The organism is Nostoc sp. (assembly GCF_036917535.1).
GTDB lineage: Bacteria > Cyanobacteriota > Cyanobacteriia > Cyanobacteriales > Nostocaceae > Nostoc.
Genome location: NZ_JBALDA010000095.1, coordinates 1 through 57,671 on the forward strand (window position 1 = coordinate 1; position 57,671 = coordinate 57,671).

47 protein-coding genes and 2 pseudogenes (1 of these 49 running past the window's edge) are annotated in these 57,671 nt (G+C 42.2%); 31 read left to right on the forward strand and 18 right to left on the reverse strand.

Going from position 1 to position 57,671, the window contains the following annotated elements; genetic code table 11:
* Positions 1-1,928 (reverse strand): tetratricopeptide repeat protein (locus V7K56_RS31550; protein ID WP_334917180.1); only part of this gene is annotated, 1,928 nt, incomplete at its 3' end.
* A 108-nt stretch (positions 1,929-2,036) separates the two neighbouring features.
* Here V7K56_RS31550 and V7K56_RS31555 point away from each other — a divergent pair.
* Positions 2,037-2,276 (forward strand): hypothetical protein, encoded by a 240-nt coding sequence (locus V7K56_RS31555; protein ID WP_334917182.1) that lies wholly within the window; start codon positions 2,037-2,039, stop codon positions 2,274-2,276.
* 252 nt (positions 2,277-2,528) lie between these two features.
* Here V7K56_RS31555 and V7K56_RS31560 read toward each other — a convergent pair whose 3' ends face one another.
* The 4 genes from V7K56_RS31560 to V7K56_RS31575 form a co-directional block, all read right to left on the reverse strand.
* On the reverse strand, positions 2,529-3,002 hold the full coding sequence (locus V7K56_RS31560; RefSeq protein ID WP_334917184.1) for a hypothetical protein: 474 nt from the start codon (positions 3,000-3,002) through the stop codon (positions 2,529-2,531).
* Positions 3,003-3,148: 146 nt separating this feature from the next.
* Positions 3,149-3,274, reverse strand: coding sequence for a hypothetical protein (locus tag V7K56_RS31565; protein ID WP_334917186.1), 126 nt, complete (start codon positions 3,272-3,274; stop codon positions 3,149-3,151).
* Positions 3,275-3,417: 143 nt separating this feature from the next.
* On the reverse strand, positions 3,418-4,545 hold the full coding sequence (locus tag V7K56_RS31570) for a Rid family detoxifying hydrolase (RefSeq protein WP_334917188.1): 1,128 nt from the start codon (positions 4,543-4,545) through the stop codon (positions 3,418-3,420).
* A 130-nt stretch (positions 4,546-4,675) separates the two neighbouring features.
* Positions 4,676-5,107: an NUDIX hydrolase gene (locus tag V7K56_RS31575; RefSeq protein WP_334917190.1), complete on the reverse strand. Its 432-nt coding sequence runs from the start codon at positions 5,105-5,107 to the stop codon at positions 4,676-4,678.
* Between the two features lie 153 nt (positions 5,108-5,260).
* Here V7K56_RS31575 and malQ point away from each other — a divergent pair, with 153 nt between their 5' ends.
* The gene (malQ, locus tag V7K56_RS31580) at positions 5,261-6,778 is read left to right on the forward strand and encodes a 4-alpha-glucanotransferase (protein ID WP_334917192.1); all 1,518 of its coding nucleotides are present in this window, start codon (positions 5,261-5,263) and stop codon (positions 6,776-6,778) included.
* 134 nt (positions 6,779-6,912) lie between these two features.
* Here malQ and V7K56_RS31585 read toward each other — a convergent pair whose 3' ends face one another.
* Complete coding sequence (locus V7K56_RS31585; protein WP_334917194.1) at positions 6,913-7,725, reverse strand: helix-turn-helix domain-containing protein; 813 nt, start codon at positions 7,723-7,725, stop codon at positions 6,913-6,915.
* Positions 7,726-7,754: 29 nt separating this feature from the next.
* Positions 7,755-8,513: a pseudouridine synthase gene (locus V7K56_RS31590; protein ID WP_334917197.1), complete on the reverse strand. Its 759-nt coding sequence runs from the start codon at positions 8,511-8,513 to the stop codon at positions 7,755-7,757.
* A 135-nt stretch (positions 8,514-8,648) separates the two neighbouring features.
* Here V7K56_RS31590 and V7K56_RS31595 point away from each other — a divergent pair, with 135 nt between their 5' ends.
* Positions 8,649-9,362 carry an LmeA family phospholipid-binding protein gene (locus V7K56_RS31595; RefSeq protein WP_334917198.1) on the forward strand — a complete coding sequence of 238 codons (714 nt, stop codon included), beginning with the start codon at positions 8,649-8,651 and terminating at the stop codon, positions 9,360-9,362.
* A 191-nt stretch (positions 9,363-9,553) separates the two neighbouring features.
* On the opposite strand, the gene V7K56_RS31600 is transcribed toward V7K56_RS31595, so the two are convergent.
* The 3 genes from V7K56_RS31600 to cbiT are packed head-to-tail and all read right to left on the reverse strand — an operon-like array spanning position 9,554 to position 11,442.
* Positions 9,554-10,441 (reverse strand): phosphatidate cytidylyltransferase, encoded by an 888-nt coding sequence (locus tag V7K56_RS31600; RefSeq protein WP_334917200.1) that lies wholly within the window; start codon positions 10,439-10,441, stop codon positions 9,554-9,556.
* A 7-nt stretch (positions 10,442-10,448) separates the two neighbouring features.
* Entirely contained in the window at positions 10,449-10,829 is a 381-nt protein-coding gene (locus V7K56_RS31605; protein WP_334917202.1) for a hypothetical protein, read from the reverse strand.
* Positions 10,830-10,839: 10 nt separating this feature from the next.
* Positions 10,840-11,442 (reverse strand): precorrin-6Y C5,15-methyltransferase subunit CbiT, encoded by a 603-nt coding sequence (gene cbiT / locus V7K56_RS31610; protein ID WP_104905801.1) that lies wholly within the window; start codon positions 11,440-11,442, stop codon positions 10,840-10,842.
* Between the two features lie 93 nt (positions 11,443-11,535).
* Between cbiT and V7K56_RS31615 the strand changes: the two genes are divergently transcribed.
* Together V7K56_RS31615 and V7K56_RS31620 are read left to right on the forward strand one after the other, a co-directional pair.
* Entirely contained in the window at positions 11,536-12,939 is a 1,404-nt protein-coding gene (locus V7K56_RS31615; protein WP_334917204.1) for a serine/threonine protein kinase, read from the forward strand.
* A 208-nt stretch (positions 12,940-13,147) separates the two neighbouring features.
* A complete protein-coding gene (locus V7K56_RS31620; RefSeq protein WP_334917206.1) occupies positions 13,148-14,230 on the forward strand; it encodes a DNA-methyltransferase in 1,083 nt (360 codons plus the stop codon).
* A 57-nt stretch (positions 14,231-14,287) separates the two neighbouring features.
* On the opposite strand, the gene V7K56_RS31625 is transcribed toward V7K56_RS31620, so the two are convergent.
* Together V7K56_RS31625 and V7K56_RS31630 are read right to left on the reverse strand one after the other, a co-directional pair.
* Positions 14,288-14,686 carry a four helix bundle protein gene (locus V7K56_RS31625; protein WP_334917354.1) on the reverse strand — a complete coding sequence of 133 codons (399 nt, stop codon included), beginning with the start codon at positions 14,684-14,686 and terminating at the stop codon, positions 14,288-14,290.
* Positions 14,687-14,794: 108 nt separating this feature from the next.
* Positions 14,795-15,427, reverse strand: a pseudogene (locus tag V7K56_RS31630) (leucine-rich repeat domain-containing protein); the annotation flags it as partial.
* Positions 15,428-15,646: 219 nt separating this feature from the next.
* On the opposite strand from V7K56_RS31630, the gene V7K56_RS31635 reads away from it, so the two are divergent.
* Positions 15,647-15,820: a Sec-independent protein translocase subunit TatA/TatB gene (locus V7K56_RS31635; RefSeq protein ID WP_334917356.1), complete on the forward strand. Its 174-nt coding sequence runs from the start codon at positions 15,647-15,649 to the stop codon at positions 15,818-15,820.
* Between the two features lie 48 nt (positions 15,821-15,868).
* Here V7K56_RS31635 and cphA read toward each other — a convergent pair whose 3' ends face one another.
* Together cphA and V7K56_RS31645 are read right to left on the reverse strand one after the other, a co-directional pair.
* Positions 15,869-18,574 carry a cyanophycin synthetase gene (gene cphA / locus V7K56_RS31640; protein WP_334917358.1) on the reverse strand — a complete coding sequence of 902 codons (2,706 nt, stop codon included), beginning with the start codon at positions 18,572-18,574 and terminating at the stop codon, positions 15,869-15,871.
* Between the two features lie 174 nt (positions 18,575-18,748).
* Positions 18,749-19,612 carry a cyanophycinase gene (locus V7K56_RS31645; protein WP_334917208.1) on the reverse strand — a complete coding sequence of 288 codons (864 nt, stop codon included), beginning with the start codon at positions 19,610-19,612 and terminating at the stop codon, positions 18,749-18,751.
* A gap of 654 nt (positions 19,613-20,266) precedes the next feature.
* Between V7K56_RS31645 and trmD the strand changes: the two genes are divergently transcribed.
* The 10 genes and pseudogenes from trmD to V7K56_RS31695 all read left to right on the forward strand — a co-directional run.
* On the forward strand, positions 20,267-20,980 hold the full coding sequence (trmD, locus tag V7K56_RS31650; RefSeq protein ID WP_334917211.1) for a tRNA (guanosine(37)-N1)-methyltransferase TrmD: 714 nt from the start codon (positions 20,267-20,269) through the stop codon (positions 20,978-20,980).
* Between the two features lie 34 nt (positions 20,981-21,014).
* Entirely contained in the window at positions 21,015-21,500 is a 486-nt protein-coding gene (gene ispF / locus V7K56_RS31655; protein ID WP_334917213.1) for a 2-C-methyl-D-erythritol 2,4-cyclodiphosphate synthase, read from the forward strand.
* A gap of 62 nt (positions 21,501-21,562) precedes the next feature.
* Positions 21,563-23,347 (forward strand): ABC transporter substrate-binding protein, encoded by a 1,785-nt coding sequence (locus V7K56_RS31660; protein ID WP_334917215.1) that lies wholly within the window; start codon positions 21,563-21,565, stop codon positions 23,345-23,347.
* A 253-nt stretch (positions 23,348-23,600) separates the two neighbouring features.
* Complete coding sequence (locus V7K56_RS31665) at positions 23,601-25,391, forward strand: ABC transporter substrate-binding protein (protein ID WP_334917217.1); 1,791 nt, start codon at positions 23,601-23,603, stop codon at positions 25,389-25,391.
* 72 nt (positions 25,392-25,463) lie between these two features.
* The gene (gene larB, locus V7K56_RS31670; protein WP_334917220.1) at positions 25,464-26,252 is read left to right on the forward strand and encodes a nickel pincer cofactor biosynthesis protein LarB; all 789 of its coding nucleotides are present in this window, start codon (positions 25,464-25,466) and stop codon (positions 26,250-26,252) included.
* 107 nt (positions 26,253-26,359) lie between these two features.
* The gene (locus V7K56_RS31675; protein WP_334917222.1) at positions 26,360-26,566 is read left to right on the forward strand and encodes a hypothetical protein; all 207 of its coding nucleotides are present in this window, start codon (positions 26,360-26,362) and stop codon (positions 26,564-26,566) included.
* 104 nt (positions 26,567-26,670) lie between these two features.
* Positions 26,671-28,056, forward strand: a complete 1,386-nt coding sequence (argH, locus tag V7K56_RS31680) for an argininosuccinate lyase (RefSeq protein ID WP_334917225.1) — start codon at positions 26,671-26,673, stop codon at positions 28,054-28,056.
* A 1,113-nt stretch (positions 28,057-29,169) separates the two neighbouring features.
* Positions 29,170-29,664 carry an NUDIX hydrolase gene (locus tag V7K56_RS31685; RefSeq protein ID WP_334917227.1) on the forward strand — a complete coding sequence of 165 codons (495 nt, stop codon included), beginning with the start codon at positions 29,170-29,172 and terminating at the stop codon, positions 29,662-29,664.
* A 174-nt stretch (positions 29,665-29,838) separates the two neighbouring features.
* Positions 29,839-30,663, forward strand: a complete 825-nt coding sequence (locus V7K56_RS31690; RefSeq protein WP_334917229.1) for an alpha/beta fold hydrolase — start codon at positions 29,839-29,841, stop codon at positions 30,661-30,663.
* 43 nt (positions 30,664-30,706) lie between these two features.
* Positions 30,707-30,913: pseudogene (locus tag V7K56_RS31695) on the forward strand (ISAzo13 family transposase); the annotation flags it as partial.
* A gap of 47 nt (positions 30,914-30,960) precedes the next feature.
* Here the strand turns inward: V7K56_RS31695 and V7K56_RS31700 are convergent.
* Together V7K56_RS31700 and V7K56_RS31705 are read right to left on the reverse strand one after the other, a co-directional pair.
* Positions 30,961-32,175 (reverse strand): Caspase domain-containing protein, encoded by a 1,215-nt coding sequence (locus V7K56_RS31700; RefSeq protein WP_334917234.1) that lies wholly within the window; start codon positions 32,173-32,175, stop codon positions 30,961-30,963.
* 419 nt (positions 32,176-32,594) lie between these two features.
* Positions 32,595-33,440, reverse strand: coding sequence for a pantothenate kinase (locus tag V7K56_RS31705; RefSeq protein ID WP_334917235.1), 846 nt, complete (start codon positions 33,438-33,440; stop codon positions 32,595-32,597).
* Between the two features lie 110 nt (positions 33,441-33,550).
* Between V7K56_RS31705 and V7K56_RS31710 the strand changes: the two genes are divergently transcribed.
* From V7K56_RS31710 to V7K56_RS31725, 4 genes are all read left to right on the forward strand, one after another.
* Entirely contained in the window at positions 33,551-35,275 is a 1,725-nt protein-coding gene (locus V7K56_RS31710; protein ID WP_334917237.1) for a diflavin flavoprotein, read from the forward strand.
* Between the two features lie 172 nt (positions 35,276-35,447).
* On the forward strand, positions 35,448-37,160 hold the full coding sequence (locus V7K56_RS31715) for a diflavin flavoprotein (protein WP_334917239.1): 1,713 nt from the start codon (positions 35,448-35,450) through the stop codon (positions 37,158-37,160).
* 360 nt (positions 37,161-37,520) lie between these two features.
* Positions 37,521-37,748, forward strand: coding sequence for a hypothetical protein (locus tag V7K56_RS31720; protein ID WP_334917241.1), 228 nt, complete (start codon positions 37,521-37,523; stop codon positions 37,746-37,748).
* Positions 37,748-38,161, forward strand: coding sequence for a PIN domain-containing protein (locus tag V7K56_RS31725; protein ID WP_334917243.1), 414 nt, complete (start codon positions 37,748-37,750; stop codon positions 38,159-38,161). Before V7K56_RS31720 ends, V7K56_RS31725 begins: the two co-directional genes overlap by 1 nt.
* 86 nt (positions 38,162-38,247) lie before the next feature.
* Here V7K56_RS31725 and ribBA read toward each other — a convergent pair whose 3' ends face one another.
* Positions 38,248-39,921, reverse strand: coding sequence for a bifunctional 3,4-dihydroxy-2-butanone-4-phosphate synthase/GTP cyclohydrolase II (ribBA, locus tag V7K56_RS31730; RefSeq protein WP_334917245.1), 1,674 nt, complete (start codon positions 39,919-39,921; stop codon positions 38,248-38,250).
* Positions 39,922-40,239: 318 nt separating this feature from the next.
* Here ribBA and argC point away from each other — a divergent pair, with 318 nt between their 5' ends.
* The gene (gene argC / locus V7K56_RS31735) at positions 40,240-41,298 is read left to right on the forward strand and encodes an N-acetyl-gamma-glutamyl-phosphate reductase (protein WP_334917247.1); all 1,059 of its coding nucleotides are present in this window, start codon (positions 40,240-40,242) and stop codon (positions 41,296-41,298) included.
* Between the two features lie 6 nt (positions 41,299-41,304).
* Entirely contained in the window at positions 41,305-41,505 is a 201-nt protein-coding gene (locus V7K56_RS31740) for a hypothetical protein (protein WP_334917249.1), read from the forward strand.
* Here the strand turns inward: V7K56_RS31740 and eno are convergent.
* A complete protein-coding gene (gene eno / locus V7K56_RS31745; RefSeq protein ID WP_334917251.1) occupies positions 41,472-42,761 on the reverse strand; it encodes a phosphopyruvate hydratase in 1,290 nt (429 codons plus the stop codon). The genes V7K56_RS31740 and eno overlap by 34 nt on opposite strands.
* Positions 42,762-43,030: 269 nt before the next feature.
* On the opposite strand from eno, the gene gloA reads away from it, so the two are divergent.
* The 9 genes from gloA to V7K56_RS31790 all read left to right on the forward strand — a co-directional run.
* Positions 43,031-43,465, forward strand: a complete 435-nt coding sequence (gloA, locus tag V7K56_RS31750; protein ID WP_334917253.1) for a lactoylglutathione lyase — start codon at positions 43,031-43,033, stop codon at positions 43,463-43,465.
* Positions 43,466-44,068: 603 nt separating this feature from the next.
* Positions 44,069-46,711 carry an ATP-dependent chaperone ClpB gene (gene clpB, locus V7K56_RS31755; protein ID WP_334917255.1) on the forward strand — a complete coding sequence of 881 codons (2,643 nt, stop codon included), beginning with the start codon at positions 44,069-44,071 and terminating at the stop codon, positions 46,709-46,711.
* Between the two features lie 770 nt (positions 46,712-47,481).
* Positions 47,482-52,413, forward strand: coding sequence for a hormogonium polysaccharide biosynthesis protein HpsA (gene hpsA, locus V7K56_RS31760; protein ID WP_334917257.1), 4,932 nt, complete (start codon positions 47,482-47,484; stop codon positions 52,411-52,413).
* 197 nt (positions 52,414-52,610) lie between these two features.
* Entirely contained in the window at positions 52,611-53,264 is a 654-nt protein-coding gene (hpsB, locus tag V7K56_RS31765; protein ID WP_334917259.1) for a hormogonium polysaccharide secretion pseudopilin HpsB, read from the forward strand.
* A gap of 67 nt (positions 53,265-53,331) precedes the next feature.
* Entirely contained in the window at positions 53,332-54,336 is a 1,005-nt protein-coding gene (hpsC, locus tag V7K56_RS31770; protein ID WP_334917261.1) for a hormogonium polysaccharide secretion pseudopilin HpsC, read from the forward strand.
* A 38-nt stretch (positions 54,337-54,374) separates the two neighbouring features.
* On the forward strand, positions 54,375-55,094 hold the full coding sequence (locus V7K56_RS31775; RefSeq protein ID WP_334917263.1) for a prepilin-type N-terminal cleavage/methylation domain-containing protein: 720 nt from the start codon (positions 54,375-54,377) through the stop codon (positions 55,092-55,094).
* A 188-nt stretch (positions 55,095-55,282) separates the two neighbouring features.
* On the forward strand, positions 55,283-56,242 hold the full coding sequence (hpsE, locus tag V7K56_RS31780; RefSeq protein ID WP_334917265.1) for a hormogonium polysaccharide biosynthesis glycosyltransferase HpsE: 960 nt from the start codon (positions 55,283-55,285) through the stop codon (positions 56,240-56,242).
* A 21-nt stretch (positions 56,243-56,263) separates the two neighbouring features.
* Positions 56,264-57,256 carry a hormogonium polysaccharide biosynthesis glycosyltransferase HpsE gene (hpsE, locus tag V7K56_RS31785; protein ID WP_334917267.1) on the forward strand — a complete coding sequence of 331 codons (993 nt, stop codon included), beginning with the start codon at positions 56,264-56,266 and terminating at the stop codon, positions 57,254-57,256.
* 5 nt (positions 57,257-57,261) lie between these two features.
* Positions 57,262-57,671 carry the start of a glycosyltransferase gene (locus V7K56_RS31790; protein WP_334917269.1) on the forward strand. The gene runs 589 nt beyond the window's last position, so the window shows 410 of its 999 coding nt (coding positions 1-410); its start codon is at positions 57,262-57,264; its stop codon lies beyond the right edge, outside the window.

Genomic DNA, 57,671 nt, shown 5'->3' on the forward strand with positions numbered 1-57,671 from the left:
TTGGGGTCAAGTTCAATGGCGCGGTTAAAGTCTTGTAGAGCTTCTGTGTATTGCTTGATTGAGTGGTAAGTTTCACCGCGACTTGCGATCGCCCACTCAAGCTTGGGGTCAAGTTCAATGGCGCGGTTAAAGTCTTGTAGAGCTTCTGTGTATTGCTTGATTGAGTGGTAAGTTTCACCGCGACTTGCGATCGCCCAGGCATATTTGGGATCAAGTTCAATGGCGCGGTCAAAGTCTTGTAGAGCTTCCGTGTATTGCTTCATTAAGCGGTAAGTTTCACCGCGCCAACCTAGAGCAATAGGTTGCCATTGTATTTGAATGCTGAGATTCTGTAGGACTGCGGTAAACATTTCAACCGTGACTTGATAACGGTCTTCTTCATAAGCTTTTAACCCATTAGTTAGTTGTTCACCCCAACGCTTAATTTCAACAGAATCAGCATCTTTACCAGCCTGAAGCATTGTTTCTGTCCATTGTTGGGCAAATTTACGTTGATTTTTAAGTGCAACGAGAAATTCATTGAGAGCTAAAGATAAACTTTTTTGCGGTGACTGACATAAGCTGTGGTACAACACATTTAAAGTGTGACTTTGCCAGCTAGGATCGCGCTGTTTCTTCTCTTCTTCTAATTGCAACTCATTCCGCAGGGTGTCGTAGTAATTTGCCAGCTTGCCATGTATCTCAGCCCAACCCTGCGGTGATGATAGGCGCTTGTGGCGTAACATAAGCATTTTGACGACATCGTGATAAGCCCACCCGTCAGTACGTTCGTTGACAAAGGATATTTCTTTTAGCCAAGTAAATAGCTCATCGGCTTCTTGTTCTCCTCTCAACTGAGCTACAATATCCCGATTCAAGCACCGAGCAATGGCAGCATCAAGAGCTACTTGTCGTCGTTTGGGTTCATCAACCCATTTTAAAAAGCATTCTACAGCACTGCTGCTAGGCTCGATTATTTGGTTAGGGTTATTTTGATAAGCGTCTGTTAGCATTCCCACTAGCAAGGGCAAGTTTCCAGAAAGGCGTAAAATCTCTTCAATATGCTGACTGTTGGTGATGCCTTTGCGAGTTAGATATTTTTGGGCTTCTTCTTCGGTAAAAGATTCCAGAGGAAAACTAACTATCAACCCCTCGTTGCTTGTCCAAAGATTTTTATCTAATTCATGGCGACCAGCAATAGTTATCAATATATTGAAAGATACTTGACCGTAGCGACCCTCTAGAATTTCTCGTAACCAGTTATCTAAAAATTCCCCAGTGCGTTCATAAGTATCAAAAAACAAGGCAATAGCAGTTTTCTCACAAATTTTAAAAATATCTTGTAAAAATAGTGGGGTCAGGACTTCCACAGGTTCTTGAACTAAGCGTACCTCATCTTTATTTGTGATTTTCTTAGCAACATAAGATGCCCATTCTCCAGCTTGGGTAGCTAAAGCATCCTCATCTACATAGTCGAATACAGCACCGCCAACGGGAACTTGACGCGCCAGACGCACACCAGTTTTAACTACAGTTTTTCCCATAAAAGCCGAAAAACCTTGAGGAGCATCTGGATCGGTTTCTAATTCTTGGCGCTTCTGACGGTAGACTTTGTAGCGTTCGGTAAACTGCGGCAATTTGTGACCTTGCCGCTCCAAGTCTTCAGCTAGACGACCCATCACTTCTGGTACAGTTTTTTCAGCTTCATCTATATAAGCAGTAATATTTTTTGCTTCTTCAGCAATTTTGCGAAACTGTCGTACAAGTGTGCTTTTACCAACCCCGCCTTCACCCCAAATGTTATACAAAAAATGACGGTGATCGTCTTCTACATGCAATGCCAGATTTTGGCGAAATTGATTTACTTGGTCTTCACGACCCACAAAACCTAATTGCTGACGTTGTTTAATAATATCTTGTAGGTTCTTGGGCTTGTTTTGTGGGTTCATTACAAGATTTAATTTTGAGGTACTAATGCCTACAGAATAACTACTAAATATACAAAGTGTATTTCGGAATTTATAAAATTTTTTAGTTAATTTTTATGCATTGAGCTTTTGAAGCTCGACGTTGACCTTCTCAGGTTCAATGTTGACCTTTTGAGGCTCAATGTTGACCTTCTGAGGCTCAATGTTGACCTTCTGAGGCTCAATGTTGACCTTCTGAGGCTCAACTTTGACCTTCTTAGGTTCAATGTTGACCTTCTAAGGCTCGATGTTGACCTTCTGAAGCTCAATGTTGACCTTCTAAGGCTCGATGTTGACCTTCTGTGGCTCAAAAATGCCCTGGTGACTTAGCGCTTTTTGGTAGAGTCTAATATGGACCTAACCCCAGCTAATACTATTCGGTTAGTCCTAAAAAATAACTTCAATGTAGGTTGGGTTGAGGAACGAAACCCAACATTTTCGAGAGTTTGTTGGGTTTCACTCTGTTCAACCCAACCTACAAATTTTCTTACAAGACGCAAAAAGGGCATAACAATGTTATGCCCCTACAAATTAGGTGTATTTTACTAAGTTGGCAACTGGTATAATTGTCTATTTTAAGCTCTAGATAACTGAGACTTCGGGTTTCTTTTTCTTAGAACGGCGGTTAAACCTGCGTCCCATCTCATCAATTACTGCATCCAAACCTGCGACATCACCGCTAGCTTTGGCATAGCTATAAACTGCTAATGCTGCTGCGTAAGCTTCGCTAGCAGAGGCTATACAGGTATCATCCACCAATTCTTGCAGTTGAGTTAGAGACAACAGCACCGGATACAAGTCCTCATATATTTCCAAATCTCGGCGCATCTCTTCTAAATCAAAAGAACGGGGCAAAAAGTTAGGGTTCTGTGTCGCCACTTCTAAAGCTTTGCTGACAAAAGCCCGACTTTTATCTCCCATCTTCAGCATCGTTCGCCGTTCTTCAGGGGTCAAATCTACCAAAAACGGTAACTTTTCTCTAATTGTAGCGATCGCTTGCATCACCACTTCCTTATCTGCTGGGGCTAGGCTGGCACTGATGCGATTCTCTGCCATTTTTAATACTCCTTTAGGGTACTTAATTTCAGTATTCCCAAAGTGATGGAGGTGATAGCATTCATTAGAGGGGAACACTCAAAAATACTTGCAATTGTCAATTCCCAACTCTGCTGTTAAAGTGTCTAAAAATATTCGCTCACCTGTCATGTGTTAATTTCCGGCTGACGTTTTGGTGTGCCATACAGGTAATGGTCATGTTGACTTGCCCAATCTTTGGGTGCATCAACTGTTCCAGTTAAACCTTCTAATATATCCCACGCATCAGCCACTTTAATTTGAGAATGAGTTAATTTCCTCAGAAACAATGGTAATCACATAGCGTTTGTTTGGTTCTAAATCAGGTAGAATATCTGGTCGCAAAACAGAACCATCAAATGTAACCGTTAAAATTTTGCTGATTGTTCTATTTCTCCTAACCGCTAATTACCGCGATCGCATCAATTTCTACCAACACATCTTTAGGTAAGCGCGATACTTGCACACAAGCCCGTGCTGGGGCTGTATCTTCCAGGAAATATTTCGCATAAACGGCATTCACCGCCGCAAAATCATTCATATCAGCTAAAAATACAGTGGTCTTCACCACATCTTGAAAAGTCGCTCCGGCTGCTGTCAGGATAGCTTCAAGATTAGCTAATACCTGCTCAGTTTGCTTTTTGACATCATCAGTGTAAACGACATCACCAAGGCGGGGATCGATGGCAATTTGTCCAGCTATGAATATAAATTGACCAGAAGCGGCGATCGCTTGATTATAAGGGCCGACTGGAGCGGGTGCGTTATCAGTATTAATTACTTTACGAGTCATAGATATTACTTTCTCTAACGATGTTTCCTGTTTATCGATTTCTGCTTCAGGTGCGATCGGCTTGTAGACTTCTCCATCAGGCATTATCGCACCACTCAAGTCAGCATCTTTAAAAGTTGCTCCATAGATATTTGCGCCAGTTAAATTTGCCTTCTTCAGATTTGCACCATTAAGATTTGCCATTATCAAATTTGCATCTGAAAGACAGGCTCTTTCTAGATTTGCTTCTTTTAGACAGGTGTTTGTGAGATTTGCTTGTCCCAGGTATACCCCAACTAAATCAGCCTCAGCTAGATTCATTCCTGACAAATTACATTTCTCCAAACTAACTCCCCGGAGTATAGCTTTATAGAGATTTGCACCTTGAAAATTTACTCCAGTTAGCTCTACCTGAGTAAAGTTTGCTCTAGTCAAGTCTGCTTTAGTCAGATTTGCAGCTTTCAAGTTTGCATAACTTAAGTCCGAACCGCTAAGGTCTGCCCAACTTAAATTAATTGATCCACCTTGCACCCACATCAAATTTGTACATCTTAGGGATGCTCTAGAGAAACTTGCTTCCCAAAGATTAGCTTTGGTCAGAGTTACTTCACTCAAGTCTGCTCCATTTAAATTTCCTTTGTATAAATCTATCTCACTCAAATCTTTGCTTTTGAGATCTACTCCTTGAAGATTTGCTGAATGAAATTTCCGTTGTCCTGCTGCGTATTTCTCTAAAAGTTCCTCAACGTTCATGATGCACCTTTAAATACCACTGACACAGTATAATTACAAAAACTTTGTGTCGCAGGTATTTCTCTCTTTTCTTGCTTCTCTTCGAGACGCTGCGCGAACGCGTCCTTTGTGCCTTTGCGGTTCGTCCCTCCTACCCCAACCTCGGACGTATCCCATAATGCCGATATCGCCAATAATCCCGCAAAATGCGATCGTGGTCAAAACATAAATTACCAGGCACACACCAATACTCAAAAATGCCTACACCCTTAGCATCATCTCCAGCCAGAGGTTCCCCTGTAGCTGTCGCCAAAAACACAATGCTAATCGTATGCTGACGCGGATCGCGATCGGGGTCAGAATACACTAGTAATTGTTCAACTAACTCTACTTGCAAACCCGTTTCTTCCTGAGCTTCTCGCCGCGCCGCCACTTCCACCGCTTCCCCATAATCTACAAAACCACCAGGAATAGCCCAACCTAAAGGTAGATTATGTCTTTCAATTAACACTATTGGCCGATGAGGTCGATCTACTAGTTCAATGATGATATCAACTGTCGGTGTAGGATTTCGGTAAGTCATAATATGTTAACAGTGAACAGTTAATAGTTAACTGTATTTGTTAGCTCTGTGACAACTGATAATTGATAACCGAATACTGTTCTGTGATAGATTCGATGCGATCGCCTAGCGTATCGTTCAGACAATAGCTTCCTCCCATAATTCAGATTACTTATGCCTTTTCCTAGATCAAGTGGTATTTTGCTGCATCCTACCTCCTTTCCCAGTCGATTTGGCATTGGAGATTTAGGCTTAGAAGCTTATCGTTTCATCGATTTTCTTAAAGAAAGCCATCAACAATATTGGCAAGTTTTACCTTTGGGCCCCACTGCATACGGCAATTCTCCGTATATGTGTTACTCGGCAATGGCGGGAAATCCCCTATTGGTTAGCCTAGAAAAACTGCGAGATGAGGGTTTGCTCACAGAAGAAGACTTTGCTAATTTACCAGGATTTCCAGAAGAAAAGGTAGATTACGAGAAGGTTGTGCCGATTAAGATTGGGCTACTCAAAAAAGCCTATGAACATTTTAGAGTGAATGCCACACCCATTCAACAAAAAGAGTTTGAAGGTTTTTGCGACAGCAAAGCCTATTGGCTAGATAATTATGCTTTATTTATGGCGTTGAAAGATGCCAACGAGAATGCAAACTGGCACACATGGCAGTCAGAACTTGTCAAGCGCGATCCTCAAGCAATGGAGCAAGTACAAGAACGCCTCAATGGAGAGATTTTTTATTACAAGTTTGTCCAATTTGAGTTTTTCCGCCAGTGGTCAGAGCTTAAAAGCTACGCTAATATGCGCGGTATTAACATTATTGGCGATATCCCCATCTACGTAGCTCACGATAGCGCTGATGTGTGGGCGCATCCTGAAATATTTTGCTTAGATCAAGAGACAGGAGCTGCTGCTCAAATGGCAGGAGTTCCACCAGATTACTTTAGCGCCACCGGTCAATTGTGGGGCAACCCGGTTTACAACTGGGAGGAATTGCAAAAACAAGACTTTAAGTGGTGGGTACAGCGCTTTGAGGCAATGCTGGATTATGTAGACATAATTCGTATTGATCACTTCCGGGGCTTCGAGGCTTATTGGGCTGTGCCGCAAGGTGAACAAACTGCCATCAATGGTAAATGGGTGGAAGCGCCTGGAGATGCTTTTTTTGAAGTGATTAGGCAAAAGTTGGGCAAGCTACCCGTCTTAGCAGAAGATTTGGGAGTAATTACACCAGGGGTAGAAGCGCTGCGAGACAAGTATGAATTTCCGGGAATGAAAATTTTGCAATTTGCCTTTAGTGCTGATTCCACTAATCCATTTTTACCATTCAATTATTCGCACAATGCTGTAGTTTATACCGGGACTCACGATAATGATACAACTATAGGCTGGTTCAATAGTGCTGAGGAGGAGGAAAAGCAAAACTTGCTGCTTTATTTAGGTTCTATCAGCCCTGATGGCATTCACTGGGATTTGATTCGCCTAGCTTTGAATTCTATAGCCAATCAAGCGATTATTCCCTTGCAAGATATTTTGGGATTAGGAAACGAAGCGCGGATGAATTTTCCCAGTATTGCTGAGGGGAACTGGGAATGGCGCTATCGAGCAGGAGCGATAACAGACGAATTGCGCGATCGCTTGAAAGTTCTTACCAAACTCAATGGACGTGCCCCGGAAGCCCACCAAGTCCAGTGAGGAGTGGGGCTGAGTGAGCAGGGGAGAAATCAATTCAAAATTCAAAATGACGCTCGCGGACTCGCTAACGCTGCGCTAACAAAATTCAAAATTGAAGATTCAATCCCAATGCCCAATGCCCCATACCCCACATTTTAAAATTTAGGCTTGGCAGCAATCCTAACTTCTTCCTCTTTCCCTGGCTCTCCCATTTTCTTAGCTTTCTCTTGATTGACGCTCACCAACACACCGCCAGCATTATCAGTTTTCACTGTCAGTTGCTCTTGGGCTTTCCAAATTCGGTGAGTTCCCTCTGGCAGAATACCCTCAAACTCGGTTTTGCCATCGGCTACTACACGAATCCAAGATGAGGCTTTCAAAGTCACACCAACTTGGACAACCTGTCCCTTTTGGACACCGCTAAGGGTATCGCTGACAGATTGTACCTGCGTTGACTCTTTTAGTTGAGCTATTTCTGGTTTAACAACGGACTTTTGTTTTGGATATGGCTGGTTTGGGCTATTACTTGCTTGTAGTAACGCGTTATTTAATAACTGAGATAAGCCATTTACAGAGCATACTATTAGTAATATGTAAAGAAAGTAAAGATGAATCGGACGTAGTTGAGCCAGGGGTGAAGTATTCCCTCTACTTAGAGGGCTAACTTGTGCAGAGCTGATCGGAAAAGTGCCAGAAAATTCTACTCCATTCAAGCCTAGTGCATCGGCAAATTGCCTGATCAAACCCTGAATATAGACTGGTTCTGGCAGTTCGTTTAAATTACCTTCTTCGATCGCCTGCAATAATCGTCTGGGAATCCTGGTCAATGCAACCACTTGCTCTAGAGATAAACCCTGTTCTTGACGCAATGCCCAAAGTTGAGCGCCTAATTCTGCCAACTTTTCGGCTCGTTGTTCCTCTAATGAAAGTGATGGCTGGTGATTATTTTTCTTTCTTAGCCATTTCATGCCTACTGACACTCCTTAATTCCACTGAATCAATAATTAGGTTGCGTTATCTGATCTTGCAAAAAGCGAATCTCATAATCTTTAAGAGAACGATATTTACCCTCTGACAAAAAGGGTTCTTTTAGAGTTTGTAATTTAATTGGGCCGATCGCAGTCCGATGCAGCTTGATTACTGGGTATCCTAACTGTTGAGCTATCCGGCGAATTTGGCGATTTCTTCCCTCCTGCAAGACTATTTCTAAAACACTCTGCTCGGTACGACGTTCTATGAGGTGTACCTTAGCGGCCCTGGTTTTTCTACCCTCCAACATCACACCTTGACGCCACATTTGCAGTACTGTTTCAGAAGGATGTCCTTTGACCAAAACATGATATGTCTTGGAAATACTGTGACGTGGATGGGTTAATCCAAATGTCAGTTCTCCGTCATTAGTCAGGATTAATGCTCCTGTAGAGTCTGCATCTAAACGACCAACTGGGTGAATACCTGAACCTTCCCGTAATTCTTTCGGTAGTAAATCTAGGACTGTTGGTCTTCGATGAGGGTCGTAGCAAGTCGAAACCACTCCCGGTGGTTTATGCAGCAATAGATATATTAAAGCCGGACGCTGCTTTTCGGATACAGGCTTACCATCAATTGCGATCGCATCTTTTTGGGGATCGACTTTTTGACCTAAATGTGCCAATACCCCATTAATCCGCACCCGTGAGTGCCTAATCATTTCTTCGGCTTCACGACGTGAGGCGATACCCCATTGAGCAAGAATTTTTTGTAACCGTACCTCCATGTGGAAATTGCTTATTTATTGTTATCAATTAAATAATATTTGCATTATGTAGCGAGTAGGCATAAATGTTACATTTAAAGCCTATTTAATTTATGTTCGGTTGTTGAATAAATACTCATAAATAAATTAGTTTAGATGCCAAATCAAAATTCCCAAACAACAAGTACAAATAAAATCCGCATAATTACGCAGGTACTCACAACAGCAGTCAAGCTCTGGTTAAGAGCGCAGGTCAGCCAAATATCGGAATTAGAAGTGGAGATTAAAGCTAGCGATCGCCAACTTTTCTCTGGACGCATTCCTTCGGTATCTGTTTTTGCTACTCATGCAGTTTATCAAGGTCTCCTAATTACACAAATTCAATTAATAGCAGAAAATATTCGGGTAAATATCGGTTCCGTACTCAAGGGAAAACCTCTGCGACTGTTAGAAACAGTACCAGTGGTTGGCGATTTAATCGTAGACGAGAAGGATCTGAATGCTTCTCTCTCATCTGATTTATTATCGACTGCTTTGAGCGATCTATTGGTTAAGGTTTTACCAACAGATTACCCGCAGTCACAACCAATCAAGTGGCAAGAAATTCTCCTTGGAAACAACCAAATTATACTGCGAGGTTTGAAAGTAACCAATAGTGAAACAACACCTCTAGAGATTTGTCTGGGCTTACAATTACTTAGTGGGCATGAATTGCAACTGACATATATCCCAATCAAGCTTGACCAGAAAGATATATTAAAGGACAATCATGAGTACAACCTGGATCTTGGCTCAGATGTCGATATCCAAGAACTAACGCTGATCCCAGGTAAGCTGGTATGTCGTGGGCGGATTAACGTTAACCCTTGATGATCACAAATTAAAAAATATTAATACTCTATTTTAAATGATATGGCGTCTAGTCGGGACTGGGGAGCAGGGGAGAAATCAATTCAAAATTCAAAATGACGCTCGCGGACTCGCTAACGCTGCGCTAACAAAATTCAAAATTGAAGATTCAATCCCAATGCCCAATGCCCCATGCCCCATGCCCAATTCACCTATTTACTAAGTAATGGCAAAAGCAAGGTCACAAAATAGTAAACCAAAGGAGCTGTGAAAATATAACTATCGGTACGGTCTAAAATACCACCATGACCAGGGATTAATTGTCCAGAATCTTTGACTCCAGCATCCCGCTTGAGCATAGATTCTGTGAGATCCCCTAAAAGACTAGCAATGCCAATTAGCAAACCCAATGCTAAACCAGTGAAGAGGGATTTAGGCAAGTGAAGATAATAGGCTCCTGCTATGGCTACAGCAACACTTGAAGTAATGCCAAAGACAGCGCCTTCAACAGTTTTTTTCGGACTAATGTCAGATAGACGGGTTTTTCCAAAGAATTTGCCAATAGTGTAAGCACCGATATCAGCTGCCCAAATACACAAAAAAGTCAGTAGTGTGGCTGTAAAACCTTGTGCTAAAGAAGCAGAATTTGCCTTTTCCCAGAAATCTGTCCAGGTTGTGGGCCAGTAACCTCCAAAAGGGAGATTGCTAAAAGTAGCGCTATCAATTGCTCGTAACCGCACCCAGTAACTTGGTAAATAACCTACGTAAAATAGCCCCATTATAGAAGCGGAAACATCAGCGATCGTGGCAAATTTGGGTTGAAACAGCAGGTAAAAACAAATAAGTGTGCCAGCTATTGGCATCACAGCATCAGCTAAACTGCCATTAAGGGTACAAATAACCAGTAAGATTTGGCTGACAGCCATAGTGGTTTTAGCGGCAGGAGCGATGCCTCTGGCTCGCACCAAATTAAAATATTCCTGTTGACCCAAAAAGATAATAACCGCAAAGATGATGGTAAAGTACCAACCCCCCAAAAGGGTTGCACAAAGAGCAAGAGCGATCGCAACAATTCCACTAATGATCCGAGACCAAGGCATAGAAGTATTAAATATTGGGAATGGGGCATTGGGAATGGGGCATTGGGCATGGGGCATTGGGCATGGGGCATTGGGATTGAATCTTCAATTTTGAATTTTGAATTTTGAATTTTGAATTTTGAATTGATTTCTCCCCTGCTTCCTCTGCTCCCCCTACTTCCTCATCTCCGTTTTCCTCTGTTGCCTCTTCCAATGCCCTATGACGCCACTTGACGGCAGTTGCTCCACTTGGGGAGACCCCAAGACCGCACTGCCTCCTCCACTTGGGGAGCCACCCCCGTGGGCGGGTTTCCCGACTTGAGGAGCCACTGCGTTGCGGGGGTTCCCCCCGTTGTAGCAAGTGGCGTGGGAGTGGCGTGAGACTCCAAGACTGCAGTGGCTCCCCCATGCCCCATTCCCTAATCCAGTTTCTCACCACTGAGGATAAAAATGGGATCAACGGCGGTAAAAGTTTGAGAAAAGCCTCGTGTCTCTAGGCGGTTAACCGCAGATTGGACAACTTCGATATTTCTAGCTCTTAATAGGGAAAAGCTTTGAGAAATAGCATACAGACTTTCTAAATTAGCAGCTGTGGCTACAACCCGACCGGATGGGGGCAAATAATGCCAAGCTGCTTGTAGAATTTCCTGGATAGGGCGACCTCCCTCGATACAAACGCGGTGAGGGGTAATTTTGAGGTCATGCAAACACTCTGGGGCGCTGCCTTCAACAACTTCGACATTTTTCACATCAAAGCGATCGCAGTTACGCTTGATCAGATTAGCTACTTCTTCATCCCTTTCGATAGCGATAATCTGTCCATCTGGACACAATAGCCCTACCTCTACCGGAATTGTACCTGTTCCGGCGCCAATATCCCACAACACAGAATCTGATTTTAGCCGCAATTGAGCAATCAATAGTAGTCGGACTTCTCGCTGGCTCAGGGGAATTCCTGGCAAATGCTCGAATAATTCATCGGGAATACCAGGGGTAATATAAGGCCAAAGTTGGGAGGGCATAGAACTACGCAATTATACTAAAGATATCGATTTGCCAAATTGAAAAGCTATAAGCTATAAAACTTTTCAACCGTAGCATTACAAGAAACCATAATGATTGGCGAAATTTTAGGCGATCGCTACGAAGTTCAGCAGCTATTAGGAAAAAAAGCAGGGCGGCGGACACTATTAGCTCGTGATTTGCAAACTCAGGAATTAGTTGTTATCAAATTACTCTCTTTTAATAGTGATTTTGAGTGGGATTCACTCAAGTTGTTTGAGCGAGAAGCCGAAACTTTAAAAAACCTAGCACATCCCTCAATTCCTGGCTATTTAAACTATTTTGAGGTAAATTTACCAACCATCAAAGGATTTGCTCTAGTACAAACTTATATTCCGGCACAAACTTTAGAGCAATGTTTACAAATTGGACGAAGTTTTACGGAAGCTGAAGTCAAACAGATAGCCAAAGCACTTTTAGAGATTCTTGTTTATCTACATAGGCTGTATCCGCCTATAATTCACCGTGATATTAAGCCTAGCAATATTTTATTGGGAGAGCGTTCTGGCAATAGTGTCGGTCAAGTTTATTTGGTAGATTTTGGCTCAGTGCAGACTGTTCTGGCCACAGAAACCGGGACAAGGACTGTGGTAGGAACTTATGGCTATATGCCACCAGAGCAATTTGGGGGACGCACTGTTGCAGCATCCGACCTTTATAGTTTAGGCGCAACCTTAATTTATTTAGTAACGGGTACTCACCCAGCCGATTTACCTCAAAAGGATTTTCGCATTCAGTTTGAACAACTGGCTAATCTCAGTCCCAGCTTTAGCAATTGGTTAAAGTGGATGATTGAACCTAGTTTAGAACGGCGTTTGAGTTCTGCTGACCAAGCGATCGCAGCCTTGGAGAAACCACAACCGACAAACTTGCATACTTTAGTTGTTGGCAAACCAGATGGGAGTAAGATTCAACTAACCAAAAATTGGGATTCTTTAGAAATTATCGTTCCACCGACTGGTTTCCATCCATCAATAGTACTCACAGGTGTATTTGCGATCGCCTGGAATTCATTTATCCTAATTTGGACAATTGTCGCTCTTTCGGCTCCTTTTCCTGCCAATATCCCCTTTGCCTTGTTTTCACTTCCTTTTTGGAGTGCTGGCTTGCTGATGGTGTATAAATTTTTCTTTAACTTGTTTGGATGCATCTGCTTACGCCTGAATTCCAAAGAAATTGCCCTAACCTGGGAGTTGTTTGCTTGGAAATCTTATCGTACCCGTGCATCACCAAGGCAAAGTGTTACTAAGTTGGTTTACATTCCCAAACATTTTATTAAAGATTCTGAAGGCACTAGAATTGCCGTTCCCGCACAATTGGATATTTGGGTAGGAGTAAAAAAATATCAGCTTGGTGGTAGTGGTGGTGCAATTAAATCTGAAGCGGAACTGGAATGGCTAGCTCAGGAATTAAGCAATTGGTTAGGTTTACCAATTACCAATCCAATTAGAAGTTAATTGTGCTAATTATTACTTTGTTCAACGTGTCCAGTTCTGTCTCTACTATACTCAGTATAAAACACATATACTGCATGAGTGCAGATACTTGGCGCATTGCCCTATTCATTAAGCAAATTGATCAAAAAAATAGCTAATAGTTTGAAAACTTATGCTTTTATGGATGATACTGTCTTCATAGACGTACAACTGTACTAACAAAGTTTAGATGAGACTTAATTGTAACCCTTACTACGAAACAAAATTTGGTGCTGCTTTTTTAGGAAACAGCCTAGAATTAATGGCAGGTATTCCCGACGAAAGTATCGACCTAATTTGCACCTCTCCACCTTTTGCACTAGTTCGTAAAAAAGAATACGGAAACGTTGATGCTGAGGAATATATTGAATGGTTTAAAGATTATGCAGCACACTTTTACCGTATTCTTAAACCAACAGGCTCACTAGTTATTGATATAGGTGGCAGTTGGATTAAAGGAATGCCAGTTCGTTCTCTATATCATTTTGAACTGGTTGTTGCTTTGTGCAAAGCAAAAGAAAAAGGCGGACTTGGATTTTATCTGGCACAAGAATTGTATTGGTATAACCCAGCAAAACTACCCACCCCTGCCGAATGGGTAACAGTTCGCAGAGAAAGAGTTAAAGATTCGGTAAATACAATTTGGTGGCTGTCAAAAGAACCGCATCCTAAAGCTAATAATAGGAGAGTTTTAAAGCCTTATAGCGATGCGATGAAAAACCTTCTCAAAAATGGGTACAAACCCAAAATTAGACCATCAGGGCATGATATTTCCGATAAATTTGGGAAGGACAGGGGAGGAGCTATTCCCCCCAATATTATTGATGGACGTTGCAGTACAGACAAGGAAGAAATAGGGCAGCAGACTCTTATACAAGAAATTTTGTTTGAAGATTTAGTCCAGCCTGTAAATGTGATTTCCGCCTCAAATACTGCTTCCAACGATTATTATCAACGTCGTTGCAAAGAAGAAGGTTTTAAGCCACATCCAGCAAGATTCCCTCAAGCTTTACCAGAGTTTGTCATCAACCTTTGTACAGAACCAGGCGATATTGTTTTAGAACCTTTTGCAGGTTCTAATATGACAGGTCGAGTTGCAGAAACTTTACAAAGACGCTGGTTAGCTTTTGAGATCGATGAAGACTACATCAGAAGCTCAAAACTGAGATTTGAAGAAAATGTTCCTTTAGTTGTTGAACCTTTAGTAGATTTACCACCAATAGCAATAGAAAATACTGATAATAACCAGTCAGTACAGTTAGGACTGTTTTAAAATAATTCGTAATTCGTAATCATAAATAGATGGAATATCTGGGAATTAAAGTTAAAATTAATGTTTGATTAACCAACGTGATGGATGATTAATCATATTCAACAGACCAGATAAAATTTTATTATAACTTCCGTGAAGTTCTCGTCCTCTTTGCATATCCATATAGTTGCATTTTACCGCAAATTCAATCCAAGTCTGAGTTGCAGACACTTTAGCTTCACAATCGTTCAAATTAGCGACAAATTCTGCCTCATAACGACGTTTATACCAAGCTTCTGCTATGTTCGCACATACAGAACGTGAAGCACAACGAATTTGGTTAGTTAAAGAATATCGTTCCTCTACAGGAAACTTCTTTGATAGTTCAAAAATTTTCATTGCCGCTTCAAAGGCAATTTTATAAATTTCCAAGTCGCAGGATTTACTTTCTAAACTTTCTGGAGAATAGCCAAAAATCGCCTGATTTTCTGGCTCCTCTAACCTTTCTTGTAGATAGGTGAAAATGGCCTGAATTCCTTGCTCAATAATCTTAAGCGGCGGTGAGCCTAATTCTGGATTGTTGTCGAGGTCTACATATTTCAGGCTAGAGAGTTGGCAAATTCCTGGTGGTAGGCTGCTCAGTTGATTGTTATTGAGCTGTAGCGTTGTCAGATTGGAGAGTTGGCAAATTCCTGGTGGCAGGCTGCTTAGTTGATTGTTATTGAGCTGTAGCGTTGTCAGATTGGAGAGTTGGCCGATTTCTGGCGGCAGACTGCTCAGTTTATTGTTATAGAGGTATAAGTTTGTCAGATTGGAGAGTTGGCAAATTCCTGGTGGTAGGCTGCTCAGTTGATTATTATTGAGCTGTAGCGTTGTCAGATTGGAAAGTTGGCAAATTTCTGGTGGAAGACTGCTCAGTTGATTGTTATTGAGGTACAGCGTTGTCAGGTTGGAGAGTTGGCCGATTTCTGGCAGCAGACTGCTCAATTGATTGTTATGGAGGTATAAGCTTGTCAGATTGGAGAGCTGGCAAATTTCTAGCGGCAAGCTGCTCAGTTTATTCCCATCAAGGTGTAGCGTTGTCAAATTGGAGAGTTGGCAAATTTCTAGCGGCAGGCTGCTCAGTTGATTGTTATATAGGTATAGCACCGTTGCTTTTTCTTTAGCAGCTTCTTCAATAGTTTGCAACAGTTTTTGCAACAGTTTTTCTTTTTTCACCTGCAAACCTTACTAACTCTGTAGCGATATTTACCAGAATAGTGTATCGCAACTTCTGCGATCGCACTCCCGCATAACTAGTATGGCGAAGGTATTGTTTTATTGATTTTATTTATATCGTGTTTCTGCAAGAGGGTCGAGCACTTATCAGTGGCGAACTCATCGGATTTGAGCCATCAATGTCTATATTTAATTACAGATGCCTTAGAGGAAATTTATATGTTTGGACTGGGATGGCCAGAAATAGCTGTAATTACCATAGTCGCTATTCTAATTTTCGGCCCAAAAAAAATTCCTGAAATGGGGACTGCACTGGGCAAAACCCTACGAGGTTTTAAGGAGGAGATGAAAACTCCCAGTGAGGAAACCAATCAGGAAGAAGAAAAACAGTAATTAAAGGAGTTAGCAGGAGCCAGCGCACTGCTAACTCCTGATTCCTGACTAAAACAGGGTATTAACAACAGAAGAAGGTGTGCTCCCATTTTGGGAATCGATGATAGTTGTGCCGGGATTTTGTTGGTGTGTCTCTTCCTTGGCTAAACCACGCAGCTTAATTAACTTAATCGCGCGAGTAACACTTTCTGGTAAAATTACCACCAGACTGTTATCAGGAGCCATGTCTAAGCCTTTATTTATCGCTTGGGTTTCATCCAAAATCGATTCATAGCGGCTTTCAGGCTTAACTTCCGTGATACCTTGAATAATCAACTGGGCAGCTGAACCACGTAAGCGTCCCCGTGTATCATCGTCTTCTTTGATGATGATGTAATCAAAAATTTGTGCTGCTAATTTACCCAAAGTAACAAAGTCTTCGTCGCGGCGATCGCCTGGCCCGCCAATTACACCAATCCGTTGTCCCGTAGTCCAGTTCCGCACAAAGGAACCTACAGCTTCGTAACTAGCTGCGTTGTGGGCATAGTCCACCAAAGCGTGGTAGTTGCCTAAATTAAATAGATTCATTCGTCCCGGTGTTTGGCTAACTGAAGCCCGGAAGGTCTTCAAACCAGCACGAATCTGCTCAATTGTGACATTTTGCACAAACGCTGCCAAACTGGCTGCTAAAGCGTTGGCAATCATAAACGGCGCACGTCCGCCCATTGTTAAAGGTATATTTTCGGCTCTTTCTATGCGGTGTGTCCAATCACCTTTAACAATTGACAAATAGCCATTTTCATATACTGCCGCGACTCCACCCTTTAGGATGTGCTTCCGCACCAATTCCGAATTGGGGTTCATCGTGAAGTAAGCAATATTAGCCTTAGTTTTTTCTGACATGGCGGCGACGCGGCGATCGTCAGCGTTAAGTACCGCATAGCCATCAGGGAATACAGCTTCTGCTACTACACTTTTGAGGTTAGCTAACTGCTCAATGGTATCTATATCGCCTATTCCTAAGTGGTCGGCGGCCACATTCAATACTACCCCTACATTTGCGGCTTCAAAGCCCAATCCAGAGCGGAGAATACCACCGCGAGCCGTTTCCAGTACTGCTACTTCTACTGTGGGATCTTGGAGGATGAGGTGGGCACTTTGGGGACCTGTGTTATCGCCAGCTTCTACTAAGTAATCACCGATGTATGTTCCATCAGTAGTAGTATAACCTACTACTTTTCCAGTTTGTTTATAAATATGTGCTAGTAGTCGCGTCGTGGTGGTTTTGCCATTAGTACCCGTGACACTGAGGATGGGAATTTGGCTAGATTGCTCGTTAGTAAACAGCATATCCATCACTGCGCCAGCAACGTTGCGGGGAATACCTACGCTTGGGGCAACGTGCATCCGAAAACCGGGAGCGGCATTAACTTCGACAATCACGCCATCCACTTCCCGCAGAGGACGGCTAATATCCGAGGTGACGATATCGAGTCCGGCGATATCCAAACCGATAATCTTGACTACTCGTTGTGCCAACCAAAGATTTTCTGGGTGAATTTCATCGGTACGGTCTACGGCACTACCACCTGTACTCAAGTTGGCTGTTGCTCTGAGATAACAAATAGTGCCCTTGGATGGCACGCTATTTAGAGTATAACCTTGCCTTTCTAGGAGCTGGTAGCTAGTGCGGTCTAGTTCAATCTTGGTCAGGACGTTATCATGTCCTTCACCGCGATTTGGGTCAAGGTTGGTTTCTTCAATCAGTTCAGCAATGGTGGATCTGCCATTGCCAATGACATGAGCCGGGACGCGCTCGGCTACTGCTACTACTTTCCCATTTACCACCAGTACTCTGTGGTCGCGCCCAATGTAATATCTTTCGACAATAATTGACCGGGAAACTTGTCTGGCAGCTTCGTATCCGGCTTCAGCTTCTTCCCAAGTTCTAATATCAATGGTAATGCCACGTCCATGATTGCCATCCAGGGGTTTGATGACGATGGGATAGCCGCCAACAAATTCAATGGCTTGTTCCAAATCGTCTAAAAAGTTGATTACTGTACCTCTGGGTACTGGCGCACCAGCAGCAGCAAGGATACGTTTAGTGGCTTCTTTATCGCAAGCTAGTTCTACACCCAAAATGCTGGTGTTGTGCGTCATTGTCGCCTGCATTCGCTTCTGGTTGACGCCGTAGCCTAGCTGAATCAAAAAGCGGGCTTCCAGCGCCATCCAGGGAATACCTCTTTTTTCTGCTTCTTTAACGATCGCTTCCGTGGAAGGGCCTAAAGAAGCATCACGGGAATAGTCTTTCAGGTCTTGGATATCTTGCTCTAATTCTGCTTTGGGATAACGGCCTCGATCAACGATACTCTGGCACAGCCGTACTGCGGCTCGTCCAGCGTAGCGTCCCGCTTCCTCATTCAGGTATTCGATTACTACTTGGTAAATTCCGGGTGTGGCAGTTTCGCGGGTGCGACCAAAGCCGACATGCATCCCAGCTAATTCTTGGAGTTCTAAGGCTACGTGTTCCACTATGTGGCCGATCATAGTGCCTTCTTTAACTCGCATCAGAAAACCACCACGACAGCCAGGCGAACAATAGTGGCCCTCCAGACTTGGCAGCGCCTCAACTAATCCTTCATAAAAGCCAGGGATTTCATTCGAGGGCGTCTCGCCAAGGTTTTCTAAATCGAGGCGCATGACGATCAGTTTGTGGCGTCGAATGCTCCAATAGTTTGGGCCGCGTAATGTCTGGATCTTGAGAATTCTCATGGGAATAGGTAGATGGAGATTCGGAACCAAAATTCTAGTTTCTTACTGAAATTGACCGCTAAACTGTTCATTCAAAACAGTTTTTTCTTTTTACATGGTATTCTTATCATTTTTCTACGGTAAGAAATAATAAATGTGCGGTCAACTCAGTGTAACCTCAGATACTCTATCCCGTCAGCTGGAGATTCGGTGTACAGCAGGCAATACAGTCCGCTGGTACAAGTGGAAGCGATCGCCGTAGCTGAGGATATGAAGACGTAAATTATGCACGGTTAACGGTTCATTAGCACCGACATAGGGTTCGTTGGTATGGGTCAGCTCGGTGGGATCGACAATGGTGACACTACCTTTACCCATAACTTGTAGCCAACCATCACGTTCAAACACTGCACAAGTATCTTCGTCAATGCCAATACCTAAGCGATCGGGATGAGCTGCGATCGCACTAATCAGTCGCCCCATCCGATTACGGTTGTGAAAGTGTTGGTCAACGATTACTTCTGGAATAAATCCCAAACCCGTTGCCATATCCACTAGGGAACGATTGGGCGCCTCTCCACTACCACCGCCAGCAATCATGTGATGCCCCATCACCGCCGCTCCTGCACTGGTGCCTGCTAACGTAAGTTGCCCCGCCCTCACCCGTTGACGAATAATTTCCATTGCTGGCGTATCTGCCAATACGCCACAAAGACGCAGTTGATCTCCTCCTGTCAAAAATACCCCACTACAGGCTTCTAAGGATGCTTTGATCTGGGAGGCTTCACACTGTTCTCGTTCGCGGATGTCTAAAATCTCTACCTTCTGGGCACCCATTTCTTCAAAAATGCGAATATACCGACCACCGATAATGGCAGGTTCGCGAGAGGCAGATGGAATTATTGTAATATAAGCCTTACTAGCACCGGCGCGTCCAAAAAAAGTTCGTAGGATTTCGCGCCCATGAACTTTATCTTCTGCACCTCCGATAACCAGAACGGCGGTTTTAGTTGCTTGGGGTGTCCTCATTTCTAGCGATTCAGCTTGTAATTGCGGCATTTTGGTTCTCCTGTCAACAACTTCAGGAGCCATCGCCTTGGTGTTCGCATAGCGTCTCCGTCAGGAGAGGCAGTCGCTCAGAGGGGGTTTCCCCCATGAGGAAATGCCGTGCATGGTTCCCCGGCTTGTGGCGAATGGCGTGTGAATTTAACAAGGTTCAGTTGCCTGATAATTTTTGCACTTTGCTTCTTTGAGAGAACACTTTTTGGAAGTTTGGAACTAGGGAAAGCCACTCTCCAAATTCTCGCTTAACGCTCGCGTTGCCTCAGTCTAAACGTGTTTGTTCCCATTCCTCTCTCGCCAACGCCTTGTTTTTCACCTGTCCACTTGCGGCAGGGCAAAATAGTCTTTAAGTAGCTAGATTCTCCCTTTAAGATTGGGGACGAGCAATTAAGACTACGCTTTTTTCTGAGGCTGGCTCGATGCATCCTGGAAGTTGTTAACTTGATATGATTATTAATTTAAATGTAGTTGTGACAACATTTAAACATAAATTAAGTAATTAGAAAAACTTTTGCTCCCATCTAAAATCCAGGAGGTCTGGTAGTTTTAGATACTATTGATAAAGTTTAACTGGAGTTTAACCCGACCTTGGCTTGCTGGTGTTTGCTAGACATTCATTCTTTAGATTAGTATCCTCGAATACGAATAACTGTGCGCTTTGATATAGTTACGCTTTTTCCTGACTGTTTTAACTCTGTTCTCAATTCTGGGCTGCTAGGTAAAGCCTTAGCCAAACAGATTGCCGAAGTGCATCTGATTAATCCACGGGACTTTACTACTGACAAACACCGAAAAGTAGATGATGAACCCTACGGCGGCGGTGTTGGGATGCTAATGAAGCCAGAACCTATTTTTACCGCTGTAGAGTCGCTGCCGATTCTACCCCGAAGAGAAATAATTTTGATGAGTCCACAGGGTCAAGCAATTAATCAACCTCTTTTGAAAGAATTGGTGACAAATTATGACCAGTTAGTAGTTATTTGTGGGCATTACGAAGGAGTGGATGAGAGGGTGCTACATTTGGTAACTCGTGAGGTATCTTTGGGCGATTTTATTCTGACTGGTGGGGAAATTCCAGCAATGGCTTTGATTAATGGTGTAGTACGGCTAATACCAGGAACCGTCGCCAAAACTGAATCCCTGACAGCAGAAAGTTTTGAGGAAGGGTTATTGGACTATCCCCAATATACTCGTCCTGCGAATTTTCGCGGCTTGAAAGTGCCTGATGTCCTACTCAGTGGGAATCATGCAGCGATCGCCCGGTGGCGTTACGAACAACAAATTCAAAAAACTCGCGATCGCCGCCCTGATCTGTTGGAGAAATGGAAGCAGGGGAGGCAGGGGGAGCAGGGGGAGAAAAATTAATGACCAATGACCAATGATAAATGACAAATGACAAATGACAAAAATTCGTATTGGTAACGGCTACGATATTCACCAACTGGTGAGCGATCGCGCTTTGATTTTAGGTGGAATTCAAATTCCCCATGAACTGGGTTTATTGGGGCACAGTGATGCTGATGTTCTGACTCACGCGATTATGGATGCCATGCTTGGGGCATTATCTTTGGGCGATATTGGTTATTATTTTCCCCCTAGCGATCCTAAATGGGCAGGAGCAGATAGTTTAGTACTATTAACTCAAGTACATCAATTGATTCGGAATCAAGGCTGGCAGGTAGGAAATATTGACTCGGTGATAGTAGCAGAACGTCCAAAATTAAAACCGCATATTCACAACATGCGCGACAAACTAGCGGCAGTTTTAGAATTACAACCAAATCAAATTGGCATCAAAGCTACTACTAACGAAAAATTAGGTCCTGTTGGACGTGAAGAAGGTATATGTGCTTATGCTGTTGTCTTACTAGGTGCTTCAGAATAACTTTCTTTTAACTTCTAATAAAGATATTCAAGACTGATTAGGATGGAAATAGATTAGTAATTATGAACTTTTTTAGACAAATATTTTTGGCAATTAAACGTTTTTGGCTGCCAATAATTTTTACTTCAGCAATAGCACTTACAGTTACCGCCTGCAACCCAGCTAACTTTAAAAGTTCTGCTGCTCAAGTACCGCAATTAGTAAGTAGCATTCTCAGCGATCCCAAAACCTTTAACTACCCTCTGAGTCAAGAGTCTCCCAATGTTTTTCCTCTAATTTACGAGGGGTTAATCACCCAAAATCAAATCACTGCAAAAATCGAGCCAGCATTAGCGGAATCCTGGCAAATTTCTGATGATAAATTAAAAATTGTTTTTACTCTACGCGAAGGGTTGAAATGGTCTGATGGTCAGCCACTAACAGTAGATGATGTGGTGTTTACCTACAACGATATTTACCTTAACGAAGCAATTCCTACAGATGTGAGAGACGGTTTGAGAATTGGTGAGAGTCGGAAGCTACCCACTGTACAAAAAGTGGATGAGCGCCGGGTTGAGTTTAGTGTACCAGAACCCTTTAGACCTTTCCTACTAAATACAGGTTCGCCAATTTTGCCTGCCCACATATTGCAAAAATTGGTAAAAACGAAAGACCAAGATGGGAAGCCGATTTTTCTGACAAAATGGGGTGTTGATACTCCTCCCGACCAAATTATTGTCAACGGCCCTTACAAAATAGAGCGCTACGACACGAGTCAGCGTGTGGTCTTCCGGCGCAATCCCTACTACTGGCGTAAGGATGCTCAAGGCAATTCCCAGCCTTATATTGAACGGGTAATTTGGCAAATTGTGGAATCAACAGATACCTCCTTGCTGCAATTTCGTTCTAGTGGGTTAGATACTGTGGCAGTGACTCCAGATTACTTTTCTTTGCTAAAGGTACAAGAAAAGCAGGGTAATTTCACAATTTATAATGGTGGGCCAACATCCAGTACATCGTTTGTTTGGTTCAATCTCAACAAAGGTAAAAGAAACGGAAAACCACTGGTCGATCCAGTTAAGTCTCGGTGGTTCAATAATGTGCAATTTCGGCAAGCTATAGCTTATGCAATTGACCGCCAAACAATGATTAATAACACTTTTCGCGGCTTGGGCGTGCCACAAGATTCACCGATTTCTGTGCAAAGCCCCTATTATCTTTCCCCTAAAGAAGGGTTAAAAGTTTACGATTACAACCAGCAAAAAGCAAAAGAATTACTTCTAAAAGCAGGATTTAAGTACAACAACAATCGGTTAGTAGATTCTCAGGGAAATCGCGTCCGTTTCTCTTTGCTTACTAATGCTGGAAATAAAATCCGTGAGGCAATGGGATCGCAGATTAAACAAGACTTGAGCAAAATCGGCATTCAAGTTGATTTCACCCCGTTGGCATGGAATACTTTTACTGACAAAACTTCTAACTCCTTGGATTGGGAAGCTTCTTTGATGGGTTTGACCGGCGGATTAGAACCGAATGACGGTGCTAATGTCTGGGCACCGGAAGGTGGATTGCACATGTTTAATCAGAAACCCCAAGCAGGACAAAAGCCGATTCAGGGTTGGGAGGTTGCTCCTTGGGAAGCGGAAATAGGGAATCTTTACATTCAAGCGGCACGAGAATTAGACGAAGCTAAGGTTAAAGCGATTTATGCCGAAACACAGCGGATTACCCAGGAAAATTTACCTTTTATTTACTTGGTTAATCCTTATTCATTATCAGCGGTGCGTAATCGTTTTGAAGGCATTAAATTCTCTGCTCTTGGCGGCGCATTCTGGAATATTGAACAAATTAAAGTAACAGAAGATTAGAAATTGGGAATTGAGAATTGGGCATTGGGCACTTGTACTGAGCGACTTGTGCCGAGCAGAGCCGAAGTATTGGACAAATGACAAAGGACAAATGACCCATGACCAATGAAAAAACTTTGCGATCGCTTTTACAACAAACAGTGACCAATAGTAAAGTTACCCCAGATATAGAATTAGACGCACTTGAATTTTTGTCCTATAGCGGGTGAATTTATTGACCATAATTAGACAGAATTCCAGTAAATTTAATTCTATGAAATTACCATCAATCTTTTTTGCAATTAGGCGTTTTTGGCTAACATTAATTCTGACTTCAGCAATTGCACTTACCGTTACCGCCTGCAACCCAGCTAACTTCAAAAGCGCAGCTGCTCAAGTGCCGCAACTTGTCACGGCGGTTTTGAGTGAGCCTTCAACTTTTAACTATGCTCTGAATGAGTCGGCATATAGCGTTTTTGGCTTCATCTATGACTCATTGATTAATGAGAATCCCGTAACCACAAAACTAGAGCCTGCTTTAGCAGAAGCCTGGGAAGTTTCTGAAGATGGTCTGCGGATTGTAATCACCCTGCGAGAAGGAATTAAGTGGTCAGATGGTCAGCCAATGACTGCTGATGATGTTGTCTTTACTTATAACGAAATCTACCTCAATCCTAAAATTCCTACCTCTACCAAAGATGCCCTAAGAATTGGCGAGAAGGGCAGTTTGCCAAAGGTGAAAAAAATTGATGAGCGTCGGGTTGAATTTAGCATACTGGAACCTTTTGCTCCTTTTTTAAGATATGTAGGCGGCATCCCAATTATGCCTGCCCATGTTCTACAGGAAGCAGTTCGCACAACTGGATCTGATAAAAATTCTAAGTTTCTCTCAATATGGGGAACAGGCACAGATCCTAAACAAATTGTTGGCAACGGCCCATATATCATGGAAAGTTATGTTTCCAGTCAGCGAGTTATATTTCGGCGGAATCCATACTACTGGCGCAAAGATGCTCAGGGTAATCCTCAGCCTTACATTGAGCGAATTGTTTGGCAAATTATTGAATCTACTGAAAACCAGTTGATTAGTTTTCGCTCTGGGCAGTTGGATGATTTAGAAGTTCCTCCTGAAGGTTTTAGTCTGCTGAAGCGAGAAGAAAAACGGACGAAGTTTGAAATTTATAACGGCGGGCCAGATACAAGTACGACTTTTATTGCTTTTAATCTTAGTAAAGCTAAGAATTCTCAGGGTAAACCTTTTGTAGACCCAATTAAATCTAGCTGGTTTAATAAAAAGGAATTCAGGCAGGCTATCGCCTATGCACTCGACCGCGAAACCATGAAAACAAATGCTTTTCGGGGACTCGGTGAATTGCAAAATTCATTTGTTTATGTCAAAAGTCCCTACTTCCTTCCTCCAGAAAAAGGTTTAAAAGTCTATAATTACGAGCCAGATAAATCTAATAAATTACTGTTACAAGCTGGGTTCAAATATAATGCTCAAAATCAGCTTGTCGATGCTGATGGCAACCGAGTCAGATTTACACTCTTAACGAATTCGGAAAGAAAAGTTAGAGGAGATATGGCATCTCAAATCAGACGGGATCTCGGTAATATTGGGATTCAAGTAGATTTACAAATTCTCAGCTTCAATTCTTATCTAGAAAAACTCAAGGTTACGCAGAATTGGGATTGTTATCTGGGAGGATTTGCTGGAGGCGGTATTGAACCTCATAGCGCTAGCAATATCTGGAGAATTGCCGGTGCATCTCACGCATTTAATTTGGGGCCACAACCAGGAGATCCACCCATAACTGGCTGGGAAGTTTCCGATTGGGAAAAGGAAATTGATAGACTTTACATTAAAGGCGCACAGGTATTGGATGAAAACAAACGCAAGGAAATTTATTATGAATATCAGCGCATCGCCTCAGAACAGTTGCCGTTTATTCATTTAGTGGAGAGGTTGAATCTGCAAGCAGTGCGCGATCGCTTCCAAGGAATTCAATATACTGCTCTTGGTGGTCCATTTTGGAATCTTTACGAATTGAAAGTAATCGATTAGGCATGGGTATTGGGCATTGGGATTGGACGACTGATAAATAACAAAGAACATAAGACAAAGGGCTAATTACCAATGACCGATGAAAAAAGTTTGCGATCGCTCCTGGAAGCGGTTGCTAATGGTAAAGTTACCCCAGATACGGCATTAGACTCACTCAAAGATTTAGCTTATGAATCTGTAGGTGAATTTGCCAAAATTGACCATCATCGCCAACTCAGAACTGGTTTCCCAGAGGTGATTTGGGGTCCTGGTAAAACTCCTGAGCAAATTGCTCAAATTATGGAAGTAATGCGCCTCCGCAACCCGGTAGTGATGGCGACTCGCATTGAACCAGCAGTTTATGCCGTACTGCAATCAAAAATTAGCGGTTTGCGATATTACGAATCGGCGCGAATTTGTGCGATTGCCCCTCCTATCATCGAACCACAATTCTGGGGTGAGATCGGTATTATTTCTGCTGGTACCGCCGATTTACCGATTGCTGAAGAAGCGGCTGTCACTGCTGAACTTTCTGGTTTCCGGGTACAGCGCCTCTGGGATGTTGGCGTTGCTGGGATTCATCGTTTGCTGAGTAACCGCCACCTGATTGAATCAGCATCGGTGTTGATTGTGGTGGCGGGGATGGAAGGCGCTTTACCCAGCGTTGTTGCAGGTTTAGCGAGTTGTCCCGTGATTGCCGTACCTACCAGCATCGGTTATGGCGCAAGTTTTGGTGGTTTAGCACCGCTATTGACAATGCTTAACTCTTGTGCAGCAGGAGTAGGCGTAGTAAATATCGATAATGGTTTTGGTGCAGCAGTTTTGGCGGGGCAGATTTTGCGGACTGCCGAGAAATTGCGGTTGGCATCGACTGCATCTTGAGTTAAGACATTGAAGTTATATCCAAATATTTCAGTAAATATCAGTAATTAAGGTAAATAAGAAACTGATGCTGAAATTTGCCACCCCTAACTTCTTAATCACCAAATATGAGCCATTACAGCGATTTGATATCTCAGTTACTTTGGCATTTGCCTGTAAATTTGACAGCTCTAGCGCAAACAATCACCGATCCAAACGTTATGGGTCAGATGCAAAAAGCTTGGAGCCACTTTATACAAACAGGTCAAGCGTGGGCATTGTTGATTGGTTTAGTTATTGGCTATATGATTCGGAATCTCACTAGCTACGGTTAAATTGAAAAGTTAAGAGTTGAAAGTCAGGAGTGAGAAGTTAGGAGTCAGAAACTCATAATTCCTCACTCTTAACTTTTAACTCTCGCCCACTCTCTTCATAATTTATGACTGAAAAACAAACTTGGAGCCAGCGGTTTGAATCAGCGTTGCATCCAGCGATCGCTCGTTTTAATGCCAGTATAAGTTTTGATATTGAATTAATCGAATATGACCTGACTGGTTCTCAAGCTCATGCCAAAATGCTTGCTCACACGGGTATCATCTCCCCAGAAGAAGGAGAGCAACTTGTTGCGGGTTTAGAACAAATTCGCCAAGAGTACCACCAGGGGAAATTTCAGCCCGGTGTCGATGCTGAAGACGTACATTTTGCAGTTGAACGCCGACTGACAGAAATTGTCGGCGATGTGGGTAAAAAGTTGCATACGGCGCGATCGCGTAATGATCAAGTTGGCACTGATACCAGACTTTACCTGCGCGACCAAATCCAACAAATCAAAAGCAAATTGCGAGAATTTCAAAGTGTTTTACTGGATATAGCGGAAAAGCACGTTGAGACTCTGATTCCTGGTTATACTCACCTCCAACGCGCTCAACCTCTGAGTTTAGCTCATCACCTCTTGGCGTACTTTCAAATGGTGCAACGTGACTGGGAACGCTTAGGAGATGTTTCTCGCCGCGTGAATATCTCACCTTTGGGATGTGGTGCTTTAGCGGGAACTACTTTCCCTATTGATCGCCACTACACAGCTAAACTATTGAATTTTGACGATATTTATGCTAATAGCCTCGATGGAGTCAGCGATCGCGATTTTGCGATCGAATTCTTGTGTGCTGCTAGCTTGATTATGGTTCACCTCAGCCGCCTTGCAGAAGAAGTCATTCTTTGGTCATCTGAAGAATTTCGCTTCGTCACCCTCAAAGATAGCTGTGCTACGGGTTCCAGTATCATGCCCCAAAAGAAAAACCCCGATGTCCCAGAATTGGTGCGGGGGAAAACGGGACGTGTATTCGGTCATCTCCAGGCGATGTTAGTCATCATGAAAGGGCTACCCCTGGCATATAACAAAGACTTACAAGAAGATAAAGAAGGTCTATTTGATAGCGTTAACACAGTCAAAGCCTCACTAGAAGCGATGACAATTTTGCTCAGGGAAGGCTTAGAATTTCGTACCCAGCGGTTAGCATCAGCTGTAGCGGAGGATTTTTCTAATGCCACCGATGTAGCAGATTATCTGGCAGCACGGGGCGTTCCTTTTCGAGAAGCTTACAACCTTGTGGGTAAGGTGGTAAAAACTAGTATTGCCGCAGGTAAACTCCTAAAAGATTTAAAATTGGAAGAGTGGCAACAACTACATCCGGCATTTGCAGCAGATATTTATGAGGCAATATCACCCCATCAAGTTGTTGCTGCCCGCAATAGTTACGGAGGTACTGGCTTTGTACAGGTAAACAAAGCACTCGTAGCTGCCCGTGCTCAAATTGCTCAATAGAGGGATTGGCGAGTAGGGGGATAAGGGAGACAAGGGGACAAGGGGACAAGGGGGATTATTGAATAAGTCTCTCCCTTATCTTCTCCCTCTTCCTTGTCTCCCTTGTCTTTTCTCTATACCCAGTGCCCCATGCCCAAAAATAAATAAGGGCGTACAAATAAATGTGCGCCCTAAAAAGTAAATAACCCAAACAATAAGGATTTAGGCAGGCAGCTTATTCAGTTTCAGCTGCTGCTGCGCCTTCTTCTTCCTCACTCTTTGGTGGTCTTTGTTGGAACCTTCTCTGCATTCTTCCTGTCGTAGTCCGTTTACGAAACTTTCTGGCATACGCCTGGTTACGTAGCGCCTTTTCTTTTTTTGGGTTACGGCGCTTGGCCATGTTCACCTCTATTAATAAACAACAAAAAAGTAGCAACTAGGCATCACGCAGGCAATATTAGCTACCAATGTTATTGATATACTTTAGCCTAGTGCAGCAAGAAATACGCTTTAAACAATGTACTATTCTATCGTATTATACTTAACTTTGTCAATAAAAATTCTGAATTATCCCCGCCAGTAAGACGAAAAATACCTTTTCTGAGATTCCAATCTGTCAAATGATTGTAAATTAGCTCATTAGTTGTTGTTCTTGAAACAAACCAATATTATCAAGAAATAATTCAGGAGTCGGTCATCAAAACTCAAAAGGCATAAATAAGTTTAAGCATAGAGTCTAATTTTTGATTTAGTAGTCTTTAATTAATTGTAGGTTTTAAACTCTACTTAATTGCCTCTTAGAAAGTCAGAATTCAGAATTTCGGATTTTGACTTAATTATTCATATTATTTTTTTAATGTGTTCTAAAAATCTAATTAGTAACAGCTAGTTTCAGCAGCACTAATGCTACCTATAAACTGAAAATTTACTTTGTTAAAGAAATATCGTGTATATATAAATACAGTGCTTCGCATAAAACTTGATGTTAGAATTGATAATATTCTACGTAAATCGTGAGAATAAAATCTCAACCCACAAACATTTTTGTATAAAACAAAACTCAACAAGAATTTTATTAGTTGAGCCTATGTAAGTGGTAGGGAACTATAGAATACAACACATAAATTTTGAAGATTGAAAGTTATTGCTTTTTTTCCGGCAGCTGTAGAGTCCACACGTAGCTTATGGCGTATTGGACAAACAGTACTGGGTATAATATTTCGTCATCCCATTACTGGCACTAGTATTATCCCAATTTTACCCGATGGTCGGATTGTACTGATCCGGCGGCGCGACAATGGTCTTTGGTCATTGCCTGGAGGGATTGTAGATTGGGGAGAAGATATTCCCAATACAGTCCGCCGGGAATTGATAGAGGAAACCGGGCTAGAATTGGTGAAAATTAACCGTTTAGTAGGAGTTTACTCTGCACCAGACCGCGATCCCAGAATCCATTCAATTTGTATTGTGGTTGAAGCCGAGGTGCATGGGACAATGGAGATTCAAGACACTTTAGAAGTCATGGAAATCCAAGCTTTCTCTCCCAGTTTACTACCTTCAGGAAAGATGTCTCACGACCATACTCAGCAGTTGCAAGACTACTTGAATGGCTTGACAACATTGGCATAACAATATTTTTTAATTGGTCATTAGTCATTAGTCCTTTGTCATTTGCCGCCAAAGTTCTGATCTCAGGAAGCCTTGGCTCACACTTCTCTCTTTGTAATTTGTCCAAAACTAGTTAATAATGACCAATGACTAATAACTATTTATTATGGTGCTAAAAGTTAACTACTAAATAAAATGGATACACTATTCCGTAACTCCCGGAGAAAGCTCTCTCAAGGGCTATTATTCTGGCGTGAAGTCGGTGAAAAAACTCCTATAATTTTTTTACATGGTGCTTGGAATGAGAGCAGTCAATGGTTATCTGTGATGGAATCCCTTGCACAAGATTTTCATTGTTTTGCACCTGATTTATTAGGGTTTGGTGAATCAGAAAATCCTAATATCCACCATTCAATAGATTTACAAGTTGAGTGTCTAGCTGAATTTTTGCAAGCTGTGAAGCTAGAAAAAGCATATTTAGTGGGGCATTCTCTTGGGGGTTGGATTGCTGCTAGCTATGCTTTAAAGTATCCAGAGAAAGTTGATGGTGTGGTACTGCTAGCACCAGAGGGCGTAGAGATAGCAGGACAAGAAGAGTATTGCCAGAAGATGCGGCGATTATTGAATTATCCACCATTAATAGTTAAATTTTTGCGATCGCTAACTCCCTTGACTAAAATCGTGGGTTGGCATGAAAAAATTGCACAAGACTTGCAGTTACGTCAATCGCTATTGCCGTATCCCATAGGTTGCCAGTTACTTTTCAAACGGCGACAAGTAGAAATTGAGGCGGAATTGCTGCAAAAGCAGCTTTATATGATAGATGTCCCAGTTTTTATTTTACAAGGTGGGCAAGATACACCAGATGCTTTAGCTAAAAGTCGGGTTTATGCTCAACTGATGCCGAAAATCGAGTTGAAAATGATTGCCCATGCTGGAAATGATTTACCAGAATCTTGTGCTGAAGTTGTGGCAATCGAGATTCAAGAATTTATTAAGAGAACTCCACAGAATGATTGATCTTATGATCGCAGAAAGATAATTTCAGTATGCAGCTTACCTCATGTCTTTAAAATCTATCATTCAACTCACCAAGAACTTAAAATCTTTGTACATCAAAACAGCCAAAAAACTCAATAAAAGCAACCGACGACAATTCATAATAGAAGTGGTGAAAGGTTTGGGAATAGGTGGACAGGCTTTAGTAAAACGGGAGTTAGGATGGAATAGATGCACTATCCATAAAAGGATGCAGGAGTTGAAGAGTGGTCATATCTTGGCTCAATACTATATAAACTATCAGGTGTTTTAGTTGATTTATTTTTTCCAAGAACCACTTTCGCACTTCACTAACCGTTTGAGTATCGCAATATCTTTTTGATTACCAGAAGTACGGATTTGTTTTTCAACAGCAATGTTAATTAGTTCCATCTTCAAGCGTTTAAAATAAGCCTGCTGTTCGTCGATTTTAATTTCGTTACTATTTATATTTTGTAGAACCTCAAAAATAGGCTTTTGTTTGTCTAAATTAAACTTTTTCACTAAAGAATCGACTACATAGCGTTGTTCAGGGCGAGCTGTCTTTAAAATTTGACTAATTGGTTGAGTAAGAATTGTCTTTTCCTGTGTTGGAAAAACTTTGTTCTGCAACCAAGCCTCAGAAGTAGATATTGGTAAATCCATAGATTTCTCATCTACCTTGGCAAAAGCATGAGCTTCGGCATAAGTAATTCGTCCATCTTGATTGTAATCAGCAGAACTCACTGTTTTCCCTGTGCGATCGCGTCCACTCAAACCTGCAAAGAAGCTAGAACTATAATCTCGATAGTCAGCCTCATTTACCTCTGGCGTACAGCCGACTGAAGGTAGACTTTTAATCGTTGCAAAGAATCCACAACGTGTTTGAAGTGCTACAGGACGTTTGGGATTTCCCTCTTCATAGATAAAATTAGCAAAAGAGCCAGAAAAACACTGAGCCATCATTACTACAACAGGTTTCTCTGATGGCATTTTATCTAGCATTTGAGAAAAATGCCTGACACTCAACGGTTGTTCATTCCACAACATAAAATAATTGTTATCTAGGTCTTGTGTATTTTTGCCTCCATGTCCTGTGAAGTATAAAAACGAAATTTTAGAACTTTTATGTTGTCCTAACTGCTGGAAATAACGCTCTAAGTTATTTAAAGTAGTAGCACCTTGAAGGTAGGGAATATTTGGTCGTTTAAATTGCTGTTTTCTTTGCTGGTCAATATAGCGCACAGAGGCTTGACCATCGTTACCATTGGCAAAGAAAATGGATGCAACTTGCTTTGGATTGTACCCCATGAATTGCAGGGTACGCTGAAAGTAAAGTACATTTTTCTCTAAAGCAATTTCGTTGTAAGAAGGTGCACCACCACCACCCACAACTAAGAAATTTGATTCTGACTGCAAGCTTTGACAACTATGAGTTTGTTGTAGACTTACTCCACTAGAACCTGGAACTGCAACTAGCAAGCCACAGGTAAAATTGACTAATAAGCGGCGCATTTGGTAATTATCCTGTATTATTGAACTTTCGATTGTAAAGCAACAAATTGTTTAACCAAAACGATAGGTTTTTTATCAAAAATCCGACTGTCACCGAGAAGTGCTATTAAGGGACTTACAAAAAATAAATTATCTCAATTATTTGTAGATTTTTAGGGGCTTAAGCTCATGCGCCCCTATTATAGGATGTTTTTTTAACTGGAAGTACCTAATTTTATTCCATCCGTACCTTAGAGGTTGTTTGAAAAGGGTTGGCTTGAGCCTCAAGTATGACTCAGGGGTACACTCTCAAATCCCAAAACTCCGATTCTCTGGTAGCAGTTTCTTGGTAGCCAGGGTAGTGAAACATACGCTTGAGGACTTTTCAAACATCCTCTAAACCTGTCTGCTTATTTTGCGATCGCGCTAATATTTGCCATTTACTTATCACCCATTACTATTTCCCACATTCCCCAAAAAATTAAATTTGGTTCCACAATTAAAGGTGCTGCAACTTCAGGATATAAGGCTTGCAGATAATTTAGTAATAAAGTGCGATCGCCCCCTTTAATCGCAATCTTACCATTAGGAAATAACTGCCACCATGCTTCAATAAAATCTTTAATTCCAGCTATTAAAGTGTAAATTACCCCGCTTTGAATTGCTTCTGTAGTATTGAGAGCAAAACGTGGTGGTATAGACGTAACACTTTGCATTTCCACTAATGGTAATTGTCCTGTTTGTTGACCAAGAGTTGCAAATTGCAAGTTTAATCCCGGTAAAATTGCACCTCCAACTAGACACTTATTAGCATCCGCAGCTGTAAAAGTCACCGCTGTTCCAGTATCAATTACCAACATAGGAAAACCCCAAGTTTTCCCCGCACCCCACAAAGCTAAAGCGCGGTCAATTCCTAATGTGGGATACACACCTGTTAGTGGTATTTGATCTAAGCTAATAACGCGAATGTTGGGATAACTTTGCCAAATAGCAGTTTGGCTGGGAACTACGGAGGCAAGAAAAAGAGGGCAGGGGGGCAGAGGCGCAAAGGCGCAAAGGGGTAGAGTATTTGTGAGAAAATTACTTTGTTGATGGGGTAGAGAAATTGCTAGTAATAAATTATCTAGGGTTTGACATTCAGCTAGGTGTTGTATGACAGACTCACAAAGATAGTCGGTATCCCAAGCTGAGTAAAGTGTCTCGCCTACAAACAATGCCCAATGTAGCCGAGAATTACCAATTTCCAAGGCTAACCAAATTTCCTCTCTGTGCCTTTGTGATTTCACACTTTTTACTTCTTTAAGTCAGTCATAGGTTTTTTAATAAAAATTAACATTCAAGCCGTGTCACAATAAACCTAGAGGAATAAATACTCAATTTGTCAAGGAGGGGAGTTATGGTAGCGCTCACCGAAAAAACTGAAAAACGACTCACCATACAGACTGTAGAGATTGCTCAAGAGACGACGGCTATTCGCTCTTTGGATTGGGATCGCGATCGCTTCGATATTGAGTTTGGTCTGCAAAACGGTACCACCTATAACTCGTTTCTCATCCGTGGGGAGCAGACTGCATTAGTTGATACCTCCCATGAAAAGTTTCGTCAACTATACTTCGATACACTCACTGGACTAATCAATCCAACAGAGATTGATTATTTAATTATTAGCCACACTGAGCCAGACCACAGCGGTTTAGTTAAAGATTTACTGCTTATGGCTCCAGAAATAACCGTTGTTGGTTCCAAAGTGGCGATTCAGTTTCTGGAGAATTTGGTACATCAGCCATTTAAACGGCGGATTGTGAAAAATGGCGATCGCTTAGATTTGGGCAACGACCATGAATTTGAATTCGTGATTGCTCCGAATTTACATTGGCCGGATACCATCTTCAGCTTCGACCACAAAACCAAAATTCTGTATACCTGCGATGCCTTTGGGTTGCACTATTGCTCAGATAGCATCTTTGATGAGGACTTAGCAGCGATCGAAGAAGACTTTCATTATTACTACGATTGCCTAATGGGGCCGAATGCCCGATCAGTTTTGTCTGCCCTGAAGCGGATGGCGGAACTGAAAACCATTGACATGATTGCCACAGGACACGGGCCATTATTATCTCACAATGTTGAAGAACTAGTTGGACGTTATCGCGCTTGGAGCCAAAGCCAAACCAAGGCAGAAACGGCAGTTGGAATATTTTACGTTTCCGAATACGGATATAGCGATCGCCTGGCGCAAGCAATTGCCAACGGTATCGGGAAAACTGGTGTCGCCGTGGAAATTGTCGATTTGGGATCTGAAGTCGATTTACAAGAACTGCGAGAACTAGTTAGCCGTTGTGCTGGATTAGTTGTTGGTCTACCTCCGGCTTCAGGCGCTGCTAGCATCCAAGCTGCACTCAGCACAATTTTAGGATCTGCCAAAGAAAAGCAAGCGATCGGCGTATTTGAAACCGGTGGTGGCGATGATGAGCCGATAGATCCTTTGGTGAGTAAATTCCGCAATTTGGGTTTGTTAACAGTTTTTCCAGCGATTCGGATTAAACAAATACCCACAGAAAACGTCTACAAGTTGTGTGAAGAAGCGGGTACAGACCTAGCTCAATGGGTAACACGCGATCGCAGCATGAAAGCGATGAAATCCCTTGGTGCTGACTTAGATAAAGCACTAGGTAGAATCAGCGGTGGGTTATATATTATTACTGCTAAAAAAGGCGATGTTTCCAGTGCTATGCTAGCCTCCTGGGTTGCTCAAGCTAGCTTTAAACCATTGGGATTCTCCATTGCAGTCGCCAAAGATCGGGCAATTGAATCACTCATGCAAGTAGGCGATCGCTTTGTTCTCAACGTTCTAGAAGAAGGCAATTTCCAACCATTAATGAAACACTTTTTGAAACGGTTCGCCCCTGGTGCTGACCGCTTTGAAGGTGTGAGAACGCAGCCAGCTGAAAATGGTGCGCCTATCCTCAACGACGCCCTCGCCTACATGGAGTGCGAAGTCATCAGTAGAATGGATTGCGGCGACCATTGGGCAGTATATAGCACAGTCTACGCCGGAGGGGTTTCTAAGCCAGAAAGTTTGACTGCTGTGCATCACCGTAAAGTCGGTAATCATTACTAAGGGGAGAGGAGCAGGGGAGCAGGGGACAAGGGGGACAAGGGGGACAAGGAGGAATTATTGAATAAATCTTTTCCTGGTCTTCCCCATCTTCCTTGTCTACCCTGTCTGTTTCCAACGCCCAATGCCGAATGCCCAATGCCCAATGCCCCATGCCCTATTCCCCAATAAAGCCATGTCAAAAAATAAACCCCGTGACGTTCAAGTTTTCCCCATTGCTACAGATACGAGAATACTGCGATCGCGCAGTTGGTCAAGGCTGAGATTTGAAATTGAATATGCTCTTGCTAAAGGTACAACTGCTAATTCTTATTTAATTGAAAGCGATAAAACCGCCATTATCGATCCTCCAGGGGAAACCTTTACGCAAATTTATTTAGAAGCTTTGCAACAACGTTTCCATCTTGAAGATTTAGATTATGTAATTTTGGGACACGTAAATCCTAACCGTGCTGCAACTTTAAAAGCTTTGTTAGAAATTGCCCCACAAATCACCTTTGTGTGTTCTAATCCAGGGGCGATAAATTTACGTGCGGCGCTGGAAAATCCAGATTTGCAAATTCTTGTCATGCGAGGCGAAGAAACTCTAGATTTGGGTAATGGGCATAATTTACAATTTATTCCCACTCCCAATCCCCGCTATGCCGATCAACTTTGCACCTACGATCCACAAACAGAAATTCTATACACAGATAAGTTATTTGGGGCGCATGTTTGTGGAGATCAGGTATTTGATGAAGGCTGGGAAATATATAACGAGGATCGGCGCTATTATTTTGATTGCCTCATGGCTCCCCACGCTCGTCAAGTTGAAACAGCGTTGGATAAACTTGCTGATTTTCCCGTAAGAATGTATGGCACTGGACACGGGCCTTTGGTGCGCTATGGCTTAATCGAGCTAACCAAAGCTTATCGGGAATGGATTCAACAGCAAGCATCTGCTGACTTGACAGTAGCGTTGATTTATGCATCTGCTTATGGGAATACAGCAACATTAGCCCAAGCGATCGCTCGTGGGATTACAAAAGCTGGCGTTGCCGTAGAATCGATTAACTGCGAATTTACGGAACCAGAAGAAATCCGAACGGCTGTAGAAAAAGCGGGTGGTTTCATCATCGGTTCTCCCACTCTCGGCGGTCATGCACCGACACCCGTGCAAACAGCATTAGGAATTGTACTATCCACCGCTACTAACAATAAACTCGCTGGTGCTTTTGGTTCCTTTGGCTGGAGTGGGGAAGCGGTTGATTTAATTGAGGGTAAATTAAAAGATGCTGGCTATCGGTTTGGTTTTGATACCATCCGCGTAAAATTCAAACCCGACGATGCCACCTTACAATTATGCGAAGAAGCTGGAACCGACTTTGCCCAAGCACTGAAGAAAGCTAAGAAAGTGCGATCGCCAAGTCAACCTGCAACAAATGTAGAACAAGCAGTTGGTCGGATTGTCGGTTCTCTTTGCGTTCTCACAGCCAAGGAAGGCGATCGCTCCAGTGCGATGTTAGCTTCTTGGGTATCTCAAGCTAGCTTTAGTCCACCTGGTTTAACCATCGCCGTCGCCAAAGATCGTGCAGTAGAAACACTCACCCATACAGGAAACAAATTTGTCCTCAATATCCTTAAAGAAGGCAATCACTTAGGGTTGATGAAGCACTTCCTCAAACCTTTTGGGCCGGGACAAGACCGATTTACCGATGTCGCCGCCAAAGAAACAGAAAGCGGTTCTCCCATACTTACGGATGCTCTAGCATATCTCGAATGTTCCGTACAAAATCGGATGGAATCTGGCGACCACTGGCTGGTTTATGCGACTGTGGAGAGTGGCAAATTGCTAGATAATGATGGCGTTACAGCCGTGCATCATCGCAAGTCGGCAACTCATTATTAATTAATCATCACCAATTTCCGACCCTAGCCGATTTTTCCAGTACAATTGTTTCTCTTCTCGCTTTCAGCTATCCATTAGTCGCATCTTTCTTTACAATCTTGAAACGCTTGTTTTGTAGGCGTCTTAAACACGCTCGGTGTCAGGCATACTTGACAAGTTACCTCTTAATATTCTCGCTAAAATTAGCTTTTTATTGAGAATTTACGACGGACGAATCAGGGTTGTAGAAAACATGAGTGAATACGGGAGCAAATGTTGAGAAAGATCCAGGTAATGGATAGTCGCTTTCGGGGAGAGGTACTTTGATTTTAGGTAATCTGGGAAAAGACTGACAATTTTGAAATTGACTTTGTAGATGCTATGACCTTACGTGAACTTGAAGATCAAGCGCTGAGATTATCTGCCGAGGATCGTTGGCAGTTAATCAATACATTAATGCGATCGCTCCAACCAAAACTTCAGCCAACCCCAAAGCCAAAGGGTTTAGCTGCAAGTTTAATCGGTATTGCCAAGACAGATACCCTGCCACCTACAGATGAAGAAGTAAAAGCCATGCTAGATGAGCGGTTGGTGCAAAAGTATCTGTAATGCGAGTTTTATTTGATACAAACGTTCTGCTGGATGCTTTGCTAGCGCGTGAACCTTTTGTGGCGGATGCGGCTTTTTTGCTAGAGACAGTTGAATCGGGGCAAGTTGAAGGATTTATGTCGGCGACAACGGTTACGGATATACATTATTTGGTTAGACGCCAGACCAAAAGTGCTGAAGTTGCGATTGCCGCAGTGACTCAATTGTTAGCACTGATAGAAATTTGTGCAGTGGATCGCGCTGTGCTAGAGCAGGCGATCGCATTGAGGTTGACTGATTTTGAAGATGCGGTGCAAGTAGTGTCTGTGATGAAGTTGGGGTTAGAAGCGATCGTTACTCGTGATGTAGATGGATTCACAGGTTCACCGATTCCAGTACTATCACCGAAAGAGATGAGAAATCAGTTGATGTAGCAGAATGCCTGAAAAGTTCGGGGGAAGCTAAGACTTAGGCACAATAAATCTCCAACCCCCTTAAAAAGTTTTCTCTTAATTCGTAGCTATTTACTAAAGCTGTAAATTTGCTGCGTCTTTAAGCGATCGCTAATTGATGAAGGCAATGTACCATCCGCGAATGTCTGCCGATCTAGTTGGACTTGTAAATTACTCAAAGGATCGCAACCAGAAGAAATCAGAAATTCTAGTTTCTGGATGTATGGCACAGTTGCTAAGTTGTCCAGAATTTGGAAGATTGCCTGTATATAAGGATGACCACTTTGGCTATACCAATCACTGCTAGCAACTTTTGCCTGATCAAAACCCAAGTGTACTGTTAAAGATGGCTCGTCAAATAGAGCGATCGCCAAGGGACGCGCTTCTTCTTGTAACAATAGATCGTTACTTCTCGCTAAGTGTCGCAGTTTCTCTAAGCGTTCATAACGTTCCGTTACAGCTTCCGGGTCATCTTGCCAGTGGATTGCTACTGTCACCAGATAAGTTTGTAACAGCATGTGACCCAGCTTTTTCGCCTTTGTCGCCAAATAATAGGAATTGTAGTCGTTTGCCTCAATCAACAATGGCACGCGATCAACGACTTCCAACCCATAACCCTTGACACCAGCAATTTTACGGGGATTATTGGTAATTAGGCGAATCTTTTTGATGCCCAAGTCCATGAGCATTTGTGCCCCCATACCGTAGTCTCGCAAGTCAGCAGGAAATCCCAAACGCTCATTTGCTTCTACTGTATCCAGTCCCATATCCTGCAATGAGTAGGCTTTCAGCTTGTTAATCAAGCCGATTCCTCGTCCTTCTTGACGTAGGTATACAACAACACCTTGACCAGCAGACTCAATCATTTTCAGTGCAGCTACAAGCTGCATCCGACAGTCGCAGCGCAAAGAACCCAAAGCGTCACCAGTTAGGCATTCTGAGTGCATCCGCACCATCACTGGCTCATCTTTGAAGTTAGCTGGATCGCCCTTGACAATTGCCACGTGTTCTGTATTATCCAAAGTGTGGCGATAGGCGTAAATTTCAAACTGACCGAATTGACTAGGCAGCTTGGTAATTACCTCACGATACACTAGGCGATCGTGCTGTAGGCGATAGCTGATTAAATCCGCAATACTAATAATTTTTAAATTGTGACGTTTAGCGTATTCAACTAACTGCTGCAACCGCGCCATTGACCCATCGGAGTTTTGAATTTCACAAATTACCCCCGCCGGGTATAGCCCTGCTAGTCTAGCTAAGTCCACAGCAGCTTCCGTATGTCCTGCGCGTTTGAGTACGCCTCCAACTTTAGCCCGAATCGGAAAAATATGACCAGGACGACGCAAATCGGTAGGTTTTGTGGCTGGGTTGAGAGTAACCTGGATAGTTCGGGCGCGGTCTTCTGCTGAAATGCCTGTGGTGACACCTAATTCTGGCCCGGCATCAATACTGACAGTGAAGGCAGTTTGGTTAGTATCTGTAATGTTGCTTACCATTAAGGGTAAGTCTAGCTCATCTAAGCGATCGCCCATCATTGCCAAACAAATTAGTCCTCTTGCTTCCACCGCCATGAAATTAATCATGTCGGGTGTGGCAAATTGGGCAGCACAAATTAAGTCGCCTTCATTTTCTCTATTTTCATCATCTACCACTACAATGATGCGACCAGCTTTTAGGTCTGCTAAAGCGGCATCAATCGAATCAAATTTAAAAGCTTGGGTAGGATTAGTCTGTGACACAGAAAGATTTCCAGCTATAAACGTAAATTTTTTTTACAATTTCTTCTTTTAGATTGTAGCTCCTTTATAAGGCAGAGAAGTAGACTAGCAATGATTTGATAACGGGGCAAAAATTTTTGCCATAAAAAGTGGCGAAAAAGTGCAGCAACAGTAAAGGATGAAGGGGATGAGGAATAATAATTGTTTGTTTGCTCGCTCATCTTCTCAAAACAAAGTAGAGGAGTTAGTTTAAGACGTTTTGTGCGCCGTGCGTCTGGTCGCTGATATTGTTGATAGCTGAGAACGAATTAACCATTCATGGGATAAGGATTTGGGATCATGGGCAAATTTAGACGCGTACCCGTTGGGATTGTTGGCGCGTCGGATTATGGTGGAGTGCAGTTAGTACGACTACTGATGGATCATCCAGAAGTCGAACTGGTTTATTTAGGCGGTGAGAGCAGTATCGGGAAATCCTTTGGGGATCTCTACCCGCATCTGGCTCATGCAACTAACCTGCTAATAGAAGCGGTAGAACCAGAAATAATTGCTCACCGCTGTGAAGTAGTTTTCCTGTCTTTACCAAATGGTCTGGCTTGCCAAATCGCGCCCAAACTGCTGGAAAAAGGATGTAAAGTACTAGATTTGAGTGCAGACTATCGGTTTAGTAATTTGACAACTTATACAAATTGGTATGGTACACAGAGAAGCGATCGCACAATTGCAGCTACAGCAGTTTATGGATTACCAGAACTTTATCGCGATCGCATTGCCGAAGCTCAACTTATTGGCTGTCCTGGTTCCTATGCCACTGCTAGTCTCCTTGCGCTTTCGCCACTTTTAAAGCAAGGCTTAATCAGACCAGAAACAGCTATTATCGATGCCAAGTCTGGCATATCTAGCAGTGGACGGCAGGCTCAAACCAACTTATTACTAGCTGAAGCAGACAACTCCATAGCAGCTTTCAATGTTGGTTGTCACCGTCATACCCCAGAAATTGAGCAAATTTGCAGTGACTTAGCTGGTCACGAACTTATGATCCAATTTACACCGCACCTTATCCCAATGGTACGCGGTATTTTAGCAACAGTATATGCCACAATGAGCGACCCAGGTCTAGTGCGAGATGACTTAATCACAATTTTCTCAGCCTTCTACCGCAACTCTCCTTGGATAAAAGTTTGCGGTAGCGGCGTTTACCCCCAAACCAAATGGGCTAACGGCAGCAATCTTTGTTATATCGGTGTAGAAGTTGACCCACGTACAGGTCGCGTGATTGTCATGTCAGCAATTGACAATCTAATTAAAGGACAGGCGGGCCAAGCAATTCAGTGTCTGAACCTGATGATGGGCTGGGATGAAACTTTGGGGTTGCCCAAGTTGGGGTTTTATCCTTAATTGGGCATGGGGCATGGGGCAGGGGGAGCAGGGGGAGCAGAGGGAGCAGGGGGAGCAGGGGGAGCAGGGGGAGCAGGGGGAGCAGGGGGGACAAGGAGAATAACCCATGCCCAATGCCCAATGCCCAATGCCCAATGCCCAATGCCCAATGCCCAATCCCCAATCCCCAGTCCCTACTTCGGCCCTAACCCCACAGCACCAGCATAAATGGCGCGATCGCCTAGTTCATCTTCAATTCGCAGCAAGCGATTATATTTTGCTACTCGTTCGCTGCGACACAGAGAACCTGTTTTGATTTGACCAGCACGGGTTGCTACAGCTAAATCAGCGATCGTTGTATCTTCTGTTTCACCAGAACGATGGCTAATTACTGAACGAATACTATTGCGAGTTGCTAAATCAATCGTTTCCAAGGTTTCAGTGAGTGAACCAATTTGATTGAGTTTAATCAAAATGGCATTAGCGGCTTTTTCCTGGATGCCTCTTTGCAAGCGAGTGGCGTTAGTCACAAACAAGTCATCCCCTACCAATTGCACCCGCGAACCTAACTTCTGGGTCAGCAATTGCCAACTTTGCCAATCTTCTTCGTGTAAACCATCCTCAATTGACACAATTGGATATTGGTCAACTAGTTGTCCTAAATAATCAATAAATTCAGCCGGGGCGTGAGGTTTACTATCGTAAACATATTGACCATTCTTGTAAAACTCGCTAGCCGCCACATCTAACGCCAAGGCTACTTGTTCTCCTGGTTTGTAACCAGCTTTCTTAATCGCAGCAACCAACAATTCCAAAGCCACTTGATTAGATTCTAGGTTAGGGGCAAAGCCGCCTTCATCGCCGACACCAGTAAGCAAACCCTTTTCATCTAACACCTGGCTGAGGGTAGCAAACACTTCTGCACCCCAGCGCAACGCTTCTCGGAAGGAAGTTGCGCCAATTGGGACAATCATAAACTCTTGAAAATCCACGTTATTTGAGGCGTGGGCGCCACCGTTAATCACGTTCATCAACGGCACTGGGAGCAAATTCGCTAAAGGGCCACCCAAATAGCGATATAGAGGAATTTCTAGAGACTCAGCACCAGCTTTAGCTGCTGCAAGGGAAACTGCTAAAATCGCATTAGCTCCCAAATTTTTTTTGTTAGCAGAACCATCTATAGCGATCATTGTGCGGTCTAGCAGTTCTTGGTTGAGGGTATCCAAGCCTAACAATTTTGGTGCAAGTGCTTCTTTGACGTTTTTTACTGCCTTGAGTACGCCTTTGCCCCCATAACGGCTTTTATCACCATCACGCAGTTCGTGAGCCTCAAAAGTGCCAGTAGAAGCACCACTAGGAACTTGCGCCAATCCTACAACACCGTTGGCTAAATGCACTTCGGCTTCAATTGTCGGTCTACCGCGTGAATCAAGAATTTCACGGGCTGCGATCGCCTCAATGGCAGTATCTAGAAATTTACTCATCTGTACTTTATCCTTTATTCGAGTGTGTTACGCATCCAGTCCAGTTGCCTAACCCAATCGCTAGCATAGGCGGTTAAGAGACTTTCTCAGCTGAGATTAAAGAAGATTTCCATTATCGGGATAGTGAGCAATGCCAAGAATGGATAATTGTTTATCCTGTCCTTTCTGCTTTTAATTCTTTCTGTAACGGCATTTTTCCCTTAAGACTTTGAGCTAGGTAAAATGTTTGCAGAGAATAACACTAAATCAATTACAGAGAAAAGGTCAATATGCGATTACTACACACAATGCTGCGGGTGGGCAACCTTGAAGAATCCTTAAAGTTCTACTGTGAAATTCTAGGAATGAAACTGCTGCGCCGAAAAGATTATCCGGGGGGAGAATTTACCCTGGCTTTTGTTGGCTATGGCGACGAAAGCGACAACTCGGTGATCGAACTAACCTACAACTGGGGTGTGGAAAAGTACGAATTAGGTAATGCTTACGGTCACATTGCCCTTGGCGTTGATGATATTTACGCTACGTGTGAAGAAATTCGCAATCAGGGCGGTAAACTCGTGCGCGAACCAGGGACGATGAAACACGGTTCGACGGTAATTGCCTTTGTGGAAGATCCAGATGGGTATAAAATTGAACTTATTCAACTGGGAACTCAAGGTTCAGGAGTCAAACAGGAATCACAAGAGCAACTTGTGAGTCAGTAATTTTTATCAGGGATTTCCAAAAAATTAATTATCCGGTAGTGGAATGTCATTTATTTAAGCTGGATTCAGATCCTCGACTTCTTCAAAAAGCTAGGAATCTGGGCAGCAACTTGTGCTTAAGAGCCATAGGAAAATCCACACAGATGTCTTAAAAAGTTGAGCTAGAGAGAGATTGATTTTTCCCGCGCACTGTTGTCTCGTGTCAGTAAACCCAGAAGACGCACGAGACTTTTCCCTTTTTTAAGCGGGTTAGGGGATCTTCTTTACGTAAATCCTATTAGTATTACCCCAATACTGCCCTTGATGAGCAACACTAAGTAGCGGCGCCGGAATAGCCCGTCGTAGATATCGCTCCAATAATACCATTGAGGAAAGTCTGCTCATAACAGTGTTTTCGTTTTAAATTAGGAAATAGGCAATGGATTAAACTATCATCAATTGCCAATCCCAAATTGCCACCAAAGATACACGCGGATATACGCTGAGAATGTTTGGATAATTATCTGGGTATTAAGGAGTAAGGTTACAATCACTCCCAACTCCCTACTACCTTTAATAATCCCCAATCCTTAAACTAAAAATCCAAATTCCAAAATTTTAAAGATGCAACCTACAGATCCAAATAAATTTACTGATAAAGCCTGGGAAGCAATTGTTAAATCTCAGGATATAGTCCGTGCTTATCAACAACAGCAACTAGATGTTGAACATTTAATTATTGCCCTGTTAGAAGAACCCACTAGTCTAGCAATACGTATCCTGGCTCGATCTGAGGTCGATCCAATCCGCTTGCAGCAGCAGCTAGAAGCTTTTACCCAACGTCAGCCGAAAGTTGGTAAAAGTGATCAGCTTTATCTTAGCCGTAGTTTAGATGTTTTACTAGACCGAGCTGAGGAAGCTAGAGCCAGGATGAAAGACTCCTACATTTCTGTGGAACACATACTTTTGGCCTTTGCTGAAGACGATCGCATTGGGCGAAAGATGCTCAAAGGCTTTAATGCGGATGCACCTAAACTTGAAGCTACGATCAAAACTATTCGCGGTAGCCAAAAGGTGACAGATCAAACCCCAGAATCCCGCTATGAAGCCTTACAAAAATTTGGCAGAGATTTGACAGAACAGGCAAAAGCGGGAAAACTCGACCCAGTAATTGGGCGGGATGACGAAATTCGACGAGTAATTCAAGTATTGTCTCGTCGTAGCAAAAATAACCCCGTACTGATTGGTGAACCTGGAGTAGGTAAAACAGCGATCGCCGAAGCATTAGCACAACGGATGGTAAACGGTGATGTTCCGGAATCTTTGAAAAACCGTCAACTCATCTCTTTAGACATCGGTAGTTTAATTGCTGGGGCAAAATTGCGAGGAGAATTTGAAGAACGCCTGAAAGCTGTCCTCAAAGAAGTTACAGAATCTAACGGTCAAATTGTCTTGTTTATTGACGAACTACATACCGTAGTCGGTACAGGTTCTAGCCAACAAGGGGCAATGGATGCTGGAAATTTACTCAAACCGATGCTGGCGCGGGGAGAACTGCGTTGCATTGGTGCTACTACCCTCGACGAGTTCCGCAAACACATTGAGAAAGACGCTGCCCTAGAACGCCGCTTTCAGCAAGTATTTGTCGATCAGCCAACTGTGGAAAATACTATTTCCATACTGCGGGGGTTGAAAGAACGCTATGAAGTGCATCACAACGTCAAAATTTCTGATTCGGCTTTGGTAGCAGCAGCAACACTGTCAGCGCGTTATATTAGCGATCGCTTCTTACCAGACAAAGCCATTGACTTAGTAGATGAAGCAGCAGCACAGTTGAAAATGGAGATTACCTCCAAACCAGCTGAATTGGAAACAATTGATCGCCGCTTAATGCAGTTAGAAATGGAAAAGCTATCATTAGCTGGCGAAGAAAAGGGTACTCTCCAAACAAAAGAACGTTTGCAGCGAATTGAGCAAGAAATCGCCAATTTGACGGAAAAACAGCAAACATTTAATGAGCAATGGCAAGGTGAAAAGCAGCTATTAGAGGCTATAAGCGCCTTAAAGAAAGAAGAAGATGCGCTGCGAGTGCAAATTGAACAGGCGGAACGCGCCTACGATCTAAATAAAGCTGCCCAACTGAAGTATGGCAAATTGGAGGGAGTGCAGCATGAGCGCGAAGCCAAAGAAGCGAGCCTTTTAGAAATTCAAAACCAAGGTTCCACCTTGCTGCGAGAACAAGTCACCGAAGCCGATATTGCCGAAATCGTCGCCAAGTGGACAGGAATCCCCGTCAATCGCTTGTTGGAATCGGAACGACAAAAATTACTGCAATTAGAAAGTCATTTGCATCAACGAGTCATTGGGCAAGAAGAGGCTGTAGAAGCAGTAGCAGCCGCAATTCGCCGCGCCCGTGCGGGGATGAAAGATCCCTCTCGTCCCATTGGTTCATTTTTGTTCATGGGCCCTACAGGCGTGGGTAAAACCGAACTCGCCCGTGCTTTAGCTCAGTTTCTCTTTGATTCTGATGATGCATTGGTGCGCTTGGATATGTCTGAGTATATGGAAAAACACTCAGTTTCTCGCTTAGTGGGTGCGCCTCCAGGATACATAGGATATGAAGAAGGCGGTCAACTTTCCGAGGCAATTCGTCGCCGTCCTTACTCAGTGGTGCTGTTGGATGAAGTGGAAAAGGCGCACGCCGATGTGTTCAATATTTTATTGCAGGTGTTGGATGATGGGAGAGTTACTGACTCTCAAGGAAGGACGGTAGATTTTCGTAATACCGTCATTGTGATGACCAGTAACATTGGTAGTGAACATATCTTGGATATATCTGGTGATGATTCCAAGTATGAAACGATGCGAAAGCGGGTAATGGATGCTTTGCGATCGCATTTCCGTCCAGAATTTCTCACCCGCCTTGATGATATTATTCTCTTCCATGCCCTCAGTCGCACCGAAATGCGGCATATCATCCGTATTCAACTCAAGCGAGTAGAAAATCTCTTGCGCGAGCAAAAAATCTTTTTTGAGATATCCCAATCTGCCTGCGATCACCTTGTCGAATCAGGCTATGACCCAGTTTACGGTGCTCGCCCACTCAAACGGGCAATTCAGCGAGAAGTAGAAAACCCCCTCGCCACCAAGTTATTGGAAAATACTTTTATTTCTGGAGACACGATTATTATTGACAAAAATGAGAACGGTCTGTCTTTTAGCAAAAAAATGCTGGTGAAGGTGACAGTACCACAGATTGCTACATAGCACCTGACGTCTCCCCTTCAATCAACGGGACATACCCAAAGGGCTGTAGGGAGAAGACTAAACTGGCTTCGATACACAAACAAAGTCTAAGAATAATTGAGGGTTTGAAACCCACGGAGGTGGTTAAACTCCGTATAGTTGCGGTTTATAATCACCTTTTTAACCTTAATGTGACTGCGTGTTGCATCTATAATGCCTAGTAGCTTTTGCCACAGAGTACTAATTTTTCGTACCTTGTGGCAGAAGCTTGATTGCCTTTAAAGGTGGTAGTGGGATTTAGGCCAAGGTGTACTAGTAAGTAATTAGTAATTAATCAAAGCAATGTGAACGACAAGATTCCCGACTTCTTAATTAAAGAAGTCGGGAATCTAAGCCGCACATCTGATTATTTTGCATCTTACTGATATCTTTTCTTTAACAAATGGGTATTATAAGCCTACTCTGCTGACAACATCTTCATAAATTTGTCTTCAAATAAAACACATTTACGCAAATATACTGTGAAGTAATGCTCTTATTATTTATCAAACTTAAACTAAATAATTCTGAAAAAATCAGTGTTTACCGGATAAAATGAACAATTTATAAATGATATAACTTTAATAAAATATCTTTTGTAACAGCTATTTTATTTGGAAGTTAGTAAAGCCAAATGTAGTAGTTAGATAAATATCCTCTCATTTAATGCCTGTAAAAACACTTGATAGGCATAAGTGAAAACTTTGACAAAATAGAAAATCCGCTATAGTCCACTTGACCAGGAAGCAGCTATGTCTCGAAAACGTCAGCTATTCAAGGTAATTAAAAAAACCTTCAGACAAATTAGCAAGCAGTTTTTTTCTGCAATTAATAAGCAAATTATTTGGCTTTTGCGAGCTATTTCTGGTACTCAAAAAAGACGCGGCTCGGTTAACTCTGGCTTTGTATTGCCAACAGTGGCGATGGTAGTTTTGGTAGTTGTACTGTTAACAACTGCAATTTTATTTCGGTCTTTTGAACGTTCTAAAAATGCTAGTAACGTCCGCGTAAATGAAGCGACAATGCAAGCCGCCACCCCTGCCTTAGACAGAGCTAAAGCCAAAATAACTGCATTATTTGCTGACCCGACTCTACCACGCTCTGTCCCATCAAATCTAACCCTATACAATACCTTAATTAATAAACTTTCTATCTATACATTTGGTGATGAAACTCCTATAACCCTGGCTTATAACCTTAATAAAAGTACTTCAACTCCGATGATTGAAGCAGGTAGTAGTATAGCTTTAGAAAATCAAGAAAACATACAAACAGCCTGGAAATTTCCTGCCGATACAGATAATAATGGTAAATTTGATAGCTTTATTCTCTATGGTATCTACTTCCGTACTCCCCCCCAAAGTGGTACAACCCAAACCAGAAGTAGAAGCCCACTAGATGCTAGAACCCCTCCTATGCTACCAGCTAAGGCAGGTGGAGCTTGTGACATAGCTGGTGATACTAGTGCTAGCTTAGTAGGTAGTTCGGGTTGGTATAAGCTACCAACTGGCGAATTGAAAAAAAGCTTTTTCGTTTATGCAGTAACAGTTCCCATTAGTGATATTGCTCAAGCTACTTCTCTTGATACAACCAAATATGAGAAGTATCGAGGTAATAAGGGCTTCTCCGCATTAGAAATGCAACAAGATCGTAATCAAGTTCCTATTACTAATAATGCCGTTGTCTATGAAGATGACTTAGATATTACACCAGGACCGAGATTCCGTCTCAATGGACGCATCTTTACCAACAGTAACTTATTTACTGCTAAAACTAGTCAAGATATAACCCTATTTCAGGTCAGTAGTAGGTATTCATGTTACTACGAACGAGAAAATAGCAAGATAGTTGTTGGCGGTAATATTGCAATTAGTAGCCCAATAAGTACAAGTAATACAGGTGGAACATACGTAGATTTATTTGTAGAAAATGGTGCGCCTACTACAAATAAAACTTTAGCATCTACTAATAAAACTACTTCAAATAACTCGAATGACATTGCCTATAACACTCAGGCTTATGCTCAACGCATAGACTTATTAGTGAACGCACAATTACCTAATACTGATCCTCAAGAAATCCAAACTAATATAAATAATCGGCTTCTAAGCGATCCAAGCTTGGATGCGACTAAAGTACGTAAGGAAGAATTGGGAAATTGGTTCCGTAAACGTACTAGACGTGTACCATTTAAAGAAGTTCCTTATGGTACTTCTGGTATTGAAAAATCTGCTGGTGTCGATTACACCACAGCAGATGCAGCAACTTTTATGAAAGGTTCTGTTAATACGCTACGTCCAATGGATGCGTGGATTTATCCAACAGATACTAATACAACACTAACACTAAATACAGCGCAACTACCTACTAGAGATCCAGACATTGTAGATAATACTCCCGTAACAGAAACAGAGTTAGGCGATCGCATCGTAGTAGGCAACAATCTGCCTCAACTTATATGGGACAGCACAAAAGGAGATTTTGTCGGAGAGGATACTCCCCAAGCCATCACTCCTGCGGTGAAGTGGACAAGTAGCACTACCCAAAATCGTACTCGTAGCACTCACGTCAGCCAGTTATCAGATTTAGGGGTAACTGGACGTGATGGTTTTTGGGAAATTTCAGCAGCTTCACCGCGAACTAATATCCTTGATGTTGTCGGTGGACTGAGGGTGATTACGGGGGCAGGAGTATATAGACCTACAGGCTCTGGACTTACACCTACTCGTCCAACTCCAACAGGAAAACCTGCTCTGCTTGATGATCCAAGCACTTCAGCAGTTAACGAAACTGGTGGTACAGTAGTCTGGCCTGATACGATGCCTATGCTTGTACCCGATCCGACCGATCCTCTGAATGCAAGTAAACAAAAACGTGGTGATTTAGTAATGCGTGCCACTGTAGTGTATCACTACAATTTTGATTCCTACAATCCTCAAGCGACTACACCAGACAATTATCAAACACCCATAGCCTGTGTAAGTAGCTACTACAACCCTACCAATCAGGCAACAGCAACTACAAACACCTACAATCCCCTTAATTTGACAACAGTAGCAGCATCTAACAATGGGATTGTTTACGCTGCTCCCGCTACTACATCTGCTGGCATAACTAGAGGACAAGCAGTAGATAGCAATAGTTTTTTAACACTTGGGACTAACGCTGATGATGTGACTAACACTAGTATAACTTTGCTAGATCGCTTGAAATATCAAGCCAACTTGGTATTTCCCAATGGCCGCCTTGTGAATCCTTTACTACGACAAGCACTGGCAAAAGCAACTACCAGTAACCTCACTCTCTCTGAGCAATCAGCAATTGACTCTACTATCTGTGCAATACAGATTGCTGATGGCACTCTGGCTCGGAGTACTACCTACATTCCTGATGGTGCAATCAAAGAAATTACATTTCTTGATGCCCGACAAATTAAAGCTATAGATAAAGGTGGTACATTAACTGGAAACTACAATCTAGAAGTTGAACAGCGTCAGCCTCTTGAAATTCGTGCTACTACCATAAATTTAGGTCTGCTTCGCGCACAAGCAATCGGTGCTGCATCGGATAACGAATATCTATTACCCAATAGCGGCATTATTTATGCCTCTCGTGATGATGCTCAAAAAGATCGCAGTAACCCAACTAGTGAAAATGTCAGCGCTAGTGACTACAATCTCGATCCAGAACGGCGACCCAACGCCATTATGTTGATTAATGGCAGTAACTTGAGTCGCCAGACTAATTACAGACCTGAAGAAAAAGGCTTGATTTTAGCAACTGAGCTACCAGTGTATGTTAAAGGTGATTTTAATCTGCACACTAAACAAGAATTCAAAACCCCTGATCTTTTACCTGCTCCCAGTGATAGTACTTACGATACTAAATTTTATACTCGTGCTGCGGCAAATCGCGATCCTGATTTTGCTTGTCGGCCGAATGACTCTAGACTACCTAATTGCACAACAGGCGAAACTTGGCGACCAGCATCAGTAATTGCCGATGCTGTTACCTTGCTCTCTGGTAACTTCCGTGAAGGTTTCCGCAATGAGGGTGATTACGATTTACGAAATAACCAAGGCAGCGATCCTAACGTTGTACTCAGCCGACTAAAGGTAGGTTTCTGGAATAACAACTTCGTCACTTCATCTAATTTCCCGACTAACTCTGGTGGTGATGCCTACTATCAAGGTACTCCCACTGCTAGCGACTCAGTAAATAATAATAGTTCTTACTTGAACAACTTCGTCACACCCATTCAACGCCGAGGATCTTTCCCAGAGTATGTAATGGAAATGTGCTTCAAAATACCAGTTTCAGAGTGTCAACCAAGTGACTGGTATGTGGGTTTAGATAGCAATCCTGCTACAACCCATACTTTTGATCTAAACACAGAAATCCTAAAAAGGTCTAGTGATGTAGTTGGTGCAGATCCTAACAGACTTTTAGCTGGTACAACTGCGCGATCGCCAAGGGCTGATTTTGCTCAATTTGCTCGTAGGGTTGCGTTCAAACGGAAATATAATGTAGCAACGACTAATGCTGATTTTGCGAAGCTTGTTGATATTCTTAATAATGCCATAGATTATACTAGTGCTACTCCTATTCCACTAGGTATTAAATCAGGTGTAGTAAGAGAATTGCCGCTAAATAGCATACTTGGTGTGCTAGACCCGCTTAGCATACCTGACATCGCGACTAATGCTCTATGGTTTGCAACCACAACAAATATTATTTCTATTAGCCCACCACCGTCAACCATGAGCGAGATCAAATACAACAACAGTAATCGTGTATTTTACAGATACCCCAAACTACCGGCTTCTGGTTCGCTTAGAGATTTTCCTGGAGCCACAGACGCGTCACTATTCAGCGCTACACCCAGCAGAGATGCGTCATACCAGCCGCTATTTGAACCTATATTGCAATTACAACTAACAACCGCAACAGCAACAGCATCTGAGACTAGAAATTACGCCGCTTTAGCAGGATCATCTAGTGTCGTTAAAAACACTAGATGGTTGTCTCAGGCAAGTCAAACAAATTTTAATCTAGTAGTTGCTGCTGGTGATACTCCGGCTCGTGTGGGTACAAGTATTTACGAAATCAATGGGGGTTTGCATAACTTTGTGCGGTTCTTAGAAAACTGGGATGGGATTGATGCCAATATCAACGGTTCATTCATCCAATTTAAACGCAGTATCTATGCTACTGCACCATTCCAAGCTCTTGTCAGACCAGGACCAACAACTCCTCCTGCAACCACTTCTGACCCTAATGATACTAGTGCTGCTAACCTTTTGAATAATAACAGTATCTTTTACAGACTTCTGAATTCTGCAAGACCTGGTTACACATCAGATAGTACTTACATTACTAATCCTAGTGGTGAAGCGCCTTATTATATGCCTCCTAACCGTAACTGGGGTTTTGATGTGGCTTTACTGGCGCAAAATCCTGACTTGTTTGCCCAGCGCTTTGTAACTCCAGCAGCAGATCCTCCGAATGAATATTTCAGAGAAGTAGGCCGCGATGACCTTTGGGTGAAAACTCTGTTGTGTTCTGTCCAAACTCAAACAGCAGATGGGTTTGAGACTGCCGACACTAGTTACTTTGGCAATGGTTTCAAATTTGCACTACCAGCAACTGAACGTCCTACTAACTGCCAACTCCAACCATCCTAAAGTGTCTGAATGAGAATTTTTACAGCACTTTTTAGGTGAATAGACCACGTTAACAAACCTAGCCCCCTTCCCTAATGGGGAAGAGGGGAAAATTCAAAGCCTCTCCCCTACAAAAGGAGAGGTTTGGAGAGAAATTACAAGTGTATTACACACAATCGCAAATTATTTTAAAACATAGCCTTATTAAGAAATTGAGTATGAACCCACGCCAACTACAAGAATTATCTGCCCAGTCTAACGAGTCTGGTTTTACGATCATTGAGTCGCTTGTGGCGATCCTCGTAGTTGCCATTTTGCTAGTAGCGATCGCACCTGTCCTAGTAATGTCAACAGCAACTCGTGTGCAAGCTAAACGGGTGGAATTGGCAACAGGAGCGGCTAAAGCCTTCATTGATGCTATTAAGTCTAAAACAATCTCAGATCCGACAATCACCGTTACACTAGCTGCTAGCACAAGTAGAAATGTATCCAGTTCAAGCAGTGACTATTTATTGAGTAGTACGTTAGCTCCTACTGCTAGCACTGGTTTGTATTGCTTTAACAAAAATGGCAGCCTTGCTAATCCCGACTGTACTAGCGATTTATTTTACATTCAAGCTATTCGGCTTGCTGTCACAGGTAGCGACGCTGATAAAGGTCAAGGCTATCGTTTGGGAGTTCGGGTATATCGTTCAGATGCTGAATTTGGTTCTTTAACTGCGGGTAGTAATGGAAAAAAAGCAGCAACATTCACAGGGGGACTAGGCGATCGCAAAGCACCACTAGTAGAAATAACAACTGAAATTGTCAGGGGTCAAAGCTCCTATAGCGCTTTGTGCGATCGCCTTGGTGGTTGTCAACCTCCACCATAAAATTAACCCTGTAAACATAAATAATTTCATGACTGAGTATCGGTCATTAAGGAGAATCTGTAGCAAAATGAATATATTGAGGTGGCTGTTAAGTACTCAGCTAAAACCCTCTTACAAGCAAAACAAAAATAGTGGCTTCACCCTGATTGAATTATTGGTGGCTATGCTCATTGCATTTTTAGTAATTACGCCGTTACTAAGTTTTATGATCAGTGTTTTAAACACTGATGGTCAGGAACAAGCCAAAGCGAACTCTGAGCAAGAAATTAAAGCTGCACTAGATTATATTACTCGCGATCTCCAACAAGCGATATATATATATGATGCTACTGGAATTGCTTGTCTAAGCGGTACTGTTGATACTAGTACCGCTAACACTTGCCCAAATGCAAGTACAACTGGGAATCAACTACCTAATGGAACAGATAAAATTCCTGTGCTTGTTTTTTGGAAACGAGAATTATTTAATCAAGCAATTACAATTACAGGCACTCAAAAAGATGATACTTTTGTTTACTCATTAGTTGCCTACTATTTAATTAAAGACACTAATACTACTTGGTCTAACGCTGCACGCATCGCCAGATGGCAAATAAAAGATGGCGTTCCAAATACTGCTGCTACAGTGACTTGCTCTGGATTTGCTGCAACCGAAAAATATCTCCCATGTCCAGATAAAGGTTTTAAACCATTTGACTTGTCACAAAAGGGCATAACATTACAAGCAAAAATGAATAGTTGGGCAGGAGGGGGGACTTACGATCAAGTTCCCGTGGTGTTGGTTGATTTTATAGATCAAACAACAATAGCACAGGGAGCGCCAGCAGCAACATGCTCTACTGGCTTTAGTCAAGTTCCAGTAGCAGCAACTACTGTCAAAACAGGATTCTATGCTTGTATAAATTCAGTTGGCACAGATAATAGAAGTGCTGCGGAAGTTTATTTAAGAGGTAATGCACAAGCTCGTTTAATCCAAGATGAAACTAAAGTACGTTACGCCCAGAATAAATCTAGTTATTTTCCGAGTGCAAACATTAAGGTTCAAGGAAGCAGCTTCATCTTTACTAAATAGCTTCTATCTTTGACAAATATTAATAAAAGCAGGATAGTATGCCGAATATTCCTAGTTTAAGACTATTAAATTATTTCCAGTTGCACAGCCGAGAAACAAAGCTAAAGCAGCAATATTTAGCAAATAGATCCTTTACCGATGGCTACAATCAACAAGATGCTGGATTTAGTCTTATAGAGTTAATAGTAGTACTGCTGTTAGTAGGAATTTTAGCAGCGATCGCAGCTCCTGGTTGGGCTGGCTTTATAAATCGGCAACGGATAAATAAAGTTAACGACGCCGTTTTGGCCGCACTGCAACAAGCACAACGCGAAGCTAAAAACAAAAAACTTAGCTACAGTGTCAGTTTTCAGAGAAATAGCACAACCCAAAATGTAGAGGTTGCTATTTATCGTACTGATGCAGCAACCGCCACATGGACATGGAAACCTTTAGGGGGTGATGTGGGAGCCAATTCTGATAAATTTTTGCTGGGCGGAAATCTTAGTGGAGAAAACATTGCTAATACTACTACTAATTCTCCTGTATCATACCCTTTAAGTACATCAGCAAAAATTACCTTTGACTATATGGGAGTTTTAACTCTGCCAAATAACTTTGGAACAGTCGCAGCAGGTACAGAGCCACCTGGGTTAAAAATAGTGGTAGCTGTACCAAGCTCTGCAAATCCTACATTGGCTAGTAGCGTAAAGCGATGCGTCATTGTGAAAACTCTCTTAGGCTCAATGCTAATAGCAAAAGATGATAAATGCAGTTAGCTCATTTAAATACCAATATTTATTTAAAAATACGTAATATTGCTGTACATAAAACTGCACGTTGATAGCAAAATTGAAACATCATGTGCAGTTTTAATGTTTAATAGGTTTATTTAAGAGCCATTGATAAATTAGCCATTGCCTGAACATAATCAAAAGCGTCATTATCAAAATACACTTTTCGGAAAATGACTGAGAACCTTAACTTTACTGTAGCTATCCCAACTTATAACGGTGAAAGTCGTTTGCCTGAACTACTAGAACGACTACAAAACCAACTTTACACCGAGAATTTATCTTGGGAAATTATAGTTATAGACAATAACAGCACTGATAACACAGCTAAAGTTGTTCAAACCTATCAAAAAGATTGGCGATGCTCTTACCCTTTAAAGTATTGCTTTGAAGCAAAACAAGGTGCAGCTTATGCGCGAAAAAAGGCAGTTTTAGAAGCTAAAGGCAGATTCATAGGTTTTCTAGATGATGACAACTACCCAGTGTCAAATTGGGTAGTCGCAGCTTATGCTTTTGGTGAAAAATATCCCAAAGCGGGAGCTTATGGCAGCCAAATTCACCCAGACTGGGAAGTAGAACCACCGGAAAATTTTAAGAGAATTGCTCCATTCTTAGCAATTACAGAACGCGGTAATCTACCGCTATTATATGAAGCATCTAAAAAATTACTACCCCCCTCTGCCGGACTTGTTGTCCGTAAACAAGCATGGTTAGAAAGTGTACCAGATAAGTCTATTTTAACTGGTAGAATTAAAGGCAATATGCTTACTAGTGAAGATTTAGAAATGTTGTCTTATATCCAAAAATCAGGATGGGAAATCTGGTATAACCCAGAAATGGAAATATCACACAAAATACCAAAATTGCGTTTGCAAAAAGATTATTTGATTCCATTCTTCCGAGGAATTGGACTTAGCCGTTGTGTGACTAGAATGGTAAATATAAAACAAATATATAGACCGTTTGCTCTTTTATCGTATATGATAAATGACTTGCGTAAAATCACGTTACACTTACTCAAATATCGAACTAATCTAAAAAATGATTTGGTAGCTGCTTGCGAAATGGAACTTTTCTTAAGTAGTTTCATTAGTCCTTTTTATCTTTGGAAAAATGGATATTTTAAAAAATAAACTATCAAATTATTAAATATTATGACTAATTTATCAGTTGAGAGTTTAGATATTAGCGTAGCTATACCTGCTTATAACGGAGCAACCCGTTTACCTCAAGTTTTAGATAAGCTATTAATGCAAAGAGGAGTAGAAAACCTTAACTGGGAAATTATTATTGTGGATAACAATAGTTCTGATAACACATTTGAGATAATCCAGAATTACCAAAAAATATATAATGATAAATGTTATGTAAGATATTTTTTAGAAACTAAACAAGGAGCCGCTTTTGCGCGAGTACGAGCAGTACGTGAAGCTAAAAGTCAGGTAATCGCCTTTTTAGATGATGATAACTTACCTGCATCTGATTGGTTAATAGAATCATATAATTTTGGGTTGGAACATCCTCAAGCAGGTGCTTGGAGTGGGCAAATTCATGGTAATTTTGAAGTAAAACCGCCAGAAGAGTTTGAAAGAATCCAAGCTTTTTTAGCTATCAGAGAACATGGAGCAGATCCATATTTGTTTGATGCGGATAATTTAAGACTTCCTCCTGGTGCAGCGCTTGTTGTCCGTAAACAAGCATGGGATGAGAGTGTTCCTAAAGTCCTGCTTCTAAAGGGTAGACTAGGGAAGTCAATGATAGGTGGTGAAGATTTAGAACCATTGTTATATTTATATAAAGCAGGCTGGCAAATTTGGTATAATCCTACCATGCATACTTATCATCAAATACCACATTGGCGACTAGAAAAAGATTACTTAGTAACTCTGGCGCGTGGTTGTGGCTTATGTATTTTCCAGCTCCGCTTGATAAATACTAAAAATTGGCAAAAACCAATAGTGTTTATGAAAACTATTTTAGGGAATTTACGCCGAGCATTAAAACACCTAATTCACTATAGAGGGCAATTTAAAAATAATCTAATTGCTCTTTTTGAGATAGAGTTTTACTTGGCTAGTATGATAAGTCCTCTTTACTACTTAAAATGCCGTCTCAGTAGAGTATTAAAAAACAAATTAGCCCTCTAAAAGCAATGAAAACCAGCAAACCAATACCAAAAATTTCTGTAATCATTCCTACTTGTAACAATGAAAAGACTATTAAGCATACAATTCAATCTGTTTTAAATCAAACTTTTACTGACCTAGAATTAATTGTAATTAATGATGGCTCAGAAGACTCAACTCTAGAAGTTGTGACAAAAATCCAAGACTCAAGAATAAAAGTATTTTCCTATTCCAACGCTGGCGGAAACGTCAGTCGGAACCGAGGACTAGATCATGCAGTTGGAGAATTTGTTAGTTTTTTAGATGCGGATGATCTTTGGACACCTGATAAACTTCAGTCTCAGTTAAAAGCTTTACAAAAAAATGTTACTGCAAAGGTTGCTTATAGTTGGACTGATTATATTGATGAAAATGGTCAATTCTTACTTTCAGGTAA

Excerpts from the sequence above, each read along its gene's own strand:
- V7K56_RS31560 (WP_334917184.1), bottom strand. The coding sequence starts at position 3,002 with ATGGCAGAGAATCGCATCAGTGCCAGCCTAGCCCCAGCAGATAAGGAA.
- V7K56_RS31570 (WP_334917188.1), bottom strand. The coding sequence starts at position 4,545 with ATGAACGTTGAGGAACTTTTAGAGAAATACGCAGCAGGACAACGGAAA.
- V7K56_RS31575 (WP_334917190.1), bottom strand. The coding sequence starts at position 5,107 with ATGACTTACCGAAATCCTACACCGACAGTTGATATCATCATTGAACTA.
- malQ (WP_334917192.1), top strand. The coding sequence starts at position 5,261 with ATGCCTTTTCCTAGATCAAGTGGTATTTTGCTGCATCCTACCTCCTTT.
- V7K56_RS31585 (WP_334917194.1), bottom strand. The coding sequence starts at position 7,725 with ATGAAATGGCTAAGAAAGAAAAATAATCACCAGCCATCACTTTCATTA.
- V7K56_RS31590 (WP_334917197.1), bottom strand. The coding sequence starts at position 8,513 with ATGGAGGTACGGTTACAAAAAATTCTTGCTCAATGGGGTATCGCCTCA.
- V7K56_RS31595 (WP_334917198.1), top strand. The coding sequence starts at position 8,649 with ATGCCAAATCAAAATTCCCAAACAACAAGTACAAATAAAATCCGCATA.
- V7K56_RS31600 (WP_334917200.1), bottom strand. The coding sequence starts at position 10,441 with ATGCCTTGGTCTCGGATCATTAGTGGAATTGTTGCGATCGCTCTTGCT.
- V7K56_RS31605 (WP_334917202.1), bottom strand. The coding sequence starts at position 10,829 with ATGGGGGAGCCACTGCAGTCTTGGAGTCTCACGCCACTCCCACGCCAC.
- cbiT (WP_104905801.1), bottom strand. The coding sequence starts at position 11,442 with ATGCCCTCCCAACTTTGGCCTTATATTACCCCTGGTATTCCCGATGAA.
- V7K56_RS31615 (WP_334917204.1), top strand. The coding sequence starts at position 11,536 with ATGATTGGCGAAATTTTAGGCGATCGCTACGAAGTTCAGCAGCTATTA.
- V7K56_RS31620 (WP_334917206.1), top strand. The coding sequence starts at position 13,148 with ATGAGACTTAATTGTAACCCTTACTACGAAACAAAATTTGGTGCTGCT.
- V7K56_RS31635 (WP_334917356.1), top strand. The coding sequence starts at position 15,647 with ATGTTTGGACTGGGATGGCCAGAAATAGCTGTAATTACCATAGTCGCT.
- cphA (WP_334917358.1), bottom strand. The coding sequence starts at position 18,574 with ATGAGAATTCTCAAGATCCAGACATTACGCGGCCCAAACTATTGGAGC.
- V7K56_RS31645 (WP_334917208.1), bottom strand. The coding sequence starts at position 19,612 with ATGCCGCAATTACAAGCTGAATCGCTAGAAATGAGGACACCCCAAGCA.
- ispF (WP_334917213.1), top strand. The coding sequence starts at position 21,015 with ATGACAAAAATTCGTATTGGTAACGGCTACGATATTCACCAACTGGTG.
- V7K56_RS31660 (WP_334917215.1), top strand. The coding sequence starts at position 21,563 with ATGAACTTTTTTAGACAAATATTTTTGGCAATTAAACGTTTTTGGCTG.
- V7K56_RS31665 (WP_334917217.1), top strand. The coding sequence starts at position 23,601 with ATGAAATTACCATCAATCTTTTTTGCAATTAGGCGTTTTTGGCTAACA.
- larB (WP_334917220.1), top strand. The coding sequence starts at position 25,464 with ATGACCGATGAAAAAAGTTTGCGATCGCTCCTGGAAGCGGTTGCTAAT.
- V7K56_RS31675 (WP_334917222.1), top strand. The coding sequence starts at position 26,360 with ATGAGCCATTACAGCGATTTGATATCTCAGTTACTTTGGCATTTGCCT.
- argH (WP_334917225.1), top strand. The coding sequence starts at position 26,671 with ATGACTGAAAAACAAACTTGGAGCCAGCGGTTTGAATCAGCGTTGCAT.
- V7K56_RS31690 (WP_334917229.1), top strand. The coding sequence starts at position 29,839 with ATGGATACACTATTCCGTAACTCCCGGAGAAAGCTCTCTCAAGGGCTA.
- V7K56_RS31700 (WP_334917234.1), bottom strand. The coding sequence starts at position 32,175 with ATGCGCCGCTTATTAGTCAATTTTACCTGTGGCTTGCTAGTTGCAGTT.
- V7K56_RS31710 (WP_334917237.1), top strand. The coding sequence starts at position 33,551 with ATGGTAGCGCTCACCGAAAAAACTGAAAAACGACTCACCATACAGACT.
- V7K56_RS31715 (WP_334917239.1), top strand. The coding sequence starts at position 35,448 with ATGTCAAAAAATAAACCCCGTGACGTTCAAGTTTTCCCCATTGCTACA.
- V7K56_RS31720 (WP_334917241.1), top strand. The coding sequence starts at position 37,521 with ATGACCTTACGTGAACTTGAAGATCAAGCGCTGAGATTATCTGCCGAG.
- V7K56_RS31725 (WP_334917243.1), top strand. The coding sequence starts at position 37,748 with ATGCGAGTTTTATTTGATACAAACGTTCTGCTGGATGCTTTGCTAGCG.
- argC (WP_334917247.1), top strand. The coding sequence starts at position 40,240 with ATGGGCAAATTTAGACGCGTACCCGTTGGGATTGTTGGCGCGTCGGAT.
- V7K56_RS31740 (WP_334917249.1), top strand. The coding sequence starts at position 41,305 with ATGGGGCATGGGGCAGGGGGAGCAGGGGGAGCAGAGGGAGCAGGGGGA.
- eno (WP_334917251.1), bottom strand. The coding sequence starts at position 42,761 with ATGAGTAAATTTCTAGATACTGCCATTGAGGCGATCGCAGCCCGTGAA.
- gloA (WP_334917253.1), top strand. The coding sequence starts at position 43,031 with ATGCGATTACTACACACAATGCTGCGGGTGGGCAACCTTGAAGAATCC.
- clpB (WP_334917255.1), top strand. The coding sequence starts at position 44,069 with ATGCAACCTACAGATCCAAATAAATTTACTGATAAAGCCTGGGAAGCA.
- hpsA (WP_334917257.1), top strand. The coding sequence starts at position 47,482 with ATGTCTCGAAAACGTCAGCTATTCAAGGTAATTAAAAAAACCTTCAGA.
- hpsB (WP_334917259.1), top strand. The coding sequence starts at position 52,611 with ATGAACCCACGCCAACTACAAGAATTATCTGCCCAGTCTAACGAGTCT.
- hpsC (WP_334917261.1), top strand. The coding sequence starts at position 53,332 with ATGAATATATTGAGGTGGCTGTTAAGTACTCAGCTAAAACCCTCTTAC.
- V7K56_RS31775 (WP_334917263.1), top strand. The coding sequence starts at position 54,375 with ATGCCGAATATTCCTAGTTTAAGACTATTAAATTATTTCCAGTTGCAC.
- hpsE (WP_334917265.1), top strand. The coding sequence starts at position 55,283 with ATGACTGAGAACCTTAACTTTACTGTAGCTATCCCAACTTATAACGGT.
- hpsE (WP_334917267.1), top strand. The coding sequence starts at position 56,264 with ATGACTAATTTATCAGTTGAGAGTTTAGATATTAGCGTAGCTATACCT.